The sequence below is a fragment of the Rhodococcus wratislaviensis genome (assembly GCF_900455735.1).
GTDB classification, from domain to species: domain Bacteria; phylum Actinomycetota; class Actinomycetes; order Mycobacteriales; family Mycobacteriaceae; genus Rhodococcus_F; species Rhodococcus_F wratislaviensis.
This window is the reverse complement of sequence record NZ_UAUI01000001.1, coordinates 1,254,518-1,310,114: the sequence shown is the minus strand read 5'-3', so window position 1 is coordinate 1,310,114 and position 55,597 is coordinate 1,254,518. Positions and strand designations below refer to the sequence as shown.

General features: G+C 67.2%; 55 protein-coding genes and 2 pseudogenes (1 of these 57 only partly in view). 32 read left to right on the top strand and 25 right to left on the bottom strand.

What is annotated here, in order from left to right; genetic code table 11:
• From DTA22_RS06065 to DTA22_RS06045, 5 genes and pseudogenes are all read left to right on the top strand, one after another.
• On the top strand, positions 1-1,920 hold the 3' portion of the coding sequence (locus DTA22_RS06065; RefSeq protein WP_255309414.1) for a TPR repeat region-containing protein. It extends 102 nt beyond the left edge of the window; 1,920 of the gene's 2,022 nt are visible here — the last part of the coding sequence; its start codon lies off the left edge, out of view; the stop codon is at positions 1,918-1,920.
• Positions 1,921-1,925: 5 nt separating this feature from the next.
• The gene (locus tag DTA22_RS06060; RefSeq protein ID WP_112298898.1) at positions 1,926-2,672 is read left to right on the top strand and encodes a hypothetical protein; all 747 of its coding nucleotides are present in this window, start codon (positions 1,926-1,928) and stop codon (positions 2,670-2,672) included.
• Between the two features lie 100 nt (positions 2,673-2,772).
• A pseudogene (locus DTA22_RS06055) lies at positions 2,773-3,253 on the top strand (MaoC/PaaZ C-terminal domain-containing protein).
• Between the two features lie 95 nt (positions 3,254-3,348).
• A complete protein-coding gene (locus tag DTA22_RS06050; protein ID WP_112298771.1) occupies positions 3,349-3,669 on the top strand; it encodes a hypothetical protein in 321 nt (106 codons plus the stop codon).
• 167 nt (positions 3,670-3,836) lie between these two features.
• On the top strand, positions 3,837-4,169 hold the full coding sequence (locus tag DTA22_RS06045; protein ID WP_037226877.1) for a hypothetical protein: 333 nt from the start codon (positions 3,837-3,839) through the stop codon (positions 4,167-4,169).
• Positions 4,170-4,223: 54 nt separating this feature from the next.
• On the opposite strand, the gene DTA22_RS06040 is transcribed toward DTA22_RS06045, so the two are convergent.
• Positions 4,224-4,586, bottom strand: coding sequence for a VOC family protein (locus tag DTA22_RS06040; RefSeq protein WP_112298897.1), 363 nt, complete (start codon positions 4,584-4,586; stop codon positions 4,224-4,226).
• Positions 4,587-4,706: 120 nt separating this feature from the next.
• On the opposite strand from DTA22_RS06040, the gene DTA22_RS06035 reads away from it, so the two are divergent.
• The 4 genes from DTA22_RS06035 to nhaA all read left to right on the top strand — a co-directional run bounded on the left by DTA22_RS06035 (position 4,707) and on the right by nhaA (position 9,074).
• A complete protein-coding gene (locus DTA22_RS06035) occupies positions 4,707-5,663 on the top strand; it encodes an ADP-ribosylglycohydrolase family protein (protein WP_112298770.1) in 957 nt (318 codons plus the stop codon).
• 356 nt (positions 5,664-6,019) lie between these two features.
• Positions 6,020-6,721: an alpha/beta fold hydrolase gene (locus tag DTA22_RS06025; protein WP_112298769.1), complete on the top strand. Its 702-nt coding sequence runs from the start codon at positions 6,020-6,022 to the stop codon at positions 6,719-6,721.
• Between the two features lie 33 nt (positions 6,722-6,754).
• Positions 6,755-7,195, top strand: a complete 441-nt coding sequence (locus DTA22_RS06020; RefSeq protein ID WP_009474406.1) for an SRPBCC family protein — start codon at positions 6,755-6,757, stop codon at positions 7,193-7,195.
• Positions 7,196-7,205: 10 nt separating this feature from the next.
• Positions 7,206-9,074, top strand: coding sequence for a Na+/H+ antiporter NhaA (gene nhaA / locus DTA22_RS06015; protein ID WP_112298768.1), 1,869 nt, complete (start codon positions 7,206-7,208; stop codon positions 9,072-9,074).
• On the opposite strand, the gene DTA22_RS06010 is transcribed toward nhaA, so the two are convergent.
• The gene (locus DTA22_RS06010) at positions 9,075-9,422 is read right to left on the bottom strand and encodes a GNAT family N-acetyltransferase (protein WP_037226882.1); all 348 of its coding nucleotides are present in this window, start codon (positions 9,420-9,422) and stop codon (positions 9,075-9,077) included.
• 110 nt (positions 9,423-9,532) lie between these two features.
• Between DTA22_RS06010 and DTA22_RS06005 the strand changes: the two genes are divergently transcribed.
• The gene (locus DTA22_RS06005; protein ID WP_112298767.1) at positions 9,533-10,441 is read left to right on the top strand and encodes an LLM class flavin-dependent oxidoreductase; all 909 of its coding nucleotides are present in this window, start codon (positions 9,533-9,535) and stop codon (positions 10,439-10,441) included.
• Complete coding sequence (locus tag DTA22_RS06000) at positions 10,438-10,791, top strand: hypothetical protein (RefSeq protein ID WP_112298766.1); 354 nt, start codon at positions 10,438-10,440, stop codon at positions 10,789-10,791. Before DTA22_RS06005 ends, DTA22_RS06000 begins: the two co-directional genes overlap by 4 nt.
• A gap of 1 nt (position 10,792) precedes the next feature.
• On the opposite strand, the gene DTA22_RS05995 is transcribed toward DTA22_RS06000, so the two are convergent.
• Positions 10,793-11,971 (bottom strand): serine/threonine-protein kinase, encoded by a 1,179-nt coding sequence (locus DTA22_RS05995; protein WP_112298765.1) that lies wholly within the window; start codon positions 11,969-11,971, stop codon positions 10,793-10,795.
• Positions 11,972-12,032: 61 nt separating this feature from the next.
• Here DTA22_RS05995 and DTA22_RS05990 point away from each other — a divergent pair, with 61 nt between their 5' ends.
• The 4 genes from DTA22_RS05990 (at position 12,033) to DTA22_RS05975 (ending at position 15,586) form a co-directional block, all read left to right on the top strand.
• Complete coding sequence (locus tag DTA22_RS05990) at positions 12,033-13,430, top strand: plasmid pRiA4b ORF-3 family protein (protein WP_112298764.1); 1,398 nt, start codon at positions 12,033-12,035, stop codon at positions 13,428-13,430.
• 67 nt (positions 13,431-13,497) lie between these two features.
• Positions 13,498-13,872 carry a hypothetical protein gene (locus DTA22_RS05985; protein WP_146777754.1) on the top strand — a complete coding sequence of 125 codons (375 nt, stop codon included), beginning with the start codon at positions 13,498-13,500 and terminating at the stop codon, positions 13,870-13,872.
• A gap of 152 nt (positions 13,873-14,024) precedes the next feature.
• A complete protein-coding gene (locus DTA22_RS05980) occupies positions 14,025-14,477 on the top strand; it encodes a hypothetical protein (RefSeq protein WP_112298896.1) in 453 nt (150 codons plus the stop codon).
• 65 nt (positions 14,478-14,542) lie between these two features.
• Entirely contained in the window at positions 14,543-15,586 is a 1,044-nt protein-coding gene (locus DTA22_RS05975; protein WP_037226887.1) for a DNA polymerase IV, read from the top strand.
• A 39-nt stretch (positions 15,587-15,625) separates the two neighbouring features.
• On the opposite strand, the gene DTA22_RS05970 is transcribed toward DTA22_RS05975, so the two are convergent.
• Positions 15,626-16,624 carry an MBL fold metallo-hydrolase gene (locus tag DTA22_RS05970; protein ID WP_112298762.1) on the bottom strand — a complete coding sequence of 333 codons (999 nt, stop codon included), beginning with the start codon at positions 16,622-16,624 and terminating at the stop codon, positions 15,626-15,628.
• Between the two features lie 232 nt (positions 16,625-16,856).
• Here DTA22_RS05970 and DTA22_RS05965 point away from each other — a divergent pair, with 232 nt between their 5' ends.
• A complete protein-coding gene (locus DTA22_RS05965) occupies positions 16,857-17,738 on the top strand; it encodes a glycine-rich protein (RefSeq protein WP_112298895.1) in 882 nt (293 codons plus the stop codon).
• Between the two features lie 69 nt (positions 17,739-17,807).
• Here DTA22_RS05965 and DTA22_RS05960 read toward each other — a convergent pair whose 3' ends face one another.
• Positions 17,808-18,275 (bottom strand): CarD family transcriptional regulator, encoded by a 468-nt coding sequence (locus tag DTA22_RS05960; RefSeq protein WP_235214694.1) that lies wholly within the window; start codon positions 18,273-18,275, stop codon positions 17,808-17,810.
• Between the two features lie 157 nt (positions 18,276-18,432).
• On the opposite strand from DTA22_RS05960, the gene DTA22_RS05955 reads away from it, so the two are divergent.
• Positions 18,433-19,068, top strand: coding sequence for a TetR family transcriptional regulator (locus DTA22_RS05955; RefSeq protein WP_112298760.1), 636 nt, complete (start codon positions 18,433-18,435; stop codon positions 19,066-19,068).
• 25 nt (positions 19,069-19,093) lie between these two features.
• Here DTA22_RS05955 and DTA22_RS05950 read toward each other — a convergent pair whose 3' ends face one another.
• The 3 genes from DTA22_RS05950 to DTA22_RS05940 form a co-directional block, all read right to left on the bottom strand.
• Entirely contained in the window at positions 19,094-19,504 is a 411-nt protein-coding gene (locus DTA22_RS05950; protein WP_112298759.1) for a YjbQ family protein, read from the bottom strand.
• 392 nt (positions 19,505-19,896) lie between these two features.
• The gene (locus DTA22_RS05945; RefSeq protein ID WP_112298758.1) at positions 19,897-20,586 is read right to left on the bottom strand and encodes a TerD family protein; all 690 of its coding nucleotides are present in this window, start codon (positions 20,584-20,586) and stop codon (positions 19,897-19,899) included.
• Positions 20,587-20,698: 112 nt separating this feature from the next.
• Positions 20,699-21,118, bottom strand: coding sequence for a CoA-binding protein (locus tag DTA22_RS05940; protein WP_112298757.1), 420 nt, complete (start codon positions 21,116-21,118; stop codon positions 20,699-20,701).
• A 79-nt stretch (positions 21,119-21,197) separates the two neighbouring features.
• On the opposite strand from DTA22_RS05940, the pseudogene DTA22_RS05935 reads away from it, so the two are divergent.
• Positions 21,198-22,579 (top strand): annotated as a pseudogene (locus DTA22_RS05935) (NERD domain-containing protein); the annotation flags it as partial.
• Between the two features lie 153 nt (positions 22,580-22,732).
• Here the strand turns inward: DTA22_RS05935 and DTA22_RS36685 are convergent.
• Complete coding sequence (locus DTA22_RS36685; RefSeq protein ID WP_235214696.1) at positions 22,733-22,996, bottom strand: hypothetical protein; 264 nt, start codon at positions 22,994-22,996, stop codon at positions 22,733-22,735.
• Between the two features lie 75 nt (positions 22,997-23,071).
• Positions 23,072-23,254, bottom strand: coding sequence for a flavin reductase family protein (locus DTA22_RS05925; RefSeq protein WP_409372686.1), 183 nt, complete (start codon positions 23,252-23,254; stop codon positions 23,072-23,074).
• 1,076 nt (positions 23,255-24,330) lie between these two features.
• On the opposite strand from DTA22_RS05925, the gene DTA22_RS05920 reads away from it, so the two are divergent.
• Entirely contained in the window at positions 24,331-25,398 is a 1,068-nt protein-coding gene (locus DTA22_RS05920) for a hypothetical protein (protein WP_146777753.1), read from the top strand.
• Positions 25,399-26,018: 620 nt separating this feature from the next.
• On the opposite strand, the gene DTA22_RS05915 is transcribed toward DTA22_RS05920, so the two are convergent.
• On the bottom strand, positions 26,019-26,828 hold the full coding sequence (locus tag DTA22_RS05915; RefSeq protein ID WP_112298755.1) for a HugZ family pyridoxamine 5'-phosphate oxidase: 810 nt from the start codon (positions 26,826-26,828) through the stop codon (positions 26,019-26,021).
• Positions 26,829-26,967: 139 nt separating this feature from the next.
• On the opposite strand from DTA22_RS05915, the gene DTA22_RS05910 reads away from it, so the two are divergent.
• From DTA22_RS05910 to DTA22_RS05900, 3 genes are all read left to right on the top strand, one after another.
• Positions 26,968-27,435: an NfeD family protein gene (locus tag DTA22_RS05910; RefSeq protein WP_007300492.1), complete on the top strand. Its 468-nt coding sequence runs from the start codon at positions 26,968-26,970 to the stop codon at positions 27,433-27,435.
• Positions 27,432-28,304: a slipin family protein gene (locus tag DTA22_RS05905; RefSeq protein ID WP_112298754.1), complete on the top strand. Its 873-nt coding sequence runs from the start codon at positions 27,432-27,434 to the stop codon at positions 28,302-28,304. Before DTA22_RS05910 ends, DTA22_RS05905 begins: the two co-directional genes overlap by 4 nt.
• A gap of 137 nt (positions 28,305-28,441) precedes the next feature.
• Positions 28,442-29,371: a phosphodiesterase gene (locus DTA22_RS05900; RefSeq protein WP_037226911.1), complete on the top strand. Its 930-nt coding sequence runs from the start codon at positions 28,442-28,444 to the stop codon at positions 29,369-29,371.
• Here the strand turns inward: DTA22_RS05900 and DTA22_RS05895 are convergent, their stop codons facing one another.
• Entirely contained in the window at positions 29,372-29,725 is a 354-nt protein-coding gene (locus tag DTA22_RS05895) for a helix-turn-helix domain-containing protein (RefSeq protein WP_112298753.1), read from the bottom strand.
• 56 nt (positions 29,726-29,781) lie between these two features.
• On the opposite strand from DTA22_RS05895, the gene ppk2 reads away from it, so the two are divergent.
• Entirely contained in the window at positions 29,782-30,726 is a 945-nt protein-coding gene (ppk2, locus tag DTA22_RS05890; protein WP_009474342.1) for a polyphosphate kinase 2, read from the top strand.
• Here the strand turns inward: ppk2 and DTA22_RS05885 are convergent, their stop codons facing one another.
• From DTA22_RS05885 to DTA22_RS05870, 4 genes are all read right to left on the bottom strand, one after another.
• Positions 30,727-32,223: a stealth family protein gene (locus DTA22_RS05885; RefSeq protein ID WP_174233760.1), complete on the bottom strand. Its 1,497-nt coding sequence runs from the start codon at positions 32,221-32,223 to the stop codon at positions 30,727-30,729.
• 166 nt (positions 32,224-32,389) lie between these two features.
• Positions 32,390-32,821 (bottom strand): hypothetical protein, encoded by a 432-nt coding sequence (locus DTA22_RS05880; RefSeq protein WP_037226914.1) that lies wholly within the window; start codon positions 32,819-32,821, stop codon positions 32,390-32,392.
• A 44-nt stretch (positions 32,822-32,865) separates the two neighbouring features.
• A complete protein-coding gene (locus DTA22_RS05875; RefSeq protein ID WP_112298752.1) occupies positions 32,866-33,282 on the bottom strand; it encodes an acyl-CoA thioesterase family protein in 417 nt (138 codons plus the stop codon).
• Between the two features lie 46 nt (positions 33,283-33,328).
• Positions 33,329-36,541, bottom strand: coding sequence for a DEAD/DEAH box helicase (locus DTA22_RS05870; RefSeq protein ID WP_112298893.1), 3,213 nt, complete (start codon positions 36,539-36,541; stop codon positions 33,329-33,331).
• Between the two features lie 134 nt (positions 36,542-36,675).
• On the opposite strand from DTA22_RS05870, the gene mddA reads away from it, so the two are divergent.
• Positions 36,676-37,458 (top strand): methanethiol S-methyltransferase, encoded by a 783-nt coding sequence (mddA, locus tag DTA22_RS05865; RefSeq protein WP_112298751.1) that lies wholly within the window; start codon positions 36,676-36,678, stop codon positions 37,456-37,458.
• Here mddA and DTA22_RS05860 read toward each other — a convergent pair whose 3' ends face one another.
• Positions 37,459-38,187 carry an SDR family NAD(P)-dependent oxidoreductase gene (locus tag DTA22_RS05860; RefSeq protein ID WP_112298750.1) on the bottom strand — a complete coding sequence of 243 codons (729 nt, stop codon included), beginning with the start codon at positions 38,185-38,187 and terminating at the stop codon, positions 37,459-37,461.
• Positions 38,188-38,282: 95 nt separating this feature from the next.
• On the opposite strand from DTA22_RS05860, the gene DTA22_RS05855 reads away from it, so the two are divergent.
• Complete coding sequence (locus DTA22_RS05855) at positions 38,283-38,765, top strand: VOC family protein (RefSeq protein ID WP_112298892.1); 483 nt, start codon at positions 38,283-38,285, stop codon at positions 38,763-38,765.
• A 6-nt stretch (positions 38,766-38,771) separates the two neighbouring features.
• On the opposite strand, the gene DTA22_RS05850 is transcribed toward DTA22_RS05855, so the two are convergent.
• Together DTA22_RS05850 and DTA22_RS05845 are read right to left on the bottom strand one after the other, a co-directional pair.
• On the bottom strand, positions 38,772-39,269 hold the full coding sequence (locus DTA22_RS05850; RefSeq protein WP_112298749.1) for a hypothetical protein: 498 nt from the start codon (positions 39,267-39,269) through the stop codon (positions 38,772-38,774).
• An 86-nt stretch (positions 39,270-39,355) separates the two neighbouring features.
• The gene (locus DTA22_RS05845) at positions 39,356-40,867 is read right to left on the bottom strand and encodes an ATP-dependent DNA ligase (RefSeq protein WP_112298891.1); all 1,512 of its coding nucleotides are present in this window, start codon (positions 40,865-40,867) and stop codon (positions 39,356-39,358) included.
• 91 nt (positions 40,868-40,958) lie between these two features.
• Between DTA22_RS05845 and DTA22_RS05840 the strand changes: the two genes are divergently transcribed.
• Positions 40,959-42,257, top strand: coding sequence for an NtaA/DmoA family FMN-dependent monooxygenase (locus DTA22_RS05840; RefSeq protein WP_112298748.1), 1,299 nt, complete (start codon positions 40,959-40,961; stop codon positions 42,255-42,257).
• A gap of 2 nt (positions 42,258-42,259) precedes the next feature.
• Here DTA22_RS05840 and DTA22_RS05835 read toward each other — a convergent pair whose 3' ends face one another.
• Positions 42,260-43,042, bottom strand: coding sequence for a DUF427 domain-containing protein (locus DTA22_RS05835; protein ID WP_037226931.1), 783 nt, complete (start codon positions 43,040-43,042; stop codon positions 42,260-42,262).
• Between the two features lie 35 nt (positions 43,043-43,077).
• Positions 43,078-43,827: a DUF998 domain-containing protein gene (locus DTA22_RS05830; RefSeq protein ID WP_112298747.1), complete on the bottom strand. Its 750-nt coding sequence runs from the start codon at positions 43,825-43,827 to the stop codon at positions 43,078-43,080.
• A gap of 57 nt (positions 43,828-43,884) precedes the next feature.
• On the opposite strand from DTA22_RS05830, the gene DTA22_RS05825 reads away from it, so the two are divergent.
• From DTA22_RS05825 to DTA22_RS05805, 5 genes are all read left to right on the top strand, one after another.
• Positions 43,885-46,794 carry an FAD-binding and (Fe-S)-binding domain-containing protein gene (locus tag DTA22_RS05825; RefSeq protein ID WP_112298746.1) on the top strand — a complete coding sequence of 970 codons (2,910 nt, stop codon included), beginning with the start codon at positions 43,885-43,887 and terminating at the stop codon, positions 46,792-46,794.
• A gap of 1 nt (position 46,795) precedes the next feature.
• Positions 46,796-47,224, top strand: coding sequence for a pyridoxamine 5'-phosphate oxidase family protein (locus tag DTA22_RS05820; protein WP_112298745.1), 429 nt, complete (start codon positions 46,796-46,798; stop codon positions 47,222-47,224).
• Positions 47,225-47,366: 142 nt separating this feature from the next.
• Positions 47,367-48,962, top strand: a complete 1,596-nt coding sequence (locus DTA22_RS05815; protein ID WP_112298744.1) for an FAD-dependent oxidoreductase — start codon at positions 47,367-47,369, stop codon at positions 48,960-48,962.
• The gene (locus DTA22_RS05810; protein WP_112298890.1) at positions 48,959-49,297 is read left to right on the top strand and encodes a 4Fe-4S dicluster domain-containing protein; all 339 of its coding nucleotides are present in this window, start codon (positions 48,959-48,961) and stop codon (positions 49,295-49,297) included. Before DTA22_RS05815 ends, DTA22_RS05810 begins: the two co-directional genes overlap by 4 nt.
• A 97-nt stretch (positions 49,298-49,394) precedes the next feature.
• Positions 49,395-50,756, top strand: coding sequence for a bifunctional lysylphosphatidylglycerol flippase/synthetase MprF (locus tag DTA22_RS05805; protein ID WP_112298889.1), 1,362 nt, complete (start codon positions 49,395-49,397; stop codon positions 50,754-50,756).
• 7 nt (positions 50,757-50,763) lie between these two features.
• On the opposite strand, the gene DTA22_RS36210 is transcribed toward DTA22_RS05805, so the two are convergent.
• The 3 genes from DTA22_RS36210 to DTA22_RS05795 form a co-directional block, all read right to left on the bottom strand.
• Positions 50,764-50,916, bottom strand: coding sequence for a hypothetical protein (locus tag DTA22_RS36210; protein WP_167344011.1), 153 nt, complete (start codon positions 50,914-50,916; stop codon positions 50,764-50,766).
• Between the two features lie 125 nt (positions 50,917-51,041).
• Positions 51,042-51,449 carry a YybH family protein gene (locus DTA22_RS05800; RefSeq protein ID WP_112298743.1) on the bottom strand — a complete coding sequence of 136 codons (408 nt, stop codon included), beginning with the start codon at positions 51,447-51,449 and terminating at the stop codon, positions 51,042-51,044.
• Entirely contained in the window at positions 51,442-52,896 is a 1,455-nt protein-coding gene (locus DTA22_RS05795; protein WP_112298742.1) for a purine-cytosine permease family protein, read from the bottom strand. The genes DTA22_RS05800 and DTA22_RS05795 overlap by 8 nt, the downstream gene beginning before the upstream one ends.
• Positions 52,897-53,017: 121 nt before the next feature.
• Here DTA22_RS05795 and DTA22_RS05790 point away from each other — a divergent pair, with 121 nt between their 5' ends.
• Positions 53,018-54,529: a PucR family transcriptional regulator gene (locus tag DTA22_RS05790; protein ID WP_112298741.1), complete on the top strand. Its 1,512-nt coding sequence runs from the start codon at positions 53,018-53,020 to the stop codon at positions 54,527-54,529.
• Positions 54,530-54,532: 3 nt separating this feature from the next.
• On the opposite strand, the gene DTA22_RS05785 is transcribed toward DTA22_RS05790, so the two are convergent.
• The gene (locus DTA22_RS05785) at positions 54,533-55,588 is read right to left on the bottom strand and encodes a 2,3-butanediol dehydrogenase (protein ID WP_112298740.1); all 1,056 of its coding nucleotides are present in this window, start codon (positions 55,586-55,588) and stop codon (positions 54,533-54,535) included.
• Between the last annotated feature and the right edge of the window lie 9 nt (positions 55,589-55,597).

Sequence of the window (55,597 nt, the reverse complement as noted above, 5' to 3'; positions counted from 1 at the left end):
GGAGCGCTGACGGAACTCGACAACGCCGATCGGGACATGGCGACGACGATTCGGGACGCGCTCGGGGCCGTGGCGGCGAGTGCCCCGGCCTCCGCGGGGCTGTCCGGACACGAGGGCACCGCGCTGGGCGAGCAGGTCGCGCGCGGCGGTTCCGGCATTCCGCAGGACGTGCGTGACCGTGTTGCCCGGGAGATCGCGGCCGCGGGCCTCACCCCCCAACAGGTGAAGACACTGGCCGACGGCGGCAAGGTCACCGATCTGCCACAGGGAACGATCGACTTCCTGCAGCAGTTCTATACGGCGGCCGGCAAGGACGGCTTCCTCGCGCTGTCCGAGCAGTACAGCGAGAACGGACGCACCGAGGCTGCGAGCGCACTGTCCAACGGCCTCGCCGCGGTGTCGAACTACAACGTCGGCAGTGCCAGCGGTGACGTCGGCGGCCAGAGCCACATCCCGGAAAGCCTTCGGGGACTGTTCGAGGGCCCGGTGACGTCCACCGGCAACCTCACGAAGGGCGCACACGACGCCCCGCAACCGTCATTGGTCGTCAACAACGGCGACGACCTGGCACGCTTCACCAAGGCGTTCGGTCTCGCGGACCCGGGCGTCCAGCAGGGCAGTGAGCTGAGCGAGAGCCTCCTCACCCGTGCCGGCGAGATCGCCTCGGCCACCAACGACAAGAGTCTCCTGATCGGGGACTCGTTCGACCACAACGCTCTGGGCCGCGACGGTGTCGACACCCTCCTGCAGGACATGGTCGGCGTCGGTGGCCGCGACCACGTCGCCGTCCACAACATCCTGTCCGGTGAAGGCATGCCGGCCGACTACAATCGCGACGACGTCATCATGCCCCTGCTCCAACGTGATTGGGCCGACGGCGGCGAACAGAACGTCGCCGGGATGTTCGACTGGATCGCCGACGACGCCAGGCCCTCCGACCCGTCCGACCCCGGAGAAGTATTCCGGTCGACACAAGCCGGCGAATCCGCATTCGGACTCGCACAAATCCTTGCCGCGAAAGACGCCGAGCTACTCGACATCCCGGGAATGAACGGCCAGGCAATCGGTGAGGTGAACCCCAAAATCACGCAGGCGTTGGGCACGACGCTCGCACCCTACATCGGCAACATGGTGGGGGTGCCCGGCGAGTTCACCGGAACCAATGCGTTCACCGGCCAAACAGGCCATGAGTACCTCCGACTGGAGGATGCGCCGAGGATATTCTCGGTGATCGACTCCAATGCCGAAGGCGCCTCGTATTTCAATGCGCAAGCCTTGGGGTTGTCAGCCCAGTTGGAGCAGGCTTGGGCGGTCGACGGCCAGACGCCGCAGGATCCCCACTACCAGTACGGGACGTGGGCGGGCAATCTTCAAGGCGTAGTGGACAAGGGGCTCGACCTCGAGTTCGCCGACCGGCTCGGCGACGAAACATCCCAGAACGCTGCTGGTTTCGAGAGCAAGGGCGTTGCATACGACACCATCAGAACAGTGATCAGCAAAGGCGTCGAGTTCATTCCCGTAGCCGGCCCTCTGATTTCGAGTGGTATCGATCTCGCCGACCCGTCGTTCAAGAGCGCGGTCATGGGATCCATACCTGACAGCACACTGCAGGCGAACGATGATCTCGCAGACAGTGCGTTGTTGGCGAATCAGTATTACCAGATTGGATTAGGCCTTCAGGCCGCAAATGGCGGAGCACTGGATCCGTACTCAGCACTTGATGACTTCCGCGACGGATCGGACGGACCACTGCTTTCATACGAACAGCTCGCAGACGATAACCCGCATCAAAGCCTCCCCCAGCTGCAATCAGGATTGGCGGGTTACATGACCGACACCGGTGTGCGCGGCCTCGGCAATTTCATCGATGCATTGAATGCCGGGCGCGATCAGGTGAAGGACATGAGGTACGGGCAGTGAAGGGGATGCTCGGGCTGTGGGTCGCCGTTGTGCTGGCTGTATCGGCCTGCGGACCGGAGCATCCAAGCGAACCGCCGGGGCCGTCGACAACGGTCGGCATGCAGTACGCGGTCCCCGGCAACACCGATTACAACTACCGTTGGTCGGCGGATCCAGGCATCAACTTGCTCACGCCAGAGGCAACAGCTGTCAGGGCCTATGTGGAGTCGTATTACTTGACAGTCAGGGCACTCGCGACGTCGGCGGGCTATCCGGGATTCACGAAAGCCGTCGACGAGCGTCTTCGAGTGGACTATGGCTATCCCGATCAGCTGAAGAAGAGCGAGTTCGTTGGGACGCAATTTCAGCATTTGTTGTGGATGAGTCCAACGGAGCGTGGTTGGCTTGCGACGGTATGTACGGGCGACTACTCCGTAATGAGAATCGATGAGGACGGAAAGTATTACAACGTTGGCTCGACCAACGTGCATGCAGAAACGGTCGAGATGATGGCTCCCGACTTCACAGGTTCGAGTGCGGACGCCTCACTTCCCGCGGAGGGGCCCGAGCGGGCTCCAGAGGTAGATGTGTTCAGGGGTTGGAAACTCATCGACCACGTGAAGTCGGCTCGCAGTCAGGATGCGTTCCTTCAGTGTCGTTCGCGGGTGCCCGATCCTCCGGAGAATCGCCCGAGGAAACGCGACCTCCCACACGAGACCCCCTACCCGACGCTTGCTCCGTATCCGGGCTGGCCGCGCTACGACGAGAACTGAGGAGCACCTTCCCACCGTCGGCGGAAGGGCGCTGTCACCGCCGCCCTCGCACGGTCATATCCTCGACTGCAGCCTCCGTGTTCGGTGGAGGCTCGAGCGAATGATCGGACGGTTTGGTAGTGGACAGCAAATGTGACGTCGTTTATGCGGACGACCTCCGGGTGGGCGAGAAGTTCGAGCTGGGCTCGTACACGGTGACCGAGGAGGAGCTGGTCGAGTTCGCGGGGCAGTGGGATCCGCAGTCGTTCCACATCGACCGTGAATCTGCAGATAGTGGCTATTTCGGTGGGCTCATCGCGAGTGGTGTGCACACGATCGCGATATGTCAGCGGCTGTCGGCGACGACTCTTTATGCAGGGTGGAGCGTCATTGCGGGGGCTCGGATGCGCGACGTCAACTTCCTCCGGCCGGTGAAGCCGGGCGACGTGCTCACCGGAAAGCTGGTTGTCGAGGATGTGGTGCCGGACGATCGTGGACGGGCTTTGGTGACCGTCGCGGCGGAGATTCTCAACGGGTCGGGCCGGCAGGTCCTCACCTCGGTGACGGAGATGTACATGCGCTGCCGCCCGAAAACCGACTGATCGTCGAAATTCTTGGACGAAAAACTCTCTTCGAGGATTGTTTTCCGGGTTTCTGGGTACCGCCCCGAGAGGCCATGTAACCAACGGAGGCAGTCATGAGAATGGGCAGGAGAGTGGCCGCGGTGGCAGTATTCGCGGCTTCGATCGGATTGGGAGCATCCGGTGTCGCCTGGGGCGGCAGTCTCGACTCGGCGGTGCCGGTGCGTCGGCCGGACGTCATTCAACCGATGCCACCCGGGTTCCCGCAGAACGGTCCGATCGGATGCGACGACTGGGCGGAACCCTACGAGAACAATGTGCCGCAGTGGGGCACCGATCCGTACAACCAGTTCGACAACTGGTGCGACGGTCCCGAGGACGGCATTCAAACGCAGCCGCCGGTCAATGACCAGCAGGGCCGGACGGTCAATCCCTGATTCGACGGTGAGTGTCTGCACGAGGCACGGGGCCGTCGTGTAGCCCGGTCGTGAGCTGAAACCGACCGCCCGTCAAATTTCATTCACGAAATTCGTCCGTCGAGGATTGTTTACGTTGTCTTTGGGTATTGCCCTTAGGCAGCGTTATTCACCTATGGGAGGCAACGATGAAGGTCGGCTTGAGATTGGCTGCGGTCGCTGTGTTCGCGGCCTCGATCGGTTTGGGAACATCCGGTGTCGCCTGGGGTGACGCGCTCGACTCGGCAGTCGTACCGGTGCGCGCACCGGACACGGTTGCACCACTGCCTCCTGGTGTTCCGCCGACCGGTCCGGCCGGCTGCGACGACTGGGCGGAACCGTACGAGAACAACGTCCCGGCGTGGGGCGCCGAACCGTACAACCAGTACGACAATTGGTGCGACGGACCCGAGGACGGTCTGCCGCAACCGGCCACGTACAGCGGTGACGAGGGCGGAGGCGACTCGCCGAACGAGCCGTAACCGACCGATCCGAATCAGCGCGCCCCGGGAGTCTCCGTTCCGGGGCGCGCTGATTCAGTTGCCGGCGGGCGGTTCGTGCAGTCCGAAGGCGGAACCCTGGTCGTCGTGGCACAGCTTGAATCGCCCGAATTTCGCCACCGACTCCGTGTCGTCGCCAAGGTCGACGGCGTCGACGGTGCCCCCGAGCGCCAGTACGTGCTCGACGGCAGTGTCGAGGTCCGGTACCCGGAAGAAGATGTAGGGGCCGGCGCCCTCGTCGCCGCCATGGATCCCGCCCGGGACGTTCGGGGTGGTGATCGAGTAACCCGAGCCGCCGGGTCCGGACTCGAATTCCCAGCCGAACAACGCCGAGTAGAACTTTCGGCCCTGCTCCGTGTTGGCCACACCCAATTCGAAGAACGACAGTTCGCCCGACATGAGCACTCCTCCGTCGACAGTGTCCCCGTGACGCTACGCCGAGATGCCGTCACACATAAGGCTTGCGCGTTAGATCAATCATGCTCTAACCTTTGAGCAAATTCGATCCAAGGGGGCTTTGTGGAATTGACCGAACGCCAGACCGACCGGGCCGCAGGAGTATTGATCGCCGCCGCTGCGGGCGATGCTCTCGGGGCAGGGTACGAATTCACCACCCCGGCTGCCGAAACGGTGATCGACATGGTCGGGGGTGGGATGTTCGACTGGGCGCCGGGGGAGTGGACCGACGACACGTCGATGGCCGTCGCCATCGCGGAGGTGGCCGCGACCGGTGTCGACATCGGTCAGGGCGCCGGACTGGATGCCGTTGCTGCACAGTTCGTTCGGTGGATCGATTCGAATCCGCCGGATGTCGGCAACCAGACGCGCGCCGTGCTGTCGGTCCGCGACGGCTCGGCGGCGGCCATGCAGGGGCGGGCACGAAGTATCACGGGGAGAAAGGGTGGCAACGGTTCGCTGATGCGCACGGCACCCGTCGCGCTGGCATATCTCGACGACACCGAGGCGTGCGTCGAGGCCGCGTACCAGATCGGCGCCCTCACCCACGACGACCGGCGCGCCGGCGAGGCGTGTCAGCTGTGGTCCTACGCGATCCGGCACGCGGTGCTGTTCGGGACGTTCGACGGGGTGCGGGAATACCTGCAGGTCGCGCCGGCCGGTGTCGGCGAATACTGGGGACCCTTGCTCGACCAGGCGGAGCGCGGCACACCCGCCGAGTTCCCGAAGAACGGCTGGGTGGTCCACGCCCTGCAGACGGCGTGGTGGGCGATCACGGGTGCCGACGATTCGGGACCGCAGCAGCTTCGGTTCGCCCTCGAACGAGCCGTCCGCGCGGGCAATGACACCGACACCACTGCGGCGATCGCGGGTGGACTGCTCGGTGCCCGATGGGGTGCCTCTGCGGTCCCGGACCGGTGGCGGCGGATGTTGCACGGCTGGCCCGGATACTCCGCCGAGGACCTGGAGCGGCTGGCGGTGGGCGCTGTCCGGAAGGGTGCACCGGCCGACCGGTGCTGAGCATGAAGGTCATTCGTACGTGAGTGGCGCAGCGTGCCGGGGTGCACATCGCCACTCACGTGCGGGGAGCTGCGTCAGGCCGCCAACTCGTCGGCGATCTCGATGTCGATTTCCTGTTCGGTCATTCCGCCGAAGAGATGGTTGGTGAACATGTCAGCTCAGTTCTCGAAAATTGTGATTGATCCCGGCACGGTCGGACTTTCTTGTCCGATCTACTGGGTGTATCGGCGGCCGGAGCTGTTCCGTTTCAGGACCCGCAGGTGAGTGGCAAAGTGTGTTCGGGCGCGCATTGCCGCGCACGTAACGCTTAGGCTCGACTCGACCGTTCGTGTCCCGGAAACAGGAGATGAGTCGAGATGCCCGCAACCTTCGTTCTGCTGCCCGGCGCCGGCTCGGACTCGTGGTACTGGCACCGCGTCGCACCGATCCTGGAGGGCAGCGGGCACTCGGTGATCGCCGTCGACCTTCCGTACGGCGACGACACGGCGGGGCAGTACGAGTTCGCCGACGTCGTCGTGGACGCGGTCGAGGACGTCGAGGGGTCGATCGTGCTGGTCGCGCAGTCCATGTCCGCGTTCACCGCGGCGATCGTCTGTCAGCGCGGCGAGGTCGACGTCGACCTGCTGGTTCTCCTGGCACCCATGCTGCCCGCGCCGGGGGAGACACCCGGGCAGTGGTGGGGGACCACCGGACAGCCGGAGGCGAAACGGGCGTTCGCCGTGCTGGAGGGCCGCGACCCGGACGCGCCCGACGACCTGCGGGCGTTGTTCTTCCACGACGTGCCCGACGACGTCACCGAGGAGGCGTTCAGCCAGGAGGAGCCTGTCGTGTCGAACACCCCGTTCGAGACGGTGTGGCAGGCGGACGCGTGGCCGCACGTGAAGACGCGGGTCGTCGCCGGGAGGCGCGATCGGCTCTTCCCGCTCGACTTCATGCAGCGGATCGTCCGGGAGCGGCTGGGCATCGCACCGGAGGTCATCGACACGGGCCATCTGGCGGCACTCGCGCGCCCCGGCGAACTTGCTGCCATGCTGGAGCGCTACGCGTCCGAACTGTAGGGCATGTAGATCCGACGAGAAGGAGAGCAATCGATGGCGTTGTCGGTATCGGGCGAGTTCGAGATCGAGGCGCCCCAGGACCAGGTGATGGCGGCGCTGGCGGATGTCGAACGGATCCCGGAGTGGTCGGCGGTGCACAAGAAGGTGGTCGTCGAGTCCCGATTCGACGACGGACGCCCCCGCACCGTGCGGATGACGCTCGCCGTCCTCGGCGTCGCGGACACTCAGCTGGCCGAGCACAAGTGGCTCGGGGACGAGCAGATGTCGTGGACGCTCCTCGAGAGCGAGAAGCAGAAGTGCCAGGAGGGGGAGTACCGGCTGACCCCTACTGCGCGCGGGACGTCGGTGCACCTCACGATGTCGGTCGAGCCGAAGGTGTGGGTGCCGAAGTCCGTGCTGCGTCAGGGGCAGAAGCAGGCCGTGCGCTTGATCCGCAAGGGATTCACCAAGTTCGTACTCGAGAACTACGTCTGACGGGGACCAGATGACGGTCGAGCAGAGCAGCCCCACCACACTTCGGCGACTGTCGGCGCGGTTGGCCCTGATCCGCGACGACACCGACGACGACAAGCTGTCGGCCGGTTTCCTCCTCGTCGCCACGATCCTGGCGTTGGTGTGGGCCAACATCGGTGATTCGTACGAATCGTTCTGGCACACCCCGGTGACGATCCAGATCAGCGACTACAGCATCAGCCTCGACCTGAAGCACTGGGTCAACGACGGGTTGATGACGCTGTTCTTCTTCGTCGTGGGGCTCGAGGTGAAGCGTGAGCTGACGATCGGCGAACTCACCGACCGCGCCCGCGCCGCCGTCCCACTCCTCGCCGCGATCGCGGGTCTGGCCCTGCCCGCCGTGCTGTTCCTGATCCTCAATCCCACCGGGGACGAGGCCACTGCGTGGGGCGTCGTCGTCTCCACGGACACGGCGTTTGTGCTGGGCGCACTCGCGCTCGTCGGACCCCGATGCCCCGCCCGGTTGCGCGTGTTCATCCTGACGCTGGCCGTCGCCGACGACATCGGCGCCCTGGCCATCATCGCCTTCTTCTACACCGACAACCTCCGGCTCGGACCGCTGCTCCTCGGTTGTGTCGGACTGCTTCTGATCATCCAGTTGCGCAAGCTCGAGGTGTGGCGTGGCGTCGCGTACTTCATCGTCGCGGCGGGCACGTGGGTCGCGTTCTACGAGTCCGGTGTCCACCCCACCCTCGTCGGCGTGCTGATCGCGCTGATCCTGCCCGTGTATCCGCCGCGGCGCAGCGAGGTGGAGCGGGCAGGTGAACTCACGCGCGCATTCCGGCAGTCACCGAACTCCGACTACGCTCGCGCCGCCCAGCTCGGTGTGCTGCGCGCGGTGTCCGTCAACGAGCGGCTCCTGCGCTTCTACCAGCCGTACACGGCGTTCCTCGTCGTCCCGATCTTCGCGCTCGCCAACGCCGGCGTCGTCATCACCGGGCAGACGCTCGCGGACGCGGCACAGTCTCCGCTGGCGTGGGGCATCGTGCTCGGCCTGGTAGTCGGCAAGCTCGTCGGCATCACCGCGGCCACGGCCCTGTTCGCGAAACTGCGGCCGGGCAGCCTGCCACCCGGGCTGACACTGTCGCAGATCGCCGGTGGCAGCGCACTGGCCGGCATCGGCTTCACGATCTCGCTGTTCATCGTCGACCTGGCCATCGACTCACCCGAGCTGGCCAACGACGCTCGGGTCGGCGTCCTGACGGCGGCCGTCATCGCCACCGTCCTCGGGTGGGCGCTGTTCCGGCTGTCGGACTGGGTGCACCCTCCGACCGAGGTCGCCGGACTCACCTTGCTCCGGCCCGTCCACCTCGGACGCGATCACCTGCGCGGACCGGTGGATGCGCCGCTCACCCTCGTCGAATACGGCGACTTCGAGTGCCCGTTCTGCAGCAAGGCCACCGGCAGCATCCGGGACGTGCGGGCGCATTTCGGGGACGAGCTCCGCTACGTCTTCCGGCATCTCCCACTCGACGCCGTGCATCCGCACGCGCGTTTCGCCGCCCAGGCGAGCGAAGCGGCCGCCGCGCAGGGCCGGTTCTGGGAGATGCACGACCACCTGTTCGCCAACAGCGACGCCCTCGCCGAGGCCGAGATCTTCGGTTACGCCGCCGAGTTGGGGCTCGACATGGACCGGTTCGAGGAAGACATCCGCCGGGGCACCTACGTTCACCGCATCGACGACGACGAACTCGACGCCGAGTCGAGCGATTTCCGGGTGACCCCCACGTTCTACCTCGGCGCGACGGGCACGGACCTCGCCCGGCACAGCGGCCCCTACGACGCCGCCACCCTCATCCGGCAGCTCGAGGAGGCGCGCGGCGTCGACGGCGCGCCCTGATCAGCCCTGCGACTGCCGCACCGCCTGGATCGCGGCCGGGGTGACCGGGTCGGTGTCGTCGGCGAAGTCGTCGTGCTTCTTCAGGTAACCGGCGACGAACGGGCAGATCGGCACGATCCGCTTGCCGCCCCCGACGGTCTCGGTGAGCGCGCTTCGGATCAGGGTGGTGGCGAGGCCACGCCCCCCGAACTGCTCGCCGATCTCGGTGTGGAAGAAGATCCGTTGATTCTCGTCGTCGAGGTACTCGGTGAACCCGGCCAGTTCACCGTCGACGTGGACCTCGAATCGGTGGAGTTCGGGGGCGTTCCGGACCTCGGGTGCGGGACCGTTCTTCGTGTCGTCTGTCATGAACCCACTATGCCGCCCGGCTCCGTTCCGAGTGCGCGCCGGGTGTTCCCGGACGTCGAGGTGGTGGATGATCGAAGGAGTTCCGCGATCCGAGAGGGGACGCGACCGCCATGACCGACTACGGCAGGGTCCTGCAGTTCGGGGTGTTCGTCACTCCGTCGGTGGAGTTGCTGGCCAACACGTTCGAAGTCGCCGCGCTCGCCGACGAGACGGGCCTCGACCTGATCGGCGTCCAAGACCACCCCTACCAGGCGAAATTCCTCGACTGCTGGTCGCTGATGGGCACGTTGCTGGCCAGGACCGAGCGGGTGCGCGTGTTTCCCGACGTCGCGTGCCTGCCGCTTCGCCCGCCGGCCGTGATGGCGAAGGCTGCGGCCAGCCTCGATGTGATGTCGGGAGGCCGATTCGAACTGGCGTTGGGTGCGGGTGCGTTCTGGGAGGCGATCGGGGCGATGGGCGGTGACGTGCGCACTCCCAGGCAGGCCGCGACGGCATTGGAGGAAGCGGTCGAGGTGCTCCGCCTGATGTGGTCCGGTGAACGTGCCGTGTATTCCGAGGGTGAGCACTATCGCCTCGCGGGCGTGCATCCCGGACCGGTCCCGGCGCACCGGATCGGGATCTGGCTGGGCGTCGGCGGCCCCCGGCTGCTGCGTGCGCTGGGACGGTCTGCGGACGGGTGGGTCCCGTCGAGCTCGTACTTTCCGCCCGAGGTCCTGCCCGGCATGCACGCGAGGATCGATGCGGGTACGACGGATGCGGGCCGGGACCCGAGCTCGATCGTCCGCGCCTACAACGTGTTCGGTCAGGTGAGCGACACACCGTCGGACAAATTGTTTAACGGAACCACCGAGCAGTGGGTGAGCCAGCTGACGGAACTCGCGGTGGAGACGGGCATGGACACGTTCGTGTTCGGCACCGACGGCGACGACCTCACCCAGGTGCGCAGGTTCGCGGCCGACGTCGCGCCCGCCGTTCGGGCCGCAGTGGATCAGCACCGCGGAACGGGTGCGCGGGCATGAGCGAACCCCGGCTCCTCCTCATCGGCAGGCGCCAGTCCACGCTGGACGTGTTGAAGGAGGAACTGACCCGGTTCGGGCGGGACGTCGTGGCATCCAACGACCGCGAACTGATCCGGCGGGCACTCCTGGACGGAAACGTCGACCTCGTCGTGATCGGCGGCGGCCTCGACGATCCCGCCCGGGATGCCATGCGGGACTTCGTGCTCGGCGTCACACCGGACGTCCCCGTGCACCTGCTGCCCCGCACGGCCGGAGCGAGCCCGGCGTCGGTCATCCCGTTCGCCAACGAACAGATCGTGCTGTTCAAGGTTCACGCAGCGGCAGGCGACGAAGACGCGCAGTCCGACTAGGTCAGTTGCCGTCCTTCTCCTTGTCCTTGGGCTTGTTGTTTCCGTTGCCGTTGTTGCCGTTGTTGTTTCCAGGTCCGGTCTTCGGTGCCGGGGCGCCGGTCGGTGGGGGAGGCGCAACCGGGTTGACCTCGACGGCACTGCTCGGGGCGGAGACGGGCGCCGGGGCGGGAACGACGGCGGTGGTGCTCGCATCGGGACCGACCGTGCCGTCCTGGTCCTGCGACGCGATGGCCAGCGCCGCCACGACCAGCGCCACCAGCACCGCGGCGACGAGAGCAACGATCAGGCCGATCCGCCGTGGTTGCGGGGACTCGGGCGGCAGCTCATGGACCGTCGTCGGTGTGAATGTTCTCGTCGGCGGCGGATGCGCGCCGGGTGCTCCGAGGACGGCGTCCCGCATGACCCGGGCGTCGGCGTACCGCTGCTGCGGGTCGTGAGCCATCGCCCGCTCGATGGTGTGCACGAGGTGCGGATCGGCGTCCGGACGCGTTTCGCGCAGCGGCCGGGGCGCCCCGTCGGTGATGGCCCGGGCGAGCGACAGGATGTTGTCGCCGGTGAACGGCCGGTGCCCGGCGAGGGCTTCGTAGCCGACGACGCCGACGGCGTAGAGGTCGTCAGCGGTCGTGGCAGGGGTGCCCAGGATGCGATCCGGACTGAGGTAGGCCACGGTGCCCAGCACCTGTCCGGTCGCGGTGTGGTCGGAGGCGGCGCTCTTCGCGATACCGAAGTCGGTGACCTTCACCGTGCCCTCGGCGGTGAACAGCACGTTCCCCGGTTTGATGTCGCGGTGCAGGATCCCGGCCCCGTGAGCTGCGGCGACAGCGGCGAGCACGTCGGCGAGGACCGACCGCACCCGCGCGTCGGGTAGCGGACCGGCGGCGATCTCGTCGGCGAGGGTGCGCCCGGGCAGGCGCTCCATCACGATGAACGCCAGTCCGGCGTCCTCGCCGCAGTCGTGCACCGCGACCACGTTCGGGTGATTCAACGTGGCGGCCAGCCGGGCCTCCGCCTCGAACCGTCTGCGTGTGTCGGGGGCGGACGCCAGTTCCGGGCGCAGCACCTTGATCGCGACCGGTCGCTGCAGGCGCAGGTCCCATCCGTCGTGCACATCGGCCATTCCGCCGCGCCCCAGCACTCCCCGCAACTCGTACCGACCTGCGAGAACTGCGGACACCGACATGCGCTCACGCTATCGTCAGCACTTGTGCCGGACACCGCTGCCTCCCACCTACCATGACGCCATGACCGCTTCGGGTAAACGCCGACATCTGTCCGTCGTCCCCGACGTGCCGGTGATCGTCCGGCCGTCGGAACGGCCGCGTCGCCGTGACGTCGCGAGCTACCACCTGCGGATCGAGCTCGACGACGTGTCGCCGGCCATCTGGCGGCAGTTCGTCGTGCCGTCGAACCTTCGGCTGCACGAGCTGCACCCGATCGTGCAGACGGTCATGGGCTGGCAGGACAGCCACCTGCATTCGTGGGTCGGCGGCGAGCCGCCCGCCTCGGAGCGGTACGAGATGCGCGAGAGCATCGACGAGGGCTTCGCCGACGAGGACGACGAGCTGTGCGAGGACGCGGTCCGGCTCGATCAGGTTCTGGCCGAACCCGGCGAGCTGCTGTCGTATCAATACGACTTCGGCGACGGCTGGGACCATACGATCGTCCTCGAACGGATCGACTCCGACGAGCCGGCACCGACGGTGTCCTGCCTCGCCGGCGCTCGCGCCTGCCCACCCGAGGATTGCGGCGGACCGGGCGGATACGCCGACCTGCTGACGGTCCTGGCCACGCCGTCGCACCCCGGTCATCACGACGCCGGGGCGTGGGTCGGGCCGGGGTTCGCGCCCGAATCGTTCGGCGTCGACGCCGTGAACCGTAACCTGCGGATCGAAGTCGTGATCCGTGACCACGGGCCGGTGACGGATTCGAAGCTCGCCGAACTGCTGCGCCGGATCCCCCATCAGGCTGCCCCGCACGTCTTTTCGCTGCTCGAGCACGCCCGCCTCACCGAGCGGAGGGGCGACATACCCGCGGCCCAGGAACTGGCGACGCTGCACCTGCGATGGTTCCTGCAGCGCATCGGATCCGACGGCATCACGCTGACCCAGGCGGGCTACCTGCCGCCGGCCGTGGTGGCGGAGATGCGGCAGGAGCTACCGGGCTTCGACGACTGGCCCGCGACAAGCAACCGCGAGACGGACCAACGGCCCGTCCACCTGCTCCGGGAGTACGCCAAGACACTCGGACTGGTGCGGAAGTACAAGGGAAAACTCGTCCGAACCAATCTCGGAACGGCGATGGCGGACAACGCGACACAGATGTGGCGTCATCTGCTCGATCGCCTGCCGCTGGGCACCGAGCAGATCGAGCGGGAGGCCGGATACCTCGTGCTTCTCACGCTCGCCGCAGGCACGTCGTCGGACGAACGCAGGGACGTGATCGCCGAGGGACTCGCCGCCCTCGGCTGGCAGACCAGCGACGGGACGATCGTCGGCAGGGAAGAAGTGTTCTGGATGGGCCGTCCCACGATCACGTTCCTCGAACTGATCGGCGCAATGGTCGAGGGCTGGGTGCAGCGCGACCAGCCCATGGATCCCGAATGGGGTCGACTCTTCGCGCAGATGGTGCTGTCGATGTAGGCCGGTAACGTCGCCGACCCGGCGCCCGATGCTCACCACACATCGAACGTGTGGCGAGGAGGGGCGTATGAGTTGGTGGAAGACAGCATTGGGTGCGGCGGCGGTGGCTGTGACGGGGATGGTCATCGTCGCACCGGGAGCGTCGGCTGAGCCGTCGCCGAGCCCCGTAACGGCGGGGGATGTCACCGACTACTTCCGAACCCTCACGGACGCAGGCGCATTCGACCCGAATGACAATCACGCGCTGCTCCTGAGCCCGTGGGGAACCGCCGAGCCGATCACGTGCAGTTCGTTTCACGGGCACACCTTCGGATGCCTCCAGGCGGGGCCGGACGGCGTAGTCCACCCGGTCGGGAGCCTCGCCGACGCCGTGCCGTTCCTCTATCCGCTGCAGACGTATCCGGTCTACGTCACGTGGTGGTGGGAGAAGGCAACGCAATAGGCTTCATTGACGTCATTCGCGTGAACGACGCCTGTCGGCGTAGAACGATTTCGGCCCACATAGGTCGGATCCTTCTGCTTTGATACGACTCACGGGGAGTTGCCCGCCGCTCCCCAGGCATGGTCGGTCGCGAGCAAGGGAAGGTGATGATGATGGTCGATTCCACCGAGGTGCCCGAGGTTTCGTGGGCGGGAATGGTCGAGTGGTTGACGGGTTCGCTGGTCGAGCAACCGGTCGCGCTCATCGTCGAGATCGGCCCGAACAGCTATGTCAGCGAGGACGACGACGAGGAAGTCGTCTGCGCGCAGATTCAGGTACTGGCCGACGGTGTGTTGATGCTCCGTCGATCACGCGTCGAGCTCGGGCACCTGCTGCTCGCCGACTATTCCGCCGAGCACCTGACCCTCGACAGGTGGCATTTCGACGGCCATTTCGAAGACTGCACGGACGGCTATCTCTTCAGCCGAGACGTGAACCTCATCGCGAACACCTGCGTGGCCTGGTTCCGGGACAATTGGGGCACGCGGTCCACCAGTGAACTCGGATGCTCGTATCGGTTCCCCGACGAGTTGATACCGACTGAAAACGCCGACGATTTGTTCTGATTTGTCCCGCGGCGGAACTCGAGGATTCGACGGTCCCGATACGACGATTCCGGCACACTGGTTGCATGAGCACTCCGCCGCGTCGCCGGTGGGTGCTGCATGTCGATCTCGACCAGTTCATCGCCGCCGTCGAGGTGCTGCGGCACCCTGAGCTGCGGGGACGTCCCGTCGTCGTGGGCGGTCGCGGCGATCCCACCGAGCGCGCGGTGGTGTCGACGGCGTCGTACGAGGCGCGGGAGTTCGGTGTCGGCTCCGGGATGCCGATGCGGATCGCCGCACGGAAGATTCCCGACGCGGTGTTCCTGCCCGTCGACGCCGAGGCCTACACCGAGGTGTCGGCGGTCGTGATGGACACCTTGCGCAAATTGGACGTCGTGGTCGAGGTGATGGGCTGGGACGAGGCGTTTCTCGGTGTCGAGACCGACGACCCGGAGGCCTTCGCGCGAACCATCCACGATGCCGTCCTCGACGCGACCGGGCTGCACTGCTCAGTCGGCATCGGCGACAACAAGTTACGAGCGAAGATCGCGACGGACTTCGGCAAACCGCAGGGCATCTACCGGCTGACGGAGGAGAACTGGTTCGCCGTAATGGGAGAGCGTCCTACCGACGCGCTGTGGGGGATCGGCAAGAAGACAGCGAAGAAGCTTGCCGCACTGGGCATCAGCACCGTGCGAGAGTTGGCCGACGCGTCGGATCAGGAGTTGGCCGCGACCCTCGGTCCGAACATGGGTCCGTGGTACGCGCGGATCGGCCGCGGCATCGATCTTTCTCCGGTTTCGGCGGAACCCTGGGTGGCGCGCTCGCACAGCCGGGAGACGACCTTCCAGCAGAACCTCGCCGGCAAGGAGGCCGTCACCGAGGAGATCCGACGTCTCGCCGACCGGGTCAGGGAGGACATCCTCGCGGAGAACCGCATGGCGGTGCGAGTGGCGTTGAAAGTGCGCTACGCCCCGTTCGACACCCACACGACGAGCAAGCCACTGCCGGAACCGACGTTCGATCCGGACGTGATCTCCGATGCGGCCGCGGCATTGGTCGACAGGCTCGACCACGAGCGGGAAGTGCGACTCCTCGGTGTGCGGTTGGAGATGACCCCGCCCACGTGAGTGGCAAAGTGTGCTCGGGCACGCTTTGCCACTCACGTGTCAGCGGCGGGCGAAGACGGCGGGTTCGCTGTCGGGGACCTGGGCGACGAGGTCCCGGGCGACGAGGTGCCGAAGGTGAGCCGCCGCCTCGGACAGGGCCATCCCCTTGCCCATGGGGGAGATGTCGGCCCACGGCTTGTACCACTTCATGCGCTCGGCGACCTGCCACACGGTGATCTGATCGTCGCCGAAAGCCTTGTACAGGTGGTCGAGTCGCTCTTCGTGGTGCTCGATGAGCTCGCCGGCGCGGCCCGCGACGTCGTCGATGGGGATGCCGTGGGCACCGAGGCCCCGGGTGATGTTCATGGTCTGGACGCGGCGCAGCGAGTCCATGAACTCCGCCAGGGCGTCGCGTTCTTCGAGCGGGTAGACGAAGTTGCCGACGTGCGGCGTCGTCTTCTGCAGGACGTGGTCGCCGGTGAACATCACGTCGGCGTCTTCCAGGTAGAAGCAGACGTGGCCGGGGGTGTGGCCCGGGGTGTAGACGGCGCGCAGGTTACGACCGGCGAGCGCAATGAGCTCGTCGTCGACGAGAACGCGGTCGGGGGCCGAGTCGGGACCCGCAGGCGGCTTCCCGGACGCGGACTTCTCGAATGCCTCCAGGTCTGCCGGGGCGGCGCCGGCCCGCGTCATGTTCTCCTTCTGGAAGTCCAACCACGCGGGCCCGTGACCGGTCGACATGTGCTCGAACATTCCGTGATCGGATTCGTGCATCGCGATCCACGCACCGGAGGCCTCCCGGACGCGACCGCACAGACCGGTGTGGTCGGGGTGGAAGTGGGTGAGTACGACGCCTTCCACATCCTTGACCGAGTGCCCGATGGCCTCGAGACCGGAGGTGAGGCCGTTCCAGGCATTGTCGTCGTCCCAGCCGGCGTCGACGAGGATCAGACCGCCGGGGGATTCCATCGCGTACACCAGCGTGTGACCGAGGGGATTGTCGGTGATCGGGACCGGAATCTGGAAGATCCCGTCACCGATGGGCGCTGCGTCGTTCATATGCATACCTCGTTGCCTAGAGGAACAAATTAGTTCTACTTACCTTCATACTGACCTTTCGCCGCGGTTTGCGATACCGCGGGTCCCGATTAGCGGAACGACATGGCCCGTGACCAGGTGTTTTCGTGCGAAATCCGACCGGGAGACCGGAAGACCCACTGGATGCCGGACGCTATGGAATGCTCCACTCGGACCAGCTTTCAACATGCTCGCGTTGCGACAGGAGACTGCTTTGACCACAACCCTCGTTCGATCACGCCGCCGGTGGTACACGACCGGAATGTGTGGCCTCGCCGTAGTGGGTGCCTCGGGACTGCTTGCCCCCAGCGTGGCGGTTGCAGCGCCGGCGGCGTTGCCTGCCGGCTGTGTGCAAGGCGTCGGCACCCAGGTGACCTGCACGTTCACGTTCACCGGCAGTGCGCAGTCGTTCACGGTTCCCGAGGGCATCACCAGCTTGGCCGTGACGGCAACGGGCGGACGTGGTGGAAACAGTGAAACTGTCCTCGGCGGCGCCGCGGCCGTCGCAACCGGGCAGCTGACGGTCGCCGCGGGTGACGCGCTGTATATCCAGGTCGGCGGCAACGGTGGCGACGGCGACGGCCAAGCCGGATACAACGGCGGTGGAGCCGGCGGCACCGGCGCAAGTGGCGGTGGCGGTGCCTCCGACGTTCGCACCGGGACGGGTGCGCTGGCGGATCGTCAGATCGTCGCCGCGGGCGGAGGCGGTGCCGGTGACACCTACATCGGCGGCGCAGGCAATCTGGCCCCGACCGGACCCGCCGGCCAAGCCGGCGGCGGGGGAGGCGGCGGAGGCGGCGCCACGGACGTCGCTGGTGGCCTCGGAGGCAACGGTGGCACCGACCCGCATGGTTCGCCGGGTGAGGCCGGTGTCGGTGGTGCCGGTGCAGGCACGGGCGGCGGTGGCGGCGGAGGCTGGTTCGGCGGCGGAGGTGGCGCCGAGAACTACGGTGGTGGCGGAGGCGGTGGGGGATCGTCCTATGCGCCCGGCGGAACCTTCAGCGCAGCTGGGGCGGATGCTGTTTCGTCGGTAGTCATCAGGTACGGTGCCGGATCCGGAACAGGGTCACTCGGAAACCTCTTCGGCAGCAGCTGATCTCGACTCCCGCGCACGAAATCGGCAGCGGCCCCGAACTTTGGTTCGGGGCCGTTGCCGATTGTGTTTTCAGACTGCGACAACCGCCGCCGTAGAGGCAGACGCGGGTTCGTAGATCGCCTCGATGCGGCGCCGAGTCTCGTCAGGGTCGGACTTCATCGCGAGGACGAGTTCGGAAATGACGAGCTGCATTGCGTGCTCGAGCTGCCGCTTCTCGCCGGCCGACAGCGGCTTGACCTGCGCACGCGTCATCAGATCGCGGATGACTTCACTCACCGTGAAGATTCCGCCCACGGTCAGCTTTTCCTGGTTGGCCTTGAACCGCCTGGACCAGTTCGACGGGTCGTCGACCGTCGGACCACGCAAGATGTCGAAGACGCGACCGACTTCGTCGTTGTTGATCGCATTCCGGACGCCGATGGATTCGGCTTTCGCTACCGGGATCTCGATGGACAGCCCGTTCTGGGCGACTTCGAACTGTACGTATTCGGTGGGCAAATCGTTGAACATCCGGGTCGTGAGCTTTGTGACTGTCACGGACCCATGGTGCGGGTACAGAAAGATATCACCGATATTGAGATTCATAGATTACCTACCCTTCACATACATTATGGCACACGCTGCCATCTTGACAACTGCTGACCAGATATGAACGATCTCTGGTGGGTGCTCCTACCGATTGCGAAGGCCGTTGATGACCAGAGTCGAAGCGTTCTCCGTGTCGCCTGACCTGCCCGCCGGCCCGTTGGGGCTGCGGGAGCGGCGACGCGAGCAGACGAATGTCGAGATCAGCGAGACCGCACTCACGCTGTTCGAACACAAGGGTGTCGAGGGCACGACCGTCGGCGAGATCGCGCAGGCTGCGGGAGTGTCGCAGCGAACCTTTTTCCGATATTTCGCTACCAAGGAAGAGGCGGCGCTCCGGGATCACTGGGCCTTCGAGGCGGTCCTGGCCGGAGGACTCGACCAGCTCGACTCGGAGGTCTCACCGAGGCTCGCGCTGGAAACGGCATTCGCTGCTGCTCTGACGATGTACTCGGACAGTTCGTCGATCGCCTGTCGGCGATTGCTGCGGGTGAACCGACTCATCAAGAAGGAGCCGGCGCTGCGGGCCGAGCTGGCGCGCGAGAGCGTGCGTCGGACCGCGGCACTTGTCGATGTGGTGTCGACGAGGTTCGACTGCGCCGACTTGCAGATTCGACTGGCGGTCGATGTGTCGATCGCCGTACTCCGGGCGGCGTTGGAAACGTGGGTCGACCAATCGTCCACCGACGAGACGGCGAGTCTCCCCGAAATCTATTCCTTGGCAAGGGGACTCGCGCAGGCCTGATCGGAGACGGTCCGCCGGCGCCGGTTCAGCCCTGCAGGAAGCTGAACCGGACGTGCCGCACCGGGTTGTCGACATTGGTGTCGACGAGACACACGGATTGCCAAGTGCCCGTCGCGAGTGCCCCGTCGAAGACGGGCACGGACGCGTAGGGCGGCAGGAACGCCGGCAGCACGTGGTCGCGCCCGTGCCCATGGCTGCCGTGGCGATGGATCCACCGGTCGTCGCGCGGAAGCACTTCGTCGATCGCCCGCAGAAGGTCGTCGTCGCTTCCCGCACCGGTCTCGATGACGACGAGTCCCGCAGTGGCGTGCGGCACCCACGCATGCAGCAGGCCGTCACCGGCGCCTGCTGAGGCGAGGAACTTCTCGATCTCACGGGTCAGGTCGTGCACCACCGGCTCAGCGCCGGTGCGCACCTCGATCTCGGTACTGAACATAGTTCTGACGTTAGTGCCCTGGGGCGTGACGGCGCACGCGCTATGTGACCAAGCCCTGCCACGATCGGAATCGTCAACAACGCATCGAGCGGCGTCGACAACTGAGGATGCAATCTTGATGACGAGCCCAACTAGTTGAGCGACCATGCTCAGGTACTCGAATCAGTTGACGGATTTACGGGTGGCTCGAGCGGCGGACCCAAACGCGCAGCGCTAGCGCCCTCGGGATGGAAATCATGCGTGGGGCAACAGGTTATTCTGTGTGCGTATTGAGGGTCCTTTCGGTGCAATGCCTGGTCCCAGCATTCCCTTGGCGGAGGGGGACCGGGCATACCGGAAACCGCTCCGCCGCCGTCACTGTCGCGGATGTGGTTTCGCGACCGCCGTCTCTGCTACTTACGGCCGGCTGCCCACTTCATGCCCCAGCTGTAGGTCTTGTCGAGATCGGCCTGGCTGCCCTCGACGTACTTCACCTCGCGGGTGACGGTGATGCCTTGTCCGGTGTTCTGCAGCATCGCGATGGCGCAGATGCGAGCGGAGCTGTTCGACGAGTCCAGTCGTACCTCCACCTCGGGGCCGCTGGTGGGGTAAAGGGTGACGACACCGTCCACGGCTGCCCAGTTGGGTGCGCCGTCGTAGATCATCGCGAAGATGAGGATCCGCTTGAACATCTCCGGTCGGTCGAGGTTGATGTGCATGTTCTCGCCCCCGGTCACGGTGCCGGTGCGGTCGTCGGCGTCGAGCTTGACGAATGGCGGGTCCTGCAGCGATCCGAAACTGTTGCCGAGTGCCTGGACCACACCCTTCGACCCGTCGGCCAGTTCGTACAAGCAGCCGAGGTCCAGGTCGATGCCGTTGTTGCCGCCCGCGGCGGCCGCGAGCTTCGCGAAAAAGCCGGCCTTCTTCGGCTGCGGCGCCGCGCCCGTCGACCAGTTGAGGTTGACCCGCATCGCGCCCTGCCGCTCACCCGACTTCGTGAGGCTGACGGAAGGCGCAGCCTTCGACAAGGTCACTTTGCTCAGATTGACTCCGCCCTGCGGTGCGGCAGGAGTGGAGGGGCGTCGGGTGTAGTCGATGGCCACAGGTGGGAACCTTCCGATTGACTGAGCGGCGCGCATCAGACCGTTGTCCGATTTGCACGATTTCGGTCCAGGGTAGCGGTAGTCGTCCGGGACGCAGTCGGCCCGACCATGCTCACGCTGATTCCCGTGCACTCCACTCGATTGCCGGGCACGTGTCCATCACCATGGCGACGCCCTTCGCGGTCGTTCGCTGGAAGGCGGCCTCGTCGATGACTCCCAGTTGGAACCAGACGCCTTTCGCCCCCACCTCGACGGCCTGGTCCGCGAACTCTCCGGCAGCCTCCGACTGGCGGAAGACGTCGACGACGTCGATCGGGAACGGCACATCCGCGAGAGTGGGGTAACCCTGCTCGCCGAGCACCGTCGGGGCGTCAGGATGAATCGGGACGATGCGCTTTCCTCGGCGCTGCAACAGCTCCGCGATCCGAAACGCCGTTCGGTCGGGGTTGCCGGAGAGCCCGACGATCGCCCACGTCTCCCAGTCGTCGAGCATCGACGACACGGCCTTGGAGTCCTGCCACTTGGTATCCACATCGCCAAACTACTACTGAAGGTGGAGGTCAGCCGGGGATCGCCGCGCTCGATCGAGGCCGTCGTGCGAAAGTATCCGCATGGTGATCCGAATTCCCGAGAATCCGCGTCTGGTGAATGGTTCCGAGGAATCGGTGTGGAATGCATTGCTCGGTCAGCTCGGTGACGGAGATCTCGTGGTGGCAAACCAACGGGTCACCGACAGGCTCAAGGACCATGAGATCGACTTCGTGGTCGCGCTCGAGGGGTACGGGATCGTCTGCCTGGAGGTGAAGGGTGGGCAGATCTGGCACGACGGCACCGATTGGTACCAACAGCAGCGAAAAGGACCAGCGGTCATCAACCCGGTCCGGCAAGCACGCGACGCGCTTTATGCCCTACGGAGCTACGTGGAGGCCGACCCGCGCTGGAGTCACGGGCGGCTGCGATGGGACCACGTGGTGGTCTTGCCCAACGTGGAGATCGCCGACGACTTCGCCCTGCCGGAATGCCCGCGCTGGAAAGTGATTGATCGCAGCAACCTCGATGAGGTGGTGTCGCGATTGCAGAAGGTGCTGTCCGGTCAACAGCTGGACCGCCCGGCGCTGCCCGCGGACGGGGTCGATCAGCTCACGACGGTCCTCTCCGGGCGGGGGCTGCCGCATCGTGACGTGGTCGCGAGGGCGATCGCGAACGAAGACGCTGCTGACGCACTCACCGCCCAGCAGTCGGTGATTCTCGACGCGATCCGGCTGTTGCACCGTGTCGAGGTGCGGGGCGGCGCCGGAAGCGGCAAGACGTTCCTGGCGGTCGAGAAGGCGCGACGGTTGGCGAAGCAGGGGCAGGGGTGGCACTCATCTGTTACTCGCATGGTTTGGCGTCGTATCTCGAGCGGTTGACCGCAACCTGGTCGTACAAGGAGCGTCCCGCGTACGTCGGGGAGTTCCATGCGCTCGGTCAGCGGTGGGGAGCGCCGGAGGGCCCGGACGAAAGCATCCGCAACACCGACACCGTGCAGTTCTGGGAACACGACCTTCCGCGGCACATGGCGGAGTTGGCGTCGGAGCTGCCCTTGCGGGACCGGTTCGACGCGGTGGTCGTGGACGAGGCGCAGGACTTCGCCGATGACTGGTGGGGGCCGTTGCTGGCGGCGCTGCGCGACGAGGAAGCCGGCGGCATATATGTGTTCAGCGACGAGGGGCAGCGGGTGTTCGACCGGCAGGGTGTTCCGCCGATTCAATTGGTCCCGTTGGTGCTCGACCACAATCTGCGCAATACCCGTCAGATCGCGGACTCGTTCACGCCGTTGGTCGGCCAGCGGATGCGTCTGCTCGGTGGGGAAGGCCCGGAGGTACTCTTCGTGCCCTGCGCGGCGGAGGATGCGCTGACAGTGGCCGACGACCAGATCGACTCGTTGATGGACGAGGGGTGGCGTCCCGAGGACCTGGCGTTTGCTCAATCTCTGCTACGTGCTCACGAACAGGGATGCTCGCAGACATATCGAGGTTGCGTCGGCTGTCGGCCGCCACCAGGTTCGCGACACCGTCGATCGGGATAATCGACCACGCCACGACGTTATAGATATGCGTTGCAGGCCATCCGCCTGTCACAGTAGAAGCAGAGGTCGTCCTGGAGGTCACGCAAATGGCTCCATCAGGGACCGAAGCGCAGTTCGATCTGTGCCGAACAGGAAGCCGTCCAGGTCTTCCGCGTCGAGTTCAGCGCGGTTGAAGGTGACGTCGTCGTGGGTCCACGCCGTCCGGATGAAGGCGCGAAGTCGTGCGGATATGCGACGCGACCCCTCCGGTATTCCGGGCCGCAGCGTGACCGTGCCGATGCGGTCGACCTCACCACCGTCAACTTCTCGTGGAAGCCGATGCGTCAAAGAGGAAATCGTCACGAGTGCCACGATCGCGCACGTGGGGAAGGACCGGTTTCCCGGCGCGCAGCTGTTCGAGGCATTGGTCGACAGCGTTCATGCGGGGCTCGCAGGGGTGAGCTGATGGAAGGTGGAGGTGTAGAGGAGCAGCGGGTCGGGGGTGTCGGTGGCGCCGAGTTCGAGGACGAGGTCGTGGTCGCCGACGGGTTGGACGAGGTCGATGTGGCAGTCGATCCAGGCGTGGGCGCCGGCGAGGCGGGGTGATCCAGGTGATGGCAATGGCGATGTTGACTTGGATGTCGCGCAATTCTCGTGATTACTACGAGGCGCTTGAGTATTCGGAGTCTGTGACGCGTGTGCGGAGTATGCCGAAGTTGGCTCGCCCGTTATCTACTGTGGTGTCCCACGCCAGCGCCGGAACTGTGCGGCAGTGTCAGCCCCCGCGGTGACAGCATCGAGATCTCGGACCAAGCCTGCGGTAAGCGACTGCAGTCCGAGTGATCCTTTTCGCTGGGTGTGGCCGAGCCGGGCGTTCAGCTCGTGGTCGCCCCGATCAACCACGATCTCGGCGTATTCCCAGACGAGCTGGCCGGTGGTGGGTGAACGCGGGGCCGCGCGCCGTGGCTGTAGGAATCGACATACCCACTTTAGCTGCCGCGGTAGCCAAGGTTTGGTGACCTCGCGCGCGAGGACGGTCACGTCGACCTACCTCCGGCGTCGTGTTAAGGCAGGTGGGTGCGTACTGCGTTGAGCAGGCTGTGGCCGGTCCTCGTAGTTGGCCGAGGTCTTGGACATCGGCGGCGCAGACGTAGCACCGGGGCGTCTTAGGGTCGAGCGGTAGTGCCTGGGAGGCGTTCGAGATCGTTGTTCCCTGCGATAGCAATTCGTGGACGCTGGCGGGGCGTTTCCGTTGAGGGTAGGCCGGGAGACCGTCGTGCCCTATCTCTGTCGTACCAATCACCTATCATGCTGCGGATGGTGATTGCGGGAGGTTCAGTCCGTTATACCGGACGGTAGCAGGGGGAGTTGTGCTTACAAACCGCGTTTCGTTTCTAGGTAGCTATGTTTTCAACTGGGCGCTATCTCGGGTTCGGTGCTACATCGAAGTCTCCGGTGTTGAAGCTGAACTTGATTCGGCAAGTACAGTATTGGAGGACCTCGGTTGGCGCAGCTGCAGCTTGGTCCGCCTCGACAACGTCGATGGACATCTCTCTTTTGTTCGCGATGTAAGGGGGACAATCAGCGCTCAAACAGAGGTTGAGCTTGTAAACAAGGTGAACCAGCGGCTGACGGACGCGTGTTGCACCGCCCGGATCAATGCTGTGGCGCTTGCGCCAATTCAGTACCCAAGTCCCGTGATGCGACCCGTAGTTCTCCCGAAGGATGGTCTCGTTATCGGAGGAATGCAGGCCGATCGGTTCAGTGAAGTCAGATACCCAGCCAGTTTCCCCGGCAACGGTGACGTAGGCGAGAACTCCAATCCGACACAGGATGACCGCTGCGTTCCCGCTACTGAAGAGCGTCCTGTTGATTCGTCGCGCTGGACGGTTCGGCTGGGGCACAACGTGTACGGGGCCATCGACAATTGGTTGGTGGGGCACCTTTCATCGCGGCTCGAGCGTTGGTTGCTCGGTGGCTCGACAGACGGTGATTCGCCGGTCCTGCGGAGAAGTTTTCTGCTTTGGGGTTTCGTGGTCTCACTGCTAGCGACGGTCTTGGGAGTGTTCACCCCGCGATTCAATCCCGCTGACGCGCTGAATGCTTGGCTAATTCCCGGCCTATTTATCAGCATGTTCATCTTCGTCGTTGTCAATTTTGCGGCGCTTCAGATCAGCACACGAGTCATCGTTGAGCCGAGAAAGTTCATCGGAATTCTTCCTTCACACTGGTCTCCGTACAGCTGTTCAAAATGGTCCGACACCACCAATCCCGACGTGGTGGAAATCCTCGGCAGTCGGCGGTCGAAAGCCCTGAGCCGGCTGAGTCGCACGGTCATGACGGTTTTGCGATTTGTGCTCATCGGTTTCAGCGGAGTATTTGTCTATCTCTTGTTCCAGTTGGTGCGGAGCACCCCAAGTCTAGTGGGAATCCCCGCTGTCCTGGTCATCGTCCTCGTATGGTTCGTACTAAGCGACATCCTCCGGTCGCGTAGGCGCGTAGTTGTCCGCAGTGCGGTGGTGCGTGGGATCCAGGTCCTCATGGTCGTCGGCGTGGGGGGCTTGCTGCTGAGATTGCCGACCCTCGCCTTCTATAATGAACTCGGCGCTACGGACCTGGCGCTGAAGGTCAGCTGGACCGAGGCCGCATTTCACGCCGTCCCACTGGTTGCGGTAGTCCTCGGTAGTGCAGTCTTTGTGTGTCGATCTGGGTGTTGGCACCGCGGCTGGACAGGTGGTCCCGTGATCTCTTCTCACTGGTTATGACTGCGAATGTTGTGTGCGCCGTTCTCACTGGGATAATTATCGCGATACAGCCAGCGGCAGAGATTCGCTCAGGCAACATCGCTTCTGAGAGCCCTGCCGTGAAAGCAACTTGCACGTTGAAAGACGGCACCTGGGTGCCGACATGGGCGATCGGGCGTATAGGGAATCCTGTGCTCGCTGACCGGTTTGTGGGCACAGATGAGAATATTGGGCCGCTGCAGGTTCCGGCAGACCCTGGAACTTTCAGGGTGGTTCACACATCGGATCCCTGCTGAACGTCGTCGAGGAAGGCCCCACCGACAAGGAGGCTTTCTGAATCGAGCCGCGAGCGTGAGACTGGCCCGCTCAACCTGGCGAGTTCGGCCCGAAGGGGGTCGTAGTAGGGAGGATTACACCCGACCCGGCGACGAGAGCGAAGCCCGAGAAGGCGAGAGCGGCCACCGTGCGCTTGATGGTGTTCGACATGCGAATCTCCTTGTTGAGAGGGGGTTTTGCTGACAACAAGAAGCTTGCCGGGCACGCGCGATTGGCGGTATTGACCCCAGGAGGGAACCTGATCACCACCCGGGAAGGGCGCCGCCGCGACCGAACCGTTCAGCCCGGTCGCAGCGGGCGCGTGCTCACCGACCGGTCAGCGCCCGGGCCTGTTCTGTCAATGCGACTGTCGCCGCACGTAACTGGTCGGCCGAGTCGAGTGGCTCTGCGTATCCGACGCGGGTCACGGCGACGCCGCGGGGGGTGGTGACGCGCAGGTCCAGTCCGTAGCGGTCGGCTCCCTCGCAGGTGACCGTTTTAGCATCGGGGAAACCTCCGAGCGCCTGGGCCATCGCGCGCAGGGCGTCCGCGTGGTCGGCGTTGAGGTGCTCGATCGCCCGGCCGGCATGCGGGGTGACGGGGTCTGCTGTCGCGGCGGCGTAGGACTCTTCGGTCGCCGAATCCATCCGCCCGTAGCCGCCGACCCACCGCACACGCTGCACCCGCAGCACCCAGAGCGAGAAGTCGCTGAAGTCGATGTAGACGTGCGCCGCCGGGACGGCGGCCAGGTGCGCCTCCCGCGCGGCGGCGAGTTCGTCGCCTTCCGGGCGGTAGACGTACCCGGCGAGGGTGATGCGGGTGCTGGCCAGCGGATCGGCGGGCGGGTTCGGCGCGACGATCGCGATGCTGGCGCGGGGGTCGTGCGCGAGGTTGCGGCCGTGCTCGGCCATCTGCGACACGCACAGCACGGGCGAGCCGTCGAGCAGACCGTAGGTGACGAACGACGCCCACGGGTCGCCGTCCCTGGTCAGGCTCGCGAGGGTGCCCACATTGGTCGTGGCCGCGACCGTCCGGGCCTCCTCTGCAGCGGACGGGCGGGCCGGGTTGGCGACCTCCTCCAACGGCGGCGGCACGGTTGGGGCATCACCGGGATCTCCGTGATCTACGTTCGTCATTCGTTGAACGGTACCCCGCCGGAAATTGCCGGTGGCATTGCCGTCGACCTGCGCTTACCGTTGAACTGAGGGCTCGATCGCCGAGTGGCTATGCGAGTGCGACCGGGTCCTCGCGAAGCGTGATCGTGGGTGATGCGAGATGACCGCGTTGGGCGTGCTGGCGCTGGTCCTGGGTGTGCTGTTGATCGTCGTCGAGGCACACGCACCGACCGCGGGTGTGCTCGGCGGGCTCGGGGCACTGTTCGTCGGGGCCGGGGTATGGCTGCTGTTCACGTCCAGCGACACCGCGCAGATGATCGCCATCCCGGCGGCCGCCGGAGTCGCGGTGGTCGGTGTGGGACTCGCCGTGGTCGGCGGCCGGAAGGCGCTCGCCGCCGGACACGCGCCCGTGCGCACCGGAATGCAATCCCTCATCGGATCCGACGCCACCGTCCGCAACTGGAAGGGACGGCAAGGTCAGGTCGAGGCCGCCGGAAGCCTGTGGAAGGCGCAAACACTGTTCGGGGACGACGAGACACCGACCGCCGGCGACTCCGTCATCGTCGAGCAGATCCGCGGACTCACCCTCACCGTGCGCCGCCGCGAACCCTGGGAGCTCGAGATATGACTACCATCATCGTCATCCTGTGCGTCGTCATCACCCTCCTCGCCGTCCTCGCGAGCAGCTCGATCCGGGTGCTGCGCGAGTACGAGCGGGCCGTCGTGTTCCGGCTGGGCCGGCTGGTCGACCTGAAGGGCCCGGGCCTCGTGCTGCTGATCCCGGCGATCGACCGGATGGAACGGGTCAGCCTGCGGACCGTGACCCTGAAGATCCCCGTCCAGGAAGTGATCACCCACGACAACGTGCCTGCCAAGGTCACCGCCGTCGCCTACTTCCGGGTGGTCGACGCCGACCGCGCGATCGTCGAGGTCGAGGACTTCCTGGCCGCCACCCTGCAGATCGCCCAGACCACCCTGCGCTCGATCCTCGGCAAGGCCGACCTCGACGCGCTGCTGGGCGAGCGGGAACGCCTCAACGAAGACCTGCAGAAGGTCATCGATCAGCAGACCGAGCCGTGGGGTGTGAAGGTCACCACCGTCGAGATCAAGGACGTCGAGATCCCCGCTAACATGCAACGGGCCATCGCCCGGCAGGCCGAGGCGGAGCGCGAGCGCCGCGCCAAGATCATCAACGCCGAAGCCGAGTTCCAGGCCTCCGCGAAACTCGTCGAGGCCGCCGACGTCATCAGCCGCAACCCCACCACCCTGCAGCTGCGCTACCTGCAGACCCTGAGCGCGATGGGCGGCGAGAACAACTCCACCGTCGTCTTCCCGATGCCCCTCGACCTGGTCCGCCCGTTCCTCACCGCGGCCAAGGACGCGGCAGCGACGGACGACGGCGACGAGCGGGCCCGGTTCGAGGCCCAGGCCAACCTCGCCGCGATGATCCCGCCCGCCGGCCCGGAGGCGCGCGCACCGCACCACGCACGAAACTGACGTCGTGCCGCACCGTTCACCGTCCGGCCACCGCGCGTGCCCCGGGAGGTGACCGGAGTGCGCTTGGCTAGGGTGGACACACAGTGGCGTCCACCCGGGCACCTGCCCCCGTCGGGGCGAGCGGAAGCGAGAGACCGATGAGCGGCACCGAGGCAGCCGACATACGGACGGCCGAGTATCCGCGACCGTCACATTTCGTGCTGCACCTCAGCGACACCCATCTCGTCGACGACGACCTGCTGTACGGGGCCGTCGACAGCGAGGCCACCCTGCGGCAGATCTTCACCGAGATCGAGTCGTCGCACGCCCGCCCGGACGCCCTGGTGTTCACCGGCGATCTCACCGACCGCGGTCAGCCGGGCGCCTACGAGAAGTTACGGGCGATCGTCGAACCGGTCGCGGCGTCGCTCGGCGCGCAGGTGATCTGGGCGATGGGCAACCACGACGACCGCGGCCACTTCCGGACGGAACTGCTCGGGCAGGAACCGTCGTACGAGCCGATCGACCACGTCTACGACGTCGACGGACTGCGCATCGTCACCCTCGACACGACGGTGCCCGGGCATCACCACGGGGAGATCTCTGAGAGCCAATTGCTCTGGCTGGCACAGCAGCTCGCGGTTCCGGCACCCCACGGGACCATCCTGGCGCTGCACCACCCGCCGGTGCCGTGCGTGCTCGACCTGGCGGTGCTGGTGGAACTGCGCGATCAGCCGCGCCTCGCCGACGTGCTGCGCGGCAGCGACGTCCGGTCGATCCTCGCGGGACATCTGCACTACTCGACGACGGCGACGTTCGCGGGCATCCCCGTCTCCGTCGCGTCGGCCACCTGCTACACCCAGGACCTCAACGTCCCGGCCGGGGCGCTGCGCGGACGCGACGGCGCCCAGGGCTACAACCTCGTCCACGTGTACCCGGAGACGATCGTGCATTCGGTGGTCCCGATGGGCAGCTACGACACCGTCGGCGAATACGTCACCGCCGAGGAAACCGAGCAGCGGCTCGCGGCCGAGGGTGTGCGGATCCCGGACATCGGGGAGCAGGCCGTCACGCGGGTCCGGGTGTAGTCAGCCCCTGCGCGGGAACTTCTCCCGGTACGCCATGACGTCGGAGAGCCGGAACCGGCGGTGGGTGCCGCGCATCTCGATGGGCAGGGCGCCGGAGTCGGCGAGCCGGCGCACGTAGGTGTCGGAGACGCCGAGGATCTCCGCGGCCTGGGACGTGGTGAGCAGGTCCGCGACCGCGCCGAGTGCCACACTCTGCCCGTCGGCGAGAAGGGTGAGCAGTTCGAGGACCGCGTCGCGCGCGGGGTCGGGCAGCACCATTCCGTCGAGGGTGACGATCGGCGACGCGTCGAGGGCGGTCCGGAGCTCGGCCGCGACCGTCGGCTCGAGCGCGGAAACGATGTGGTCGATGCTCATGGGTTTACGATCTCATGAGCCCGGACGGCGAGGCCCCGCGGCGGTAGTCTTGCTGTGTGGACGAATTGCACGATCCCGACGCCTTCGAACTCGCACGTGCCGGTCAGATCGACGTGACACCGGAGATAGACGAGATCGGGGAGTTGCTGCGCAAGTCCGGCCGCAAACACGCCATCGACGACACGGACGAGCCGTGGCGGCACGGGTACCCGTACGACGAGAAGATGACGCGGCGGCAGTACGAGAACCGCAAGCGCAAACTGCAGATCGAGTTGCTGAAGTTCCAGGCGTGGGTGAAGGAGAACGGCGAGAAGGTCGTCATCATCTTCGAGGGCCGGGACGCGGCCGGCAAGGGTGGCGCGATCAAGCGGTTCACCGAACACCTCAACCCTCGTGGTGCGCGGGTGGTGGCGCTGGAGAAGCCCACCGAACGCGAACGCACCCAGTGGTACTTCCAGCGGTACGTGCAGCACCTGCCCGCCGGCGGGGAGATCGTGATGATGGACCGCTCCTGGTACAACCGGGCCGGCGTCGAACGCGTCATGGGCTACTGCACCCCCAACGAGTACCTGGAGTTCACCCGGTCTGCGCCGGAGTTCGAGCGGATGCTCGTGCAGTCGGGCATCCACATCATCAAGTTCTGGTTCTCGGTGGGCCGGGAGGAACAGCACGCCCGGTTCGTCTCCCGCAGCACCGACCCCGTCAAGCAGTGGAAACTGTCGCCCACCGACCTCGCGAGCCTCGACAAGTGGGACGCCTACACCGAGGCCAAAGAGGCGATGCTCTTCTACACCGACACCCCGCAGGCGCCGTGGACGGTCGTGAAATCGAACGACAAGAAGCGCGCCCGGATCGAGGCGATCCGCTGGGTACTCCACAAATTTGACTACACCGGCAAGGACCCGCGGGTGGTCGGCACCCCCGACCCGCTCCTCATCGGTTCTCCCGCAACGGTCTACGACGAGGGCGAGCGCCCGGAAGACGCGTTTCCCGCCGTCTGATCAGATCCCGGTCTCCCACGGTGCCGGGATGGGGAAGTAGTTCTCCAGGAACTGCGTTACCTTCTTGGTGCGCAACTCCAGGTCGATCTCGGGTGCGCTGCCGTCGTTGAGACAGAAGAAGTCCATCGACCGCTTCGCGAGCAGCGAGTCCATGTCGCGGAGCCCCGACTTCATCGTGGTGTCGACGTACTTCACCCGTGCCGATGTCTGCACCACCGCGCGACCACTCATCAACGCGTAGTAGTGATACAGCGAGTTCGTCACCGAAATGTTGGTGCTGGCGCGGAAAGTGCTTGCGGCCGTGGCGGCGAACTCGTCGGGGAACTCCTTCTCCATCTCCTCCATCACGCTCTTGCGGAGCGGGGTGGCGGCGTGTTCGAGGTGCCGGGTGGTCATCAGACCGAAGCGGTCCTGCAGCAGCCGGCGGTTCACGCGGGCGGCGTTCTCGAAGCCGCTGCGCTCGTCGTCGTTGTGGCCCAACCCGATTCGGGTGGTCGCCTCGATGAACATCGTGATGCCGCCGGGGGAGAAGAACATCTGCGGACCCACCGAGCGGCCGAAGAACATGTCGTCGTTGGAATACAGGAAATGCTCGGCGAGACCGGGGATGTGGTGCAGCTGGCTCTCGACGGCCTGCGAGTTGTGGGTGGGCAGCACCGACGGGTCGGCGAAGAACTCCTCGCTCGGCATGAACGTCACCCGGGGGTCGTCGGCGAGCCACGCCGGACGGTCGGAGTCGGTGGCCACGAAGATGCGGCGGATCCACGGGGCGTACATGTGGACCGAGCGCAGCGCGTACTTGAGCTCGTCGATCTGCCGGAAGCGGGCGGCGGAATCGTCGCCCTCACCGACCACGTAGTTCTGCATCCGCTTGGCGCGCTGCGCCTGGAACTCCGCCGACGAGCCGTCCACCCAGGAGAACACCAGGTCGACGTCGAAATTGATGTCCGACGCATGGTCGGCGAACATGTTCTCGATGGTCGGCCACACCCGCCCGAACCGCTCGACGGTGCCGCGGACAGCCTCCTCCGAGCGCACCACGCGCCGGGTCAGGGAATTCTCCATCGGCAGCACGATCTCGTCGTCGCTGATCGACCACAACTCGATCTGCACCCCCGTCGACGCCCCGTAACTCAGGCCGCTCGCCAGGTGCACGCGCGGACGGAACAGCCGGAAGATGCGGGCCTTCGACGTCGCGGACAGGCTGCCGTCGGAGACCAGGACCGCGGGACCCTTGGCGTCGACGGTCTTGGAGTAGAACGGACGGTCCTCACACGCGGCGACCAGGGCCGCCCGCAACGCCTTCCGCTGCGCCCAGTTGACCGCGATGACCGGGCGTTCGTCGTTGCCCCGCACCAGCAGGTACTCGATCCCGGCGCCGTCGAGGACGTCGCGGACGAACAGCAGGTCCTCGACCATCGCCTCGTGCGGGGTGGTGTGCGTGATGGGCAGCGCGAAGCGGCCCTTGAACCGGACCACGTCGGCGCGGTCGCGCAGTCTCGACGCCGCGGCGGCGGAGGCGTGGGCGACGGCGTCCGCGGTCTCCTGCTCCGGGGGTACGAAGTAGACGTCATGCGGAGCGGAGGATTGCGTAATGTCGGGCCTTTCGGTGGCTGTCGCGAGTGCGATCAGTGCCAGTGTAGGCCCCGTTTCGGGGGCCCTGTCAGTCCAGGACGGTGAAGAACGAGTCGCCGTCCTCCGCGGACCCGTCGATCTGCCCCCGGTCGGTGCGCGAGTCCTGCACGATGACGCCCTCGACCACGTCGGCGTGCTTGTTTCCGAACACCGGAATGTCGATGTCCTCGTCGTCGATGACACGGTCGACGTCCTCGGTCAGCTGGTCGTCGGGGAGATCCGCCAACGACACCTCGCTCTGCTCCTCGAGCATCACGTCGGGCTCTTCCTCGGACAACTTCTCGTCCAGGGATTCACCCTCCCGCTCCTCGCGCGCCGTGGTGCCGAACTTGTCGGCCTCACTCCACCCGTCGGGCGGATCGACGACGTCGTCGCCGTCGTTGTTGCGCACGTCGTCGGAGTCCAGGCTCTCGCTGGGGCTCAGCGTGTCACCGGGCCCGTCTTCGATACTCATGTCCATCAAATGCCCAGATCAGGCGTCGTTGAAACTTCGATCGATCGAGGTCAGGCGACGGCCGGAGTGCTCCGCAACGCCTCGAGCGCCGCGATCTGCGCCGGCGACCACGGCGCCGAGTTCACCCGGCTCGAATCGAGGTGCACGAGTACGACGGTCAGCTCCGCGGCCTGCACACAGTCCTGGTGGATGGTGATCAGGAAGGTCAGCGAGGTGCTGCCGATCCGGTCCAGGGTGACGACGATGTCCGCGTCGCCAGTGAACAGTTCGCGTCCGAAGTTGCTGACGACATTCACCACGGCGGTCTGCGTGACCGGGTCGAGCAGGTCGCCGCACGCCTCGACGAGCGCCCGCTTCCACGCCGCACCCGCCGCCTCGTGCGCGCAGTAGAACGGCACATGGCGGCTCACGGACGCCGGCGCGTCCGGCGTGGCGTTGTTCCGCAGGGCAATCGTGTAACGAGGCATGGCTCGGACATTACCCAGATGCCGGTGGGCGGGCATTCTCAGGGGACTACTCGAACAACCCGCGGAGGTCGTCGGCGTCGAGACTGGAGCTGAGCAGGGAGTCGGCGTCCATCACGCTCGCGAACAGCGCCGACTTCTTCGCCTTCAGCGCCATCACCTTGTCTTCGATCGTGTCCTTTGCGATCAGCCGATACACCATCACGTTCCGCGTCTGCCCGATGCGATGCGCCCGGTCCACGGCCTGCGCCTCCGTCGCCGGGTTCCACCACGGGTCGAGGATGAAGCAGTAATCGGCCTCCGTGAGGTTCAGCCCGAAACCGCCCGCCTTGAGGCTGATCAGGAACACCGGGGCGGCGCCCTCCTTGAACTCGCGGAGCACGTCGCCGCGACGCCGGGTGCTGCCGTCGAGGTAGCTGTGCGCGATGCCGGCGTCCGCGAGCCGGTCGCGGATCTTGCCGAGGAACCCGGTGAACTGGCTGAACACCAGCGCCCGGTGACCGCCCGCGACGACGTCGGCGAGCTGCTCGAGCAGGGCATCCACCTTGGCGGACGGGACGTCGTGGTACTCGGCGTCCACCAGACCGGCGTCGAGGCTCAGCTGCCGCAGCAGGGTCAGCGACTGCAGGATCGTGAAGCGGTTCTTGTCGACGTCGGCGAGCAGGCCGAGGATCTTCTGCCGCTCACGCTGCAGGTGGGTGTCGTAGACCTTGCGGTGCCGCGGGTGCAGTTCGACGTCGAGCACCTGCTCCTGCTTGGCCGGAAGATCCTTCACCACTTGTTCTTTGGTGCGCCGCAGCATCAGCGGTTTCACGCGGCGGCGCAGCTGCGCCAGAAGTTCGGTGTCGCCCTGCTTCTCGATCGGCTTGCGGTAGTAGTCGGTGAACCGGGCCGGGTTCGGGAACAGTCCGGGGGCGGTGATCGACAGCAGCGACCACAGCTCCATAAGGTTGTTCTCCATCGGCGTGCCGGTGATCGCGAGCTTGAACGGCGTCTCGAGCCGGCGGACGCACTGGTAGATCTTGGACTGATGGTTCTTGGTGAACTGTGCCTCGTCGAGGATCAGCCCCGACCACGCGGCCTCCGCGTAGGCCTCGAACTCCAGGCGGAACAGGGTGTACGACGTGACGACGACGTCGGCGCCCTCGACCAGTTCGCCCAGGGGAACGTGCCTGCGCGAGCGGGTGTCGGAGATCGCGACGACGTTCGCGCCCGGGGCGAAGCGGGCAGATTCGGACTCCCAGTTCGATACGACACTGGTGGGGGCGATGATGAGGAACGGCGGCGCGTCCGGATTCGACTGCCGCGCATGGCAGATCAACGCCAGCGCCTGCAGCGTCTTGCCGAGCCCCATGTCGTCGGCGAGGATGCCGCCGAGCCCGTGCTCCCACAGGAAGGCCAGCCAGCGGAACCCTTCCAGCTGGTACGGGCGCAGCCGGGCGTCGAGCGTGCTGGGGACGTCCACGGGCCCGACGGTGGTCGGCGACATCAGGCCGTCCACCTGCTGCCGCCACTGCGTCGCCTGACGTTTGACGGTGCCGAGCGCGGCGAACTCCTCCCACAGGCTCGCCTGGAAACGGCTCAGGCGCAACGTGCCGTCCGCGCGGTCGCGGAGGGCCCGCGCCTCGTCGATCAGCTTCCGTAGGGTGTGGAGTTCGGGTTTGTCGAGGGAGAAGTAGGCGCCGTCGGGGAGCAACAGTTCGGTCTTCCCCGCGGCCAGAGCCGAAAAGACCTGGTCGAACGGAACGTCCCGGCCCTCCACGGTGAGGGTGACGCCGAGATCGAACCAGTCGGTGCCGCCCTCGGATGCGGTGACCGACACCCCGATGGCCAGGGAATCGCCGGCCTCCCGATAGTCGGCCGGCTCGCCCAGGACGTCGACCGACACGTCCGACTTGCCGTGGAGCAGCGGCAGGACCTCGGTGGTGAACCGCATCGTGTCGAGTCCGCGCAACGCCGTCGCCTCCGGACCGGCCGAACCCAACCCGTATCTGTCCCAGGCGATGTCGAGTTCGTCGAGCAGTGCGCGTTCGCGGGCGTCGTCCCGGTACTCGTCGCCGCGGGTCCGGGCCGTCAGCGGCGCACGGTGCTCGTCGTCGCCGACGGTGTACAACCATTCCCAGTCGACGGTGACCTCGTGATCGGGGAGATACGACGCCCGCATCACCAGGGTCGGAGCCGAGATCTCGGGTGGGACGAACGAGCCGTCCGAGGAGATCACCGTGGCCAGGTTGCGCAGCTTCGGCAGGAAGTCCGTCAGGAAACGGGACTCCTCGGCGGCGGGAACCTCGATCGGCGTGCGGCGGCGCACCAGATCCTGCAACGGGCCGGGCACGACGGAGTCGAGTCGCGCGAGGTGAATGCGCTCGTCCGCGTCGACGTAGAACAGGCCGTGAGCGCGGACGCCGATGAAACCGACGGTCACTGCGTCGACGCGCTCGCCGTCGACGTGGACCACCGGCCGCACGACGAGTGCGTCGGTGGTGTCGTCGCGGGTGGCGTCGAGGCAGACCTCCGCCGAGCGGTAGGGGGCGAGTGCGCCCAGACGCTTCGAGGAGTGGATGAGCTCCACACCCACCCGGGCCGCCTCGTCGAGTAGCGACCACAGCTGGCGGCTGGGAAAGACGCCGAGGTCGAGATCGGTGTGGTTCTGGCGGCGGTAGGTCAGACCCCCGACGGACAGCAGGTGGATCTCGTGCAGTACCCGGATCTGCTCGGCGGGATGCTGGAACTGGCTGCCCAGCTTGTTCCACGCCAGCCCGCCGACGATCCAGCCCTTGCTGCCCGGCTGGACGGGCCGCACCAGCAATTGAGGTGCCGCGTCGGCGGCCGACGCCTGGACCCGGAACTGGATGGCGAGCGGCGAACGCCCGCCGGAGTCGCCGAAGGGTTCAGCGGTGAGCAAGGAACCGAGCGAGCGCTCCCAGGTGGGCGCGACCGGCGCCTGGGCCTCGGTCCGCGCCTGTTTCATCGCGGTGATCAGCAGGGCGGCGACGTGCTTGCAGTTCATGCCGACCGGACACGTGCAGATCCCGTACCGGTACACGGTGCGGCCAATGCTGGAGACGACGAACGCAGACGCGGAGTACGGCTCCCTCGCCGTTCCCGCCACCTCGCCCCACAGCTCCTTGGCCGCCGGATCCCACGACATCTGGATGACCGCGTTGTCGCGGGCGTACTGCTCGCCGCGGCTGTACGTGGTGGTGCCGAGGACCGCCTTGATCGACGTCACGTCGAGATGGCGGAACTCCCCAGGCAGCATGCCCACAGGTTAGTCAACCGATCCGACACAGTCGCGGGGTGCCGCGAGTCCCACCCCAGGGTTCCTTGTTGCGCCGCCCACCCGATCGGAGACTTCGGTGCAGCGGGGGAATCCCAGCGATCGGAGAGAACAGCATGGCCGAGATGGTCGAATCACCGCAGGCACACCGCACAGGTGGTGTCGCCCGAACACTGATCACCGTGTACGGAACGCTCGTGTACGTCACGTTCCTGATCGTGTTCCTGTACGCGATCGGATGGGTCGAGGGCCTCGTGGTGGCCCACACGATCAACGACGGACCCGACGCCCCCGTCGCGGTCGCCGTGGTCATCGACGTGGCGCTGCTGACGGTCTTCGCCATGCAGCACTCCGTGATGGCCAGGCCCTGGTTCAAGAAACGCTGGACCAGGATCGTCCCCCAGCCGATGGAGCGCTCGACGTACGTCTTGTTCGCGACGGCCGCGCTGGCGCTGCTGATGTGGCAATGGCGTCCGCTACCCGAGCGGATCTGGGACGTGGAGACCGACTGGGTCCGCGTCGTGATCTACGCCGTGTCGCTCGGCGGATGGGCCCTCGTGCTGGCAGCGACGTTCGCCATCGACCACTTCGATCTGTTCGGGGTGCGCCAGGTGCTGCGCAACCAGAGTGGGAAGGCGGCTCTGCCCAGTCACTTTCGGACCCCTGTGCTGTACCGGGTGATCCGTCACCCGCTGTACGCCGGTTTCATCATCGCGTTCTGGGTGGCGCCGACGATGACCTGGGGCCGACTGTTGTTCGCCGTCGGGACCACCGGCTTCATCCTGGTCGCGGTGCGTTTCGAGGAGCACGACCTGATCGACACGTTCGGCGACGACTACCGCAGCTACCGCAGGCGGGTGCCGATGCTCGTCCCGAGGTGCGGCGCAAAGCCGCGGTAGTCACAGACCCCCGGCGACGTCGATGGTCGTGGCGGTGACGTAGGACGCCTGGTGCGACAGGGCCCACAGCACCGCTTCGGCGATCTCCTCGGGTTCCGCGACCCGGCCGAGTGGCACCTTCCCGGCCACTCGTCCGGGTCGTCCGGGATCGCCGGCAGCGGCGTGGATGTCGGTGTCCGTCGTACCGGGCGCGACGCCGACGACGCGAATGTTCGAGCCCGCCAGTTCCCGTCCGAGTCCCGTCGTGAAACTGTCCACAGCCGCCTTGGAGGCCGCGTACCCGACGTATTCGCCCGGGGCGCCGGTGCGGGCCGCGATCGAGCTGAGATTGACGATGACGCCGGGGCGTCCCTGCCGGACCCAGTGCTCGGCCGCCGCGCGGGCGTAGGCCATCGCGCCGAAGACGTTGACGTCGAACACCTCCCGCACCACCTCGTCCGGGGTGGTGAGGAACGTGCCGAGCGGGCCGGTGGTCCCCGCGTTGTTGACCAAGGCGACCAGCTGACCGCGTTGGTCGGCCGCATCGACGACGGCGACGGCCTCATCCGCGTCGCGCACGTCTGCCCGCACCGCGGTGGCGCGGACGCCGCAGTGGTGGACGAGTTGCTCGGCGGCCTCGTCGTCGTTCTGGAAGGTGAACGTCACCTCATAGCCGCGATGGACGGCGAGGCGCACCACCGCGGCGCCGATGCCGCGGGATCCGCCGGTGACGAGGATGTGTTCGGACACGATACGAGCGTATCCGGGTGATCAAATGCGGACCAAAGCTGACCGCTATCGGTTTTACGGTGGGTGCATCCGAGTCGCCGACGCAGGAGGACCGCATGACAGTCGATCCGATTCCCGAGGGCTACACCACCGTCACGCCGTGGATCATCTCCCGCGACACCGCCGCGCTGATCGACTACGTGAAGGCCGCGTTCGACGGCGAGGAACTCGGCCGGATGGTGGGCGAGGACGGCACCATCGGGCACGCCGAGGTGAGGATCGGGAACGCCGTGGTGATGATGTTCGACGCGCGACCCGACTGGCCGCCGACACCCGGGTTCCTCCGCCTGTACGTCGAGGACGCGGAGGCCGTGCTCGCGCAGGCCGTCGCCGCCGGCGGCACTCTGGTCACACAGGCGACGCACCTGTTCTGGGGCGACGTCGTCGGCCGCGTCCGCGACCCGTTCGGCAACCTCTGGTGGGTCCAGACCCACATCGAGGACGTCGACGAGGCGGAAATGACCAGGCGCCTGAGCGACCCGGCCTTCACCGCCGCAATGGACTACGTGCAGAGCGCGGACTTCTTCCCCGGACGTTGACCGCTGTCAGCGATTCGGCCTGCCGAACGTGATGCTCGGCGCCGTCACCGTGACGGACGCGATCCGGACCACCAGACCCGAGGGCGGCGGCGGCTCGGCGTCGATGATCGTGGGGTGATGGTCGACCTGCTCGGGCGACGGACGGGCCGGCGCGAACACGCTCCGGACGACACCGATCGGGGTGCGGGCAATCGCGTCGGCCGACTGCTGGATCTGTTCGAGGGTCCGGAAGACCGTGTCGAAATTATCGGACTGCTGGGTGGTGCTCACCGCCTCGACCACCGGACGCATCGTCCGCAGCAGGAAGACGACCTCCTCGAGCAGTTCCTCGGTGAGCCGCAGGATGTGGAACGACGTCTTCGCGACCTCGATCGGCACGGTCACGGCACACACCGCGACGCGGACCGGTCCCTCGGCGGCCGAGGCAACTTTGCTGAACATGCCCTCGACGAACGTCACCGCCGGGGCGGCGCACGAGGGCACGAAGCGGGAAACGAACGTCATCAGCCGACCCCCTCACAGCGCGGCGTCCTACTTGTGCCGGGGAGGTTACCGTGCACACGTTCGCCCCGCAGGTCGAGCAGGCGTCGTCAGCGCGGCAGCAGGGCCCGCACGGCGTCGATGGTGTCGGCGTCGGCGGCCGTCTTGTCGGGGCGGTAGCGCAGGACCCGCGCGAATCGCAGCGCGAGGCCGCCGGGGTAGCGCGTGCTGACCTGGACGCCGTCGAGTTCGATCTCCACGACCAGGTCGGGGTGCAGGTACACGGTGTGATCGTCGCGGCTGCGTTCGTGGCGCGGGAATTCGTCCGTCTGCCACTGCAGTAGCGCGTCGGTGAGGCCCTTGAACGTCTTGCCCACCATGATCGGTTCGCCGCCGTCCGGGTCGCGCGCGCCGAGGTGCAGGTTGGACAGGTAGCCGGTGCGCCGCCCGTAACCCCATTCGGCGCCGAGCACGACCAGGTCGAGGGTGTGCTCCGGTTTCACCTTCTGCCAGGCGCGGCCGCGTCGTCCCGCCGCATACGGCGCGGTGAGCGACTTGACCATCACCCCTTCGTGGCCGGCGGCAAGGGCGTCGTCGAAATGGGTTGCGGCACCGTCGCTGTCGGGTCGGATGAGTCCGGGGATGCGGTGTTGCGGGGCAACGCGTTCCAGGGCGTCCAGCCGCTGCTCCAGCGGCGCGTCGAGAAGGTCGACGCCGTCGAGGTGCAGGCAGTCGAAGAAGTAGGGGTGCAGCAGCAGGTCGCGGGCGGACTCGGCGCCGAAGCGGCTCATCGTCTCCTGGAAGGGCCGGGGCCGGCCGCTGTCGGTGAGCGCCAGCGTCTCCCCGTCGAACACCGCCGACGTGCAGGGCAGGCCGGCGACGAGTTCGACGAGTTCCGGCACGCTGCCGGTGATCTCACGCAGGGTGCGGGTGAAGATGCGCACCTCGTCGCCGTTGCGGTGCACCTGGATCCGTGCGCCGTCGAGTTTGTATTCGACGCTGACGTCACCGCCCAGTTCGGTCCACGCGTCGGTGAGTGATTCGGCGGGGGAGGCCAGCATGGGCCGGACCGGACGACCCACCTCCAGCCGGAACGCGGTGAGGGCATCGACCCCGCCGTCGAACGCGGCGACCGCGGTCGCGGGCAGGCGTCCCGACAGCATGAACGCCCGGCGCACCGGTTCGACGGGAAGGTCGGCGGCCGCCGCGATCGCGTCCGTCATCACCCCCTCGAGCGCACCCTGGCGGAGGTCCCCGGTGAGCAGTCGCAGCAGGAAGTCCCGCTCGTCGGCGGTGGTGCGGGCGAAGAGGTCGGCGAGCAGTTCACGGCGGCGGGCGGCGGATCCGGAGCCGGAGATCCCCGCAACGGCGGTGACGGTCCCGTCGAGCTCCGACACCGTCACGGACGGGACGTCGGCCGGGGTGGCAGGGATGTCGGCGATCGTCCGCCAGCCGATCCCGATCCGGCCCTGCCGAAGCTCCCCGGACAGCCACGCCACCACCGGTTCCACCTCGGCCGGCTCCAGCTGGGTGAGCGCCTCACGCAGCGCCCCGACCTTCACCTTGCGCGACCGCGTGGCCCCCACGTCCCGGGACGTCGCGACGATCTGCGAGAACAGCACACCCGACGGTAACCGGAACATCCCGTGGGCGGTCAGAATCCGCCTGATCGAAACCGTGGGCCGACCGCGCCGTCGTTCCTAGGCTTCGACGATGAGCACCCCACGTCGCCGGCCGCTGAAGACGGTCACGGGAGTCAGCGGCGCCGTGAGCACCTATGCCGCCGCCATCGATCCGCAGCAGTCGACCGTCGAATCGTCGATCGAGATCGCGAAGATCGCCGAGGCGAACAAGTTCGACGCGCTGTTCGCCGCCGACCTGCTCAGTTTCGGGGCGCAGGGCGCGATCGGCGCGCAGGAACCGCTGATCTTCCTGTCGGCACTCAGCGCCGTGACCTCGCATGTCGGGCTGATCGCGACGGTGACCACCACATTCCACCATCCGTACAACCTCGCGCGGCTGTTCGGCACCCTCGACCACGTCAGCAACGGTCGCGCCGCCTGGAACGCCGTCACGTCGTCACTCGGCGAGGAGAACTACAGTGACCGGGACCTGCCGAGCCCCGAGGAACGCTACGCCCGCGCCACCGAATCGCTCGAAGTGATCAAGGCGCTGTTCGACAGCTGGCAGCCCGGCGCACTGACGTCCGACGGGGCCGGAGGGACCACGCTCGACGCCGATCGAGTGCGGCCGATCGACCACGCGGGCACCTACTTCACGGTGAAGGGACCGTTGAACATCCCGCCGCTGCCTCAGCGTCGTCCCGTGCAGTTCCAGGCCGGCCAATCCGCGGCCGGCGTCGAACTCGGCGCCCGCTTCGCGGAGGTCGTGTTCACATCACTGCCCACCCTCGAAGACGCCGTCACCTACACCAAGAGCATCCGGGCGCGGGCCGCCGAACTGGGCCGCGCCGACGGGCTGCCGCTGATCATGAGTTCGTTCCACGCCACCTACGGTGCGTCCGAGGACGAAGTGCGACGGCTGGTGCGGGAACAGGAGGAGGCGACGGACCTCGACGCCGGCCGGATCAGGTTGGAAGACATGCTCGGTGGCGGCATCGACCTGTCCGGGCTGACGCTCGACAAGCCGATCCCGGCCGACGTCCTGCCCGACGTCCGGTCGGTGAACCGCCGTCGCGGCCGGGTCGAAATCTTCAGCCGGCTCGCCGCGTCCGGGCGGACCCTGCGGGAGCTGATCATCGCGTCCAAGGACACCGGCCACTGGGCGGTCGCGGGAACACCCGAACAACTCGCCGACGCCGTCCAGGAACGCTACGACGCGGGTGTCCTCGACGTCATCTCCCTCGGCGGGCTCGCCGAGGCGCGGACCCGGGACTTCGTCGTCAACGGGTTGCTCCCCGAACTGCGGCGTCGCGGGATCGTCGGCGACGACTACGTGGGCGGCACGTTCCGCGACAATCTGGAACTACCCCCGCTGCCCCCTCGGGACTGACGTCAGCTCTCCACCGTCGTGCCGTCCACCACGATCCGCACGCGGTCGGGGTAGAACGACACGTGGTCGTCGATGCCCGACGCCTCCGCGGTGGTGAACGGGTAGAACCAGGCAGCGTCCTCGACGGGCTCGGACCCGTCCGCCCCGGTGAACGACAGATACGACGCCGTCCCCTTGTACGGGCAGGACGTCCGTGTGTCGGAGGCGGTGAAGAATTCCGACCGCACGTCGATGCGGGGAACGTAGTAGCGCACCGGCAGTGACGTCTCGAACAGCAGTCGCGGGCGGACGGTGTCGGCGACGAGCGTGTCACCGATGAACACCTCGACGTGCCGGGACGACGGCAGCACGTCGACGCGCACATACGGGTCGCGGGCGTGGACGAACACCTGCTGGTCCTCCTCGTACCAGGCGTCCATTCTGTGCCAGTAGAACGCGACGTACGGGCTGAGGTCGAGGGAGTCCTCCAGCCTGGCGTCGTAGCCCCACACGGACTGCTCGGCGCGACGGTCGCCGACGACGAGATCCCAGTACCGCGCCTTGCCCTTCCACGGGCACGTCGTGGTGGCGTCGACGGGCTCGAGGAAGTCGAAGTTCACGTCGTCGCGGGGAATGTAGTAGACGGGCAGGTGCCCCTTTTCGAACAGGTACACCGAACGGGTGGTGTCGGCGACCACCTGACCGCCGAAGACCACCCGGATGCGCTTGTGGTTGGGTTCGATCGAGATGCGGCCGTTCTCCGCGAACTGCTGGGAAGCGGCGGCATGCGTGAGAGCTGTGGACATCACTCCATGGTGCGCCTTCGGCGCCCGGTGCGGGGTTAAGGAGTCTCTGGACTCGTTAACCACGCACGGGTGCGGAGCGCCGCGACACCGGCGGTCACGACCCACACCGTGAACGGGTACAGGGCCAGGCGTTCGGTGACGCCGAACGGTTCGCCGGGGAGGAGGATCGCCGCCATTCCGACGACCCCGACGAGGCAGCACAGACCGGTCCAGAGCGCGAAGATGCGCCATCGTTCGTAAAGCGCGATCGCGATGACGATCATGGCGGCGTTGCGGGCGACGAACGTCGGGGCCGCGACCAGCTGGTGCAGGTGGGCGTCCACGTTGATCGGAACGACGCCTGTCAGCGCCGCACTCACGGCCGCCAGACAGAGCAGCGTCAACGCGGCCCGGCGCAGGCGGCCCGGTGGCAGGAACTCGCGCAGGCCCACGGCTCCGGCGAGAATGAGCACCCCGGTCATCACGAATGCGCTGTTGATCACCGCGTGCAGCGGTGAGCAGAGCCGGGCGGCCGCGATCTGGGCAGCGGAGCCGTCGCAGCCCGTGACCCCCAGATTGCTGACCGAATTGGTCCGCACCTCGTACGGCCGCGGCCAGGCGCGCGCGGTCACGACCTCCGCGAGGAAATACAGGGCGATGAGCACCCAGGCCGTGGCTCCGACCCGCACAGCCAACAGTCGCCGGGCGGGTGACGGCGTTCGCACGACGCTCACTCCTCCGAACCGTACCCGGCTCACCGAGAGGATTGTTGACAATCTTCGGGAGCGGCTCGACCATGTAGCCATGGCCCCGCTGACGAGAATTCCGGTAGCTGACTCCGACGAGACGGGACAGATCGACGCGTGGCTGAGCTGACACGCCCCGCGGCCGACCTGCACGCCGAGCTCGCCGAGCTGGGCATCGACCTCGACACCGGATCGCGACGGCGCGCCGAATACTCCTTCGACGCCTCCAATTACCGGGTGCCGCCGCTGGCCGTCGCGTTTCCCCGCAGCGCCGGCGACGTGGTGGCGATCGTCCGGGCCTGCACCGACCGCGGCATCCCCATCACCAGCCGCGGCGGCGGCACGTCACTCGCCGGCAACGCAATCGGCAGGGGAGTGGTACTCGACTTCTCCCGGCACATGAATCAGGTGCGGGCCGTGGACGCGTCCGCTAGAACCGCCGTCGTCGAACCCGGGATCGTCCTCACGGACCTGCAGAAAGACGTGCAACTGGCGACGGACGGCGCGTTCACGTTCGCGCCCGACCCGTCCAGCAAGTCCCGCGCGACCGTCGGCGGTGCGATCGGAAACGACGCCTGCGGCAACCACTCCGTGCGGTACGGCCGCACGTCCGATCATGTCGTCGCGCTCGACCTCGTGACGGCGAACGGGCACCGGCTGACCGCCACCCGCGACGGGCTGCGGGCCACCGATCCGGACGACGCGTCCGCAGTGAGCGAGGCCCGGCGGATCGTCGCCGGACTCGACGAGCTGACGCAGGAGCATCTGGGCGACTTCCGGCTGGAGCTGGGCCGCATCCCACGACAGGTGTCGGGATTCCACCTGGCGAACCTGTTGCCCGAGAACGGCTTCGACGTGGCCCGCGCACTGGTGGGGAGCGAGGGGACGTGCGCGGTGATCGTGTCCGCGATCGTCGCGCTGGTGCCGGTGCCGCCCGCCGCGATGCTGCTGTGCCTCGGATACCGCGACCTGGTGGACGCGGCCCGCGACAACGCACTGATCCTCGGGTACTCGCCCGCCGCGATCGAGGGCATCGATTCGGCGATCGTCGACACCATGCGGCACCTGCGCGGCGCCGACTCCGTCGTCGGGCTGCCCGACGGCGAGGCCTGGCTGTACGTCGACCTCGACGGCGAGGATCTCGCCGAAGTGAAACTGCGCGGGGCCGAACTGGTCTCGAAACTGCGGGCCGCCGGACGGCTCGTCGACTCGCGGGTGGTCGGGGACCCGGCGGAACGCGCGTCGCTGTGGCGGGTCCGCGAGGACGGCGCCGGACTGTCCGCCCGACTCGTCGAGGGCGGCGAATCCTGGACGGGCTGGGAGGATTCCGCCGTCGCACCCGACCAGCTCGCCGACTACCTCGTCGACATCAAGGCCCTGCTCGCCGAATTCGGCCTCACCGGCGTCATGTACGGACACTTCGGCGCCGGCTGCATGCACATCCGCATCAACTTCGACCAGCGCACCGAGTCGGGCCGGGACGTGATGTCGCGGTTCATCCACCGCGCCGCCGAACTGTGCGTGCGATTCGGGGGATCGATGTCGGGGGAGCACGGCGACGGTCGCGCGCGGTCGGCGCTGCTGCCGATCATGTACACCCCCACCATGATGGCGGCATTCGCGACGTTCAAACGCCTGTGGGATCCGGCGGCCGTGCTGAACCCGGGCAGCATCGTCGACCCCGAACCGCTGCTGGGCAGCCTGGCACTCGACGGCGTGAACCCGCGGGCGTGGCAGACCACATTCGATCTCACCCCCACCAGCGACGTCCCCGTCGCGCCGTTCGTCCACGCCGTCCAGGGGTGCATCGGGGTGGGCCGCTGCCGCGCGTCGACGGGCGGGGTGATGTGCCCCAGCTTCCGCGCGACCGGCGACGAGAAGGACTCCACCCGCGGCCGGGCCCGCGCTCTGCAGGAGATGGTCCGCAACTCGCCGACCGTCGCCGACGGATGGCGCTCCGAGGACGTCAAGGAATCCCTCGACCTCTGCCTGTCCTGCAAGGCGTGCTCCACCGACTGCCCGGTGGGCGTCGACATGGCCACGTACAAGTCCGAATTCCTCGACCACCACTACCGCGGACGGGTGCGTCCGCTGTCGCACTACTCCCTCGGCTGGCTGCCGGTGTGGCTGAAGATCGCCGAACGCTCCGCCCCCGTGGTGAATCGGCTGACCGCAGGCCGGTTGGCGAAGGTCGCGGCCAAACTGGGTGGTCTCACCCCGCACCGGTCGATGCCGGAGTTCGCGTCCCGCAAGCAGATCCGCCGCGAGGTCGGGGAGACGTCCGAGAACGCCACGGCGGATGTCGTGGTGCTCGCCGACACGTTCACCCGGGGGTTCCGCCCGGAGGTGGTCGGCGCCGCGTCGCGGGTACTCGCCGAGGCGGGCCTGAGCTCCCAGTGCCGCAGCGACGTGTGCTGCGGGCTCACCTGGATCTCCACCGGACAGCTGAAGCAGGCCAAGAAGACCCTCGCCAGGGCGGCCGAACTCCTCGACGACGGCACCGACCGCCCCATCGTCGTCCTCGAACCGAGCTGCGCCGCTGCGTTCCGCAAGGACCTGCCCGAACTCGTCCACACCGACGCCGCACGACGCGTCGCCGCCCGCGTCCAGAGCTTCGCGGGCGCCGTCCTCGAACGGACCCGGGCAGGCTGGACCCCGAGCGTGGCGCTGCCCGAGGACGTCACCGTGCAAACCCACTGCCACGAATACGCCGTGTTCGGCGCGGCCGGTCAGCGGAAGGCCCTGCAGGCGGTCGGCGTCGAACGCGTCCGCGAGGCCACCGGATGCTGCGGCGTCGCAGGAAACTTCGGGTTCGAGGCCGACCACTACGACCTCAGCATGCAGGTGGCGGAACAGGCACTCGCCCCCGCACTGCGCGACAGTCCCGAAGACGCAGTCGTGCTGACCGACGGATTCAGCTGCCACATGCAGGTGCGGCAGCTCGACCCGTCCCGATCGTCGCAACACCTCGCCCAGCTGCTCGATCCCGCACCACCGTCGAAACCCGAACACCAGAGCGGAGACTGACATGTCGCAGTTGTCGATGACCAGTGAACAGCGCGAGAAGTTCCTCGCCGACGTGCACGTGGGGGTGATCGCCGTCGACCGCGACGGGCGGGCACCGCTCGCCGTGCCCATCTGGTACGGCTACGAACCCGGCGGCCACGTGTACGTCTGGACCGGTCGCGGGTCGATGAAAGAGCGGCTGATCCGCGCCGCCGGCCGCTTCAGCCTCGTCGCCCAGGACGAGAAGCCGCCGTACCGGTATGTCAGCGTCGAAGGTCCGGCGGAGTTCGACGAATCACCCACCGCCGACGTCGTCCGCGGACTCGCCGCCCGCTACCTCCCCGCCGAGGAGGTCGACAGTTTCGTGGAGGAGGCGTACGACGACAGCGCGATCGTCATCCGCATGCGGCCGGAGCACTGGCTGAGCGTCGACTACGGCAAAGGCGCGTAGCGCCCGTGCGCGGTTAGCGAGTCCCTGGACTCGTTAACCGCGCACGGGCGATTCGGTTCACGCTGATTCTGACGATGGCGGCACGGGCCGATGTGCGGAAGCGTTGAAGGGCAGTTGTTCCGCCTCGACAGGAGCGCCCTTCATGACCGAACTTCTCGACCTGAGCACCGACGTCCTCGTCATCGGCGGCGGCCCCGCCGGAACGTGGGCCGCGCTGCGCGCACGGCAATCCGGGGCGGACGTCGTCCTCGTCGACAAGGGGTACTGCGGAACCAGCGGCGCCACCGCGCCTTCGGGCACCGGCGTCTGGTACATCGACCCCGACCCGTCCGCGCGGGCGAAGGCCAAGGCCAGCCGCGAAACGCTCGGCGGCCATCTCGCCGACCACCACTGGATGGACCGCGTCCTCGACCAGACGTACGCGAACATGGATCTCCTCGCCGAGGAGGGCCAGTACCCGTTCCCCGTCGACCCCGACACCGGCAGGCAGATCCGCACCGGACTCCAAGGGCCCGAATACATGCGACGGATGCGGGCGTGGGTCAAGAAGGCGGGCGTCCGGATTCTCGACCACTCGCCGGCCCTCGAACTGCTCGTCGACACCGACGGCCAGGTGCGCGGTGCGGCGGGCTACCAGCGCCAGGACGACCGCGACTACCGGATCACCGCCGGCGCCGTCGTGATCGCGAGCGGCGGCTGCGCGTTCCTGTCCCGCGCACTGGGCACCAACGTCGACACCGGCGACGGCGCGCTGATGGCCGCCGAGGTCGGCGCCACGTTCTCCGGCATGGAATTCTCCAACGCGTATGCGATCGTCCCCGCCAACTCCACTATCACCAAGACCGCCTACTACGGCTACGCCACGTTCTTCCACGCCGACGGACGCGTCCTCGAGGGCGCCGGCTCCACCAAGGGGCGTTCGGTGATCGCGAAAACGCTGCTGTCCGAGCCGGTGTTCGCCCAACTGGATCGCGCCGACGACGACGTGCAGCGCCAGATGCGACTCGGTCAGCCCAACTTCTTCCTGCAATTCGACCGTCGCGGCATCAACCCGTTCACCGACCGCTTCGAGGTCAGCATGCTCGCCGAGGGCACGGTGCGCGGGACCGGCGGCATCGACGTGGTCGACGACACCTGCGCCACGTCCGTCCCCGGCCTGTTCGCCGCCGGCGACGCCGCCACCCGCGAACGCATCTGCGGGGGCTTCACCGGCGGCGGCAGCCACAACTCGGCGTGGGCGATGTCGTCCGGCACCTGGGCGGGCACCGGGGCCGCGCGGTTCGCGCGAGCCGAACGTCGGGTGCGGGCGGGCGAACTGCGTCCCGCCGGGCGGGCCGGGCTGCGTCCGGCGCAACGGTCGGGGCTGGAGGCGTCCGCCGTCGTCGCGGCCGCGCAGGCGGAACTCATCCCGTACGAGAAGAACTACCTGCGCGACGGCGTGCGGGTGCAGGGTGCACTCGACGAGTTGGAGTCGTTGTGGACGGCATTGTCGCTGGGCCTCGGCGGCGACTCCGGCGACGAGCGGGTCCGTGCCCGTCAGGCCGCGGCGATCACCGCGGTGGGCCGGTGGATGTACCACTCGACGCTCGCGCGGACGGAAACCCGCGGAATGAGCAAGCGCGCCGACTACCCCGACCTCGACCCCGCGCAGCACCACCACCTGCTCACCGGTGGGCTGGACGACGTGTGGACTGCGACCGCTGCGACGCACAGCGGGCTGTTGCGGGTGGCCTCGTGATCGAGGTGCTGCTGGCCGAGGCGTGCATCGGCTGCGACAAGTGCGTCGACGCGTGCCCCACCAACGTCTTCGACCGCACCGACGCCGGGATCCCCGTGATCGCCCGGCAATCGGACTGCCAGACGTGCTTCATGTGCGAGGCGTACTGCCCGGTCGACGCGCTCTACGTGGACCCGCAGTCCACGCCGCTCGCCGACGGGCAGGACATCCCGGCGGACCACATCGGCCGGTACCGCGAGAAGCTCGGCTGGGGGAAGGGGCGTGCCGCAGGCTCACTCACGGCTGTCGGGCCGTCCCTGCCGCACGGTGCACCGCCGCCCAGGCTCCGCCCGTGAGTGCGTAGCGAGTCCAGGGACTCGTCAAGCACTCACGGGCGGCGGAGCCGCTAGATTGGAGGTACCGGAACAGTCGTCACCTGGTGCAGGGGTGCGGATGCAGAACTCGAAGTCGACACCGATGACCGTGCCCGGGCTGCGGGTATCCCGGCCCGAATCGCCCGCGGCGCGGATGGCGCTCGTCGGCGCGACTGTCGTGGCCGGTCTCGTGCTCATGTGGATGGCCGGGCGGTCGGGTCCCGTCCGCACGTGGATGGTGGCGGTCGGAATCGCCGTCCTGCTGGTGGCCCGTGGACTGCACCTGCGGCGGCCCGTCACCATGACGCATTCGGTGGCGGCGGTACTGATCGTGGCGGCCGCGGATGTGGCGTACACGAGCGCACATTCGACTCCGGGGTTCCTCCTGCTGGTGGCCACCGGACCCGTCCTGATGCTGCCGGTGCGCAGTGTGCCGCAGCCCGAGGACCGTGCCCGAGTGTCCGCCCTGATCCAGCAGACCACGGACGACCCGTTGTCGCCGTTCGCCCTCAATTCGGCGAAGTCGTACTACTTCAACGCGTCGGGCACCGCGGCGATCGCCTACCGGGCGCGGTCCGGAATAGCGGTCGTCTCCGGCGATCCCATCGGCAACTCATTCGAATTCGGCGCCCTCCTCGACGAGTTCTCCGAGTTTGCGGCCGAACGCGGTTGGCGCGTCGCCGTGCTCGGCGCAGGAGAACGCGTCGCCCGGCTGTGGGAGATCGGCGGCGACACCCGAAAGCCGTTGAAGGCGGTCCCCATCGGCCGCGACGTGGTGATCGACGTCGGACACTTCACCCTGCACGGCAGGAAATTCCGAAACCTCCGACAGGCCGTGCAGCGCACCCACAATGCCGGGGTCGCCACCGAGATCGTCCCCGAAGCCGCGCTCGACGAACCGACGCGGCGGGAACTGACGGACATCGTCGACGACGCCCGCGCGGGGCATCAGCGCCGCGGATTCTCGATGATCCTCGACCACCTGCTGGACGGCACACTCCCCGGTGTTCTCCTCGTCGTCGCCCGCGACTCCGCCGGACGCGCCGTGGCCTTCCAGCGTTACGGCACCGCCGATGCCGCCCGCGAACTGAGCCTCGACGTTCCGTGGCGCGCCGAGGACGCACCGAACGGCACCGACGAACGCATGACCGTCGACGTCATCCGCCACGCCGAGCAGACCGGTGCGCGATACGTCTCGCTGTCGTTCGCGGCGTTCCCCGAACTCCTCGACCCCGGCGCACCCGGCGCGGGCGCCCGGCTCTTCCGCCGTGTCCTCCACCTCGGCGACGTCCTGATCTCGCTCGAGTCGCTGTACCGCTACCTCGGCAAGTTCCATTCCACGGGGAACCGGCGATACGTGCTCCTGCGTTTCCGCTACCTGCTGCCCGCCGCGTTCGCGTGCCTGACGTTCGAGTTCGTGCCGCACCGGGAGCGGGGCTGAGGCGAGGTCAGAAGTCGAAATTCTTCTCGTTCGTCGCGGTGAGCGCGTCGACGACGGCCGCGAGATCGGTCTTGGAGACGTCCGGGGTCGCCTCCTTCGGCGTCGGTCGCGTCGCCTTCTCCGGTGGGGTCTGCTTCTTGCCGGGCCGTTCGTCCGTCATCTGTGCACCTTCGCGATATGCCGAGCCGGGCAGGTTTACTGACCAGTACACCGTCGGGCGTCTGCCTCCGCAACTCGACGGGGTCCTGATGTGACGCGGTCCACGTCGAGCCAGCTATCTGTCAGTTACATCGCTGGACCGGACTGCGGCGACAGGTGCTCGTGGACGGCGATCCAGCCCGAATCGTCGCGACGCCGGAACAGGATCGTCTCCCGCTCGTCGAGCTCGACGGTCCCCGTCGAATCCCGCACAGTGGTGCCGACCCGATGCGTCAGCACCGCGACATCCGGGGCCGGGAACGTGACGCACTGCTCGCTGGAACGGCACGCCAGGACGCGGAACCCGTCCGACTCCCACTCGGTCCACAGGTCGCGGTAGGCCTCGCGGCTCGGCAGCGGCACCGGGTGGGTGTAGAAGACGAACATCGCGTCCGGGCTGAACGCCTCGAAGTAGGCGGCCGTGTCGTGCTCGCCGAATGCCCGGATCAGCGCGTCGATCGCGTGCTGGACGTCAGCCGTCGTCGCGTCAGCCATGAGCGGGGGTCTCCTCGCCTGCCAGTGCGGCTTCGCTGTCCTCGATGAACCGTTCCTCGGTGTTCAGGTCCAGCGACCGGGACAGCACCCAGTACACGATCCCGGACACGGCGAGTCCGACCGCGAACGCGACGTCGACCTCACCGAGGGCCGCGGCGATCGGTCCGACGTAGAACGGCAGCACCATGAACGGCACGGACGCGACGATGCCGGCGAAGAAGGCCGTCATACCCCGCCACGACCACATTCCGTACAGCCCGTCCGGTGTGAACAGGTCGGTGATGGCGTAGTGCCCGCGGCGCACGAAGAAGAAGTCGGTGAGATTGACGGCGGTCCAGGGCACGAGGAGGTACAGCATGATCAGCAGTGTCGTGTTCAGGACGGTCGTCGAATCGGTGAACAGCAGACTCAGCACCAGCCAGACCGCGGCCAGCGCGAGCACGGTCACCACCCGGATCCGGCGGGACGGGGTGACCTTCCGGAAGGAGTCGATGCCGGTGATCACGGTCAGCATGCCGCTGTACGCGTTCAGGCCCATGGTCGCCACCAGCACGAGCGTCGCGACGAGTGCGAGCACGCTGCCGAGGAACGGGACCACCGAGTTCCCGGCGTCGTGGATGCCGGCGAGCGCATCCGTCGCTCCCAGCCGGGTGGCCATCCACGCGCCCACCGGGATCAGCCACACCGGCGACGCGGAGGCGCCGAGGAACACGGCCGACACGATGGCCGACGTCCGCGTGTTGCGCGGCAGGTACCGCGAGTAGTCCGACACGTACGGCGCGTAGGTGATGTTGTAGGAGGCCGCGACACTGAACTGGGCGATGAACGCCAGCAGGGTGAACCCGCCCGTCGCGGCGCCCGCGTCGCCGCCGCCGGCGTGCCCGAACACCACACCCCACGTGAGGATCGCCCACAGCGGCAGCGACAGCCAGAACAGCACACGGAACGACAGGTGCAGCAGATCGTGACCATAGATCGCGAGCAGCGTCGCGACCGCGGTGATGACGACGGCGATGATTGCCGCGTTCCACCCGAAGATGCTGTGCAGACCCGCCTTGATGATGACGACGTCCACGACGTTGAACCCGACGTACGTGAACAACGTCCCGATGAGTGCGAGGACGACACCGCGATAGCCGAACTGTGCACGGGACTGCACCATCTGCGGGAGTCCGAGCACCGGTCCCTGCGACGCGTGGAACGCCATGAACAACGTTCCGAAGAAGATGCCGAGAATGCCCGCCACCACCGTCCAGCCCAGCGACAGGCCGAGGGCGGGGCCGACGAAACCGATGGCCACCGTGAAGGGCTGGAAGTTTCCGACGAACCAGAAGGGGCCCTGGTCGCGGACCTTCCCGTGACGTTCGTCCTCGGGGACGTAGTCGATCGACCGGGTCTCGATGGTGCCACCGAGGGTCGCGGCGGTGTCGCCGGAGTGATCTGTCACTGAAACTCCTAGAAGGTGCTGTGGCTCTGATCACTACTCTGCGCACTGCGCCGCTCCGGCACCAGAGGCGAGATGTACAGTTCGTCTATTACGGTTGGGCAATTAGTACAAGAGGTCACCGGTGATCACCGTTCAGGACGTTCTGTCCGCCCCCACGCTGCGGCTCACATCGATGAGCGGGACGGCGGGGGTGGACAACCCCATCACCGCAGCGCACGTGTCCGAACTGACGCGTCCGCGGGACTGGCTCCAGGGCGGGGAGTTGCTGATGACCGTCGGCCTCATGCTTCCCACCACCGAAGCGGGGTGCCGCGACTACGTGCGGGATTGCGTCGCGGGCGGGGTCGCCGCACTGTGCCTCGGTCTGGGGCACGGGCTGCCCTACCAGGCACCCCCGGAGCCGCTCGTCGCGGCCGCGCGTGAATTCGGCGTCCCGCTGCTCATCGCCCCCGACTCGGTGCCGTTCATCGCCATCACCAAGTGGATCTTCTCCCGGATAGCCGAGGAGGAGAAGCGTGCCCTCGAGGACGCGATCGAGCTCAGCTATCAGCTCACCGCGGTCGCGGCCGGACCGTCGCCGCTGAGCGGACTGCTCGACACGTGGCGTTCCGTCAGCGGCTCACTGTGCGCGGTGCTGGACGCGTCGGGTGGGGTCGTCCAGCTCTCCGACGGCGTCGATGAAGCGTTCCTGCGGGACGCCCAGGACCAGGTGGGTCGTTACACCACCCGCGCGAAGGGCTGGACCGCGTTCGGCGGCGCCGGTCGGCGGGAACTCGAACTGCACCCCGTCCGAATCGAGAACCCGCTCGCGTTCGTCGTGCTCGAGCGGTCGGCGGACAGCGCGCTGCGGCACGCGTCCAATGTGCTCGTCTCGCTGCTGTCGCTCGAACTCGAACGCCGTCACGTGGCAGGCGAACCCGAGCGGCAGCGGCGGGCGGCGGCGCTGGCACAGCTGCTCAGGCCCGGACTTCGGAGGGAGCGCGCCCATCAGATCGCCGCCGGCATCGGGCTGCCCCGTGACCCCCTGCAGATCGCCGTCGTGCGCTCCACCCCCGATTCGGTGGCCGACCTGACCGCCCGGATCGGGTCGGCCCTTCCGGATTCCGTCCTGAGACAGCGCAACTCGGACATCGAGATCGCGCACCCCGAATCCGCCGGGCTCGCCGACCTGCTGTCGGGTGTCGCGGAGGGATGCGCGATCGGGATCGGCGCGCTGGTTCCCGTGGACGCGCTGGCCGTGTCGGCGATGCAGGCGCGATCCCTCGTCGCCGTCAGTGCCCGACTCGGCCGCGCCGTCGACGCCAAGGAAGGGGAGACCGTGCAGTTGCTGCTGCGCCTCGGCTCGGCCGACGTGCTCAGCGGCTTCTCGACCGCCGTCCTCGCACCCCTCGATCAGCTCGAGCCGCGCGAACGCGTCGAACTCCAGCGAACGCTCGAGGAATGGCTGCGAGCCAACGGGGCATGGGACCCCGCGGCGGCGGCCCTCTCCGTGCACCGCAACACGGTCCGGAACCGGATCGACAAGATCGCGGCACTGACCGGGCGGACCCTCGACCAGGCCGACGACCGCATGGAGTTGTGGCTGGCGCTCAAGGCCAGGGCGGTGACACCGTCGACGGACGAACCCGACTGACGGTCACGCCCGGACCAGGATCTTCACCGCCGTGTCGTTGTGCTCGATCAATGTCGTGAGGCCCTCGGACACCAGGTTGTCGAGTTCGATCCGGCCGGTGATGAACGGGGCCAGATCGATCACGCCGGTGCGCACCATCTCGATCACCGCCTCGTGATCACGGACGTAGGCGATGGTGCCGCGCAGGTCGATCTCCTTGAGGACGAGCTTCTGCATGTCGACCGTCGCGGGCTTGCCCCAGATCGACACGTTCACCACCACGGCTGCGGGCCGGACGGCGTCGAGGATCGTGTCCAGGACGGCGTCGACCCCGGCGCACTCGAACCCGAGATCGGCGCCGACACCGCCGGTCAGCTCGAGCACCCGGGCCTTCACGTCTTCCGACGACGGGTCGATCACGTGATGCGCGACCCCACTGGACAGCGCCTTCTGCTTGCGGGCGTCACTGAGTTCCGTGACGATCGTGGTGACACCCAGACCCTTCAGGACCGCGGCCACCAGGAGTCCGATCGGCCCCGCACCGCCGACCAGCGCGACGTCGCCGGCCTTCGCCCCGCTGCGGACGACTGCATGATGCGCGACGCTGAGCGGTTCGATCAGGGCCGCCTCGTCGAGCGGGATGTCGCCGATCTTGTGCACCCAGCGGCGGTCGACCACCACCTTCTCGCTGAGTCCGCCTCCGCCACCGGCCAATCCGATGAAACCCATCTTCGTACACAGGTGATAGTTGCCTGCCTTGCAGGACGCGCACTCGTTGCACACGAAGTATGGCTCCACCACCACGTTGTCGCCGACGGCGACATCGGTGACGCCCTCACCGACCTCCTCCACCGTGCCGGAGAACTCGTGGCCCATCGTCACCGGCGCGTTCTCGTGCGACAGCGGATGCGGATGTCCCGGCGGGGAGATGAAAATCGGGCCATCCAGGTACTCGTGCAGATCGGTGCCGCAGATGCCGCACCACGCGACCCGGAGTTTCACCGCGCCCGGCCGCAATTCCGGCTCCGGGATGTCGTCGATCCGGATGTCGCGTCGGCCGTGGAAGCGTGCTGCCCTCATGAATCCGCC

What these genes read in the sequence shown, in the direction of transcription:
- DTA22_RS06060 (WP_112298898.1), top strand. Translation starts at nt 1,926, where the DNA reads ATGCTCGGGCTGTGGGTCGCCGTTGTGCTGGCTGTATCGGCCTGCGGA.
- DTA22_RS06050 (WP_112298771.1), top strand. Translation starts at nt 3,349, where the DNA reads ATGAGAATGGGCAGGAGAGTGGCCGCGGTGGCAGTATTCGCGGCTTCG.
- DTA22_RS06045 (WP_037226877.1), top strand. Translation starts at nt 3,837, where the DNA reads ATGAAGGTCGGCTTGAGATTGGCTGCGGTCGCTGTGTTCGCGGCCTCG.
- DTA22_RS06040 (WP_112298897.1), bottom strand. Translation starts at nt 4,586, where the DNA reads ATGTCGGGCGAACTGTCGTTCTTCGAATTGGGTGTGGCCAACACGGAG.
- DTA22_RS06025 (WP_112298769.1), top strand. Translation starts at nt 6,020, where the DNA reads ATGCCCGCAACCTTCGTTCTGCTGCCCGGCGCCGGCTCGGACTCGTGG.
- DTA22_RS06020 (WP_009474406.1), top strand. Translation starts at nt 6,755, where the DNA reads ATGGCGTTGTCGGTATCGGGCGAGTTCGAGATCGAGGCGCCCCAGGAC.
- nhaA (WP_112298768.1), top strand. Translation starts at nt 7,206, where the DNA reads ATGACGGTCGAGCAGAGCAGCCCCACCACACTTCGGCGACTGTCGGCG.
- DTA22_RS06010 (WP_037226882.1), bottom strand. Translation starts at nt 9,422, where the DNA reads ATGACAGACGACACGAAGAACGGTCCCGCACCCGAGGTCCGGAACGCC.
- DTA22_RS06005 (WP_112298767.1), top strand. Translation starts at nt 9,533, where the DNA reads ATGACCGACTACGGCAGGGTCCTGCAGTTCGGGGTGTTCGTCACTCCG.
- DTA22_RS06000 (WP_112298766.1), top strand. Translation starts at nt 10,438, where the DNA reads ATGAGCGAACCCCGGCTCCTCCTCATCGGCAGGCGCCAGTCCACGCTG.
- DTA22_RS05995 (WP_112298765.1), bottom strand. Translation starts at nt 11,971, where the DNA reads ATGTCGGTGTCCGCAGTTCTCGCAGGTCGGTACGAGTTGCGGGGAGTG.
- DTA22_RS05990 (WP_112298764.1), top strand. Translation starts at nt 12,033, where the DNA reads ATGACCGCTTCGGGTAAACGCCGACATCTGTCCGTCGTCCCCGACGTG.
- DTA22_RS05985 (WP_146777754.1), top strand. Translation starts at nt 13,498, where the DNA reads ATGAGTTGGTGGAAGACAGCATTGGGTGCGGCGGCGGTGGCTGTGACG.
- DTA22_RS05980 (WP_112298896.1), top strand. Translation starts at nt 14,025, where the DNA reads ATGGTCGATTCCACCGAGGTGCCCGAGGTTTCGTGGGCGGGAATGGTC.
- DTA22_RS05975 (WP_037226887.1), top strand. Translation starts at nt 14,543, where the DNA reads ATGAGCACTCCGCCGCGTCGCCGGTGGGTGCTGCATGTCGATCTCGAC.
- DTA22_RS05970 (WP_112298762.1), bottom strand. Translation starts at nt 16,624, where the DNA reads ATGAACGACGCAGCGCCCATCGGTGACGGGATCTTCCAGATTCCGGTC.
- DTA22_RS05955 (WP_112298760.1), top strand. Translation starts at nt 18,433, where the DNA reads ATGACCAGAGTCGAAGCGTTCTCCGTGTCGCCTGACCTGCCCGCCGGC.
- DTA22_RS05950 (WP_112298759.1), bottom strand. Translation starts at nt 19,504, where the DNA reads ATGTTCAGTACCGAGATCGAGGTGCGCACCGGCGCTGAGCCGGTGGTG.
- DTA22_RS05915 (WP_112298755.1), bottom strand. Translation starts at nt 26,828, where the DNA reads ATGACGAACGTAGATCACGGAGATCCCGGTGATGCCCCAACCGTGCCG.
- DTA22_RS05910 (WP_007300492.1), top strand. Translation starts at nt 26,968, where the DNA reads ATGACCGCGTTGGGCGTGCTGGCGCTGGTCCTGGGTGTGCTGTTGATC.
- DTA22_RS05905 (WP_112298754.1), top strand. Translation starts at nt 27,432, where the DNA reads ATGACTACCATCATCGTCATCCTGTGCGTCGTCATCACCCTCCTCGCC.
- DTA22_RS05900 (WP_037226911.1), top strand. Translation starts at nt 28,442, where the DNA reads ATGAGCGGCACCGAGGCAGCCGACATACGGACGGCCGAGTATCCGCGA.
- DTA22_RS05895 (WP_112298753.1), bottom strand. Translation starts at nt 29,725, where the DNA reads ATGAGCATCGACCACATCGTTTCCGCGCTCGAGCCGACGGTCGCGGCC.
- DTA22_RS05880 (WP_037226914.1), bottom strand. Translation starts at nt 32,821, where the DNA reads ATGGACATGAGTATCGAAGACGGGCCCGGTGACACGCTGAGCCCCAGC.
- DTA22_RS05875 (WP_112298752.1), bottom strand. Translation starts at nt 33,282, where the DNA reads ATGCCTCGTTACACGATTGCCCTGCGGAACAACGCCACGCCGGACGCG.
- DTA22_RS05870 (WP_112298893.1), bottom strand. Translation starts at nt 36,541, where the DNA reads ATGCTGCCTGGGGAGTTCCGCCATCTCGACGTGACGTCGATCAAGGCG.
- mddA (WP_112298751.1), top strand. Translation starts at nt 36,676, where the DNA reads ATGGCCGAGATGGTCGAATCACCGCAGGCACACCGCACAGGTGGTGTC.
- DTA22_RS05855 (WP_112298892.1), top strand. Translation starts at nt 38,283, where the DNA reads ATGACAGTCGATCCGATTCCCGAGGGCTACACCACCGTCACGCCGTGG.
- DTA22_RS05850 (WP_112298749.1), bottom strand. Translation starts at nt 39,269, where the DNA reads ATGACGTTCGTTTCCCGCTTCGTGCCCTCGTGCGCCGCCCCGGCGGTG.
- DTA22_RS05840 (WP_112298748.1), top strand. Translation starts at nt 40,959, where the DNA reads ATGAGCACCCCACGTCGCCGGCCGCTGAAGACGGTCACGGGAGTCAGC.
- DTA22_RS05835 (WP_037226931.1), bottom strand. Translation starts at nt 43,042, where the DNA reads ATGTCCACAGCTCTCACGCATGCCGCCGCTTCCCAGCAGTTCGCGGAG.
- DTA22_RS05830 (WP_112298747.1), bottom strand. Translation starts at nt 43,827, where the DNA reads ATGGCTACATGGTCGAGCCGCTCCCGAAGATTGTCAACAATCCTCTCG.
- DTA22_RS05820 (WP_112298745.1), top strand. Translation starts at nt 46,796, where the DNA reads ATGTCGCAGTTGTCGATGACCAGTGAACAGCGCGAGAAGTTCCTCGCC.
- DTA22_RS05815 (WP_112298744.1), top strand. Translation starts at nt 47,367, where the DNA reads ATGACCGAACTTCTCGACCTGAGCACCGACGTCCTCGTCATCGGCGGC.
- DTA22_RS05805 (WP_112298889.1), top strand. Translation starts at nt 49,395, where the DNA reads ATGCAGAACTCGAAGTCGACACCGATGACCGTGCCCGGGCTGCGGGTA.
- DTA22_RS36210 (WP_167344011.1), bottom strand. Translation starts at nt 50,916, where the DNA reads ATGACGGACGAACGGCCCGGCAAGAAGCAGACCCCACCGGAGAAGGCG.
- DTA22_RS05800 (WP_112298743.1), bottom strand. Translation starts at nt 51,449, where the DNA reads ATGGCTGACGCGACGACGGCTGACGTCCAGCACGCGATCGACGCGCTG.
- DTA22_RS05785 (WP_112298740.1), bottom strand. Translation starts at nt 55,588, where the DNA reads ATGAGGGCAGCACGCTTCCACGGCCGACGCGACATCCGGATCGACGAC.